46 protein-coding genes and 2 rRNA genes (1 of these 48 only partly in view) are annotated in these 43,595 nt (G+C 28.9%); 28 read left to right on the top strand and 20 right to left on the bottom strand.

The window, feature by feature from the left end; all coding sequences use genetic code 11:
• From BLS00_RS03910 to BLS00_RS03900, 4 genes are all read left to right on the top strand, one after another.
• Positions 1-190 (top strand): 23S ribosomal RNA (locus tag BLS00_RS03910); the annotation flags it as partial.
• A 23-nt stretch (positions 191-213) separates the two neighbouring features.
• A 5S ribosomal RNA gene (gene rrf / locus BLS00_RS03905) occupies positions 214-327 on the top strand.
• A 45-nt stretch (positions 328-372) separates the two neighbouring features.
• On the top strand, positions 373-561 hold the full coding sequence (locus tag BLS00_RS10505; protein ID WP_143012938.1) for a hypothetical protein: 189 nt from the start codon (positions 373-375) through the stop codon (positions 559-561).
• Between the two features lie 140 nt (positions 562-701).
• The gene (locus BLS00_RS03900; RefSeq protein WP_091402991.1) at positions 702-1,493 is read left to right on the top strand and encodes a glycine betaine ABC transporter substrate-binding protein; all 792 of its coding nucleotides are present in this window, start codon (positions 702-704) and stop codon (positions 1,491-1,493) included.
• On the opposite strand, the gene ispE is transcribed toward BLS00_RS03900, so the two are convergent.
• Genes ispE through alr form a run of 7 tightly spaced genes read right to left on the bottom strand, consistent with a single transcriptional unit; the run spans position 1,490 to position 8,699 of the window.
• Complete coding sequence (gene ispE / locus BLS00_RS03895) at positions 1,490-2,257, bottom strand: 4-(cytidine 5'-diphospho)-2-C-methyl-D-erythritol kinase (RefSeq protein WP_091402989.1); 768 nt, start codon at positions 2,255-2,257, stop codon at positions 1,490-1,492. The genes BLS00_RS03900 and ispE overlap by 4 nt on opposite strands.
• The gene (locus BLS00_RS03890) at positions 2,247-2,861 is read right to left on the bottom strand and encodes an NUDIX domain-containing protein (protein WP_091402988.1); all 615 of its coding nucleotides are present in this window, start codon (positions 2,859-2,861) and stop codon (positions 2,247-2,249) included. Before BLS00_RS03890 ends, ispE begins: the two co-directional genes overlap by 11 nt.
• Positions 2,862-3,392, bottom strand: a complete 531-nt coding sequence (hslV, locus tag BLS00_RS03885) for an ATP-dependent protease subunit HslV (protein WP_091402986.1) — start codon at positions 3,390-3,392, stop codon at positions 2,862-2,864.
• Positions 3,393-3,406: 14 nt separating this feature from the next.
• Positions 3,407-4,291, bottom strand: a complete 885-nt coding sequence (locus BLS00_RS03880; protein WP_091402985.1) for a D-alanine--D-alanine ligase family protein — start codon at positions 4,289-4,291, stop codon at positions 3,407-3,409.
• On the bottom strand, positions 4,288-6,549 hold the full coding sequence (gene topA, locus BLS00_RS03875) for a type I DNA topoisomerase (RefSeq protein WP_091402984.1): 2,262 nt from the start codon (positions 6,547-6,549) through the stop codon (positions 4,288-4,290). Before topA ends, BLS00_RS03880 begins: the two co-directional genes overlap by 4 nt.
• A 19-nt stretch (positions 6,550-6,568) precedes the next feature.
• Positions 6,569-7,588 (bottom strand): 3'-5' exoribonuclease YhaM family protein, encoded by a 1,020-nt coding sequence (locus BLS00_RS03870; RefSeq protein ID WP_240724338.1) that lies wholly within the window; start codon positions 7,586-7,588, stop codon positions 6,569-6,571.
• Positions 7,581-8,699, bottom strand: a complete 1,119-nt coding sequence (gene alr / locus BLS00_RS03865; protein ID WP_091402982.1) for an alanine racemase — start codon at positions 8,697-8,699, stop codon at positions 7,581-7,583. Before alr ends, BLS00_RS03870 begins: the two co-directional genes overlap by 8 nt.
• A gap of 140 nt (positions 8,700-8,839) precedes the next feature.
• On the opposite strand from alr, the gene BLS00_RS03860 reads away from it, so the two are divergent.
• Entirely contained in the window at positions 8,840-10,339 is a 1,500-nt protein-coding gene (locus tag BLS00_RS03860) for a carboxypeptidase M32 (RefSeq protein ID WP_176759833.1), read from the top strand.
• Positions 10,340-10,364: 25 nt separating this feature from the next.
• Here the strand turns inward: BLS00_RS03860 and BLS00_RS03855 are convergent, their stop codons facing one another.
• Genes BLS00_RS03855 through BLS00_RS03845 form a run of 3 tightly spaced genes read right to left on the bottom strand, consistent with a single transcriptional unit; the run spans position 10,365 to position 12,816 of the window.
• Entirely contained in the window at positions 10,365-10,832 is a 468-nt protein-coding gene (locus BLS00_RS03855; protein WP_091402981.1) for a 23S rRNA (pseudouridine(1915)-N(3))-methyltransferase RlmH, read from the bottom strand.
• The gene (gene ftcD / locus BLS00_RS03850; protein WP_091402979.1) at positions 10,829-11,707 is read right to left on the bottom strand and encodes a glutamate formimidoyltransferase; all 879 of its coding nucleotides are present in this window, start codon (positions 11,705-11,707) and stop codon (positions 10,829-10,831) included. Before ftcD ends, BLS00_RS03855 begins: the two co-directional genes overlap by 4 nt.
• 8 nt (positions 11,708-11,715) lie before the next feature.
• Positions 11,716-12,816, bottom strand: a complete 1,101-nt coding sequence (locus BLS00_RS03845; protein ID WP_091402978.1) for an FtsW/RodA/SpoVE family cell cycle protein — start codon at positions 12,814-12,816, stop codon at positions 11,716-11,718.
• Between the two features lie 185 nt (positions 12,817-13,001).
• Here BLS00_RS03845 and BLS00_RS03840 point away from each other — a divergent pair, with 185 nt between their 5' ends.
• From BLS00_RS03840 to BLS00_RS03740, 21 genes are all read left to right on the top strand, one after another.
• The gene (locus BLS00_RS03840) at positions 13,002-13,733 is read left to right on the top strand and encodes a biotin--[acetyl-CoA-carboxylase] ligase (protein ID WP_091402976.1); all 732 of its coding nucleotides are present in this window, start codon (positions 13,002-13,004) and stop codon (positions 13,731-13,733) included.
• A gap of 12 nt (positions 13,734-13,745) precedes the next feature.
• Positions 13,746-14,258, top strand: a complete 513-nt coding sequence (gene hpt, locus BLS00_RS03835) for a hypoxanthine phosphoribosyltransferase (RefSeq protein WP_091402975.1) — start codon at positions 13,746-13,748, stop codon at positions 14,256-14,258.
• A gap of 14 nt (positions 14,259-14,272) precedes the next feature.
• Positions 14,273-15,106: a purine-nucleoside phosphorylase gene (locus BLS00_RS03830; RefSeq protein ID WP_091402973.1), complete on the top strand. Its 834-nt coding sequence runs from the start codon at positions 14,273-14,275 to the stop codon at positions 15,104-15,106.
• A 68-nt stretch (positions 15,107-15,174) separates the two neighbouring features.
• A complete protein-coding gene (locus BLS00_RS03825) occupies positions 15,175-16,158 on the top strand; it encodes a lytic transglycosylase domain-containing protein (RefSeq protein WP_176759832.1) in 984 nt (327 codons plus the stop codon).
• Between the two features lie 15 nt (positions 16,159-16,173).
• Positions 16,174-17,718: a flagellar basal-body MS-ring/collar protein FliF gene (gene fliF / locus BLS00_RS03820; protein WP_091402971.1), complete on the top strand. Its 1,545-nt coding sequence runs from the start codon at positions 16,174-16,176 to the stop codon at positions 17,716-17,718.
• A 13-nt stretch (positions 17,719-17,731) separates the two neighbouring features.
• Positions 17,732-18,742 carry a flagellar motor switch protein FliG gene (fliG, locus tag BLS00_RS03815; protein ID WP_091402969.1) on the top strand — a complete coding sequence of 337 codons (1,011 nt, stop codon included), beginning with the start codon at positions 17,732-17,734 and terminating at the stop codon, positions 18,740-18,742.
• Positions 18,735-19,436, top strand: a complete 702-nt coding sequence (locus tag BLS00_RS03810) for a hypothetical protein (protein ID WP_091402968.1) — start codon at positions 18,735-18,737, stop codon at positions 19,434-19,436. Before fliG ends, BLS00_RS03810 begins: the two co-directional genes overlap by 8 nt.
• On the top strand, positions 19,423-20,754 hold the full coding sequence (gene fliI / locus BLS00_RS03805; protein ID WP_091402966.1) for a flagellar protein export ATPase FliI: 1,332 nt from the start codon (positions 19,423-19,425) through the stop codon (positions 20,752-20,754). The genes BLS00_RS03810 and fliI overlap by 14 nt, the downstream gene beginning before the upstream one ends.
• Before the next feature lie 117 nt (positions 20,755-20,871).
• The gene (locus BLS00_RS03800; RefSeq protein WP_167848977.1) at positions 20,872-22,146 is read left to right on the top strand and encodes a carbohydrate ABC transporter permease; all 1,275 of its coding nucleotides are present in this window, start codon (positions 20,872-20,874) and stop codon (positions 22,144-22,146) included.
• Between the two features lie 11 nt (positions 22,147-22,157).
• Complete coding sequence (locus BLS00_RS03795) at positions 22,158-24,392, top strand: carbohydrate ABC transporter permease (RefSeq protein WP_091402961.1); 2,235 nt, start codon at positions 22,158-22,160, stop codon at positions 24,390-24,392.
• Between the two features lie 9 nt (positions 24,393-24,401).
• Positions 24,402-24,722 (top strand): hypothetical protein, encoded by a 321-nt coding sequence (locus tag BLS00_RS03790; RefSeq protein ID WP_091402959.1) that lies wholly within the window; start codon positions 24,402-24,404, stop codon positions 24,720-24,722.
• Positions 24,673-25,446 carry a class I SAM-dependent methyltransferase gene (locus tag BLS00_RS03785; protein ID WP_091402957.1) on the top strand — a complete coding sequence of 258 codons (774 nt, stop codon included), beginning with the start codon at positions 24,673-24,675 and terminating at the stop codon, positions 25,444-25,446. The genes BLS00_RS03790 and BLS00_RS03785 overlap by 50 nt, the downstream gene beginning before the upstream one ends.
• A complete protein-coding gene (gene miaA, locus BLS00_RS03780) occupies positions 25,443-26,366 on the top strand; it encodes a tRNA (adenosine(37)-N6)-dimethylallyltransferase MiaA (RefSeq protein ID WP_091402954.1) in 924 nt (307 codons plus the stop codon). Before BLS00_RS03785 ends, miaA begins: the two co-directional genes overlap by 4 nt.
• Positions 26,350-26,583, top strand: a complete 234-nt coding sequence (gene hfq / locus BLS00_RS03775; protein WP_091402952.1) for an RNA chaperone Hfq — start codon at positions 26,350-26,352, stop codon at positions 26,581-26,583. The genes miaA and hfq overlap by 17 nt, the downstream gene beginning before the upstream one ends.
• A gap of 32 nt (positions 26,584-26,615) precedes the next feature.
• On the top strand, positions 26,616-27,833 hold the full coding sequence (gene hflX / locus BLS00_RS03770; RefSeq protein WP_167848973.1) for a GTPase HflX: 1,218 nt from the start codon (positions 26,616-26,618) through the stop codon (positions 27,831-27,833).
• A gap of 2 nt (positions 27,834-27,835) precedes the next feature.
• Positions 27,836-28,825, top strand: coding sequence for a M23 family metallopeptidase (locus BLS00_RS03765; RefSeq protein WP_091402948.1), 990 nt, complete (start codon positions 27,836-27,838; stop codon positions 28,823-28,825).
• A gap of 81 nt (positions 28,826-28,906) precedes the next feature.
• Positions 28,907-30,115 (top strand): methionine adenosyltransferase, encoded by a 1,209-nt coding sequence (gene metK / locus BLS00_RS03760; protein ID WP_091402946.1) that lies wholly within the window; start codon positions 28,907-28,909, stop codon positions 30,113-30,115.
• 21 nt (positions 30,116-30,136) lie between these two features.
• A complete protein-coding gene (gene rpsT, locus BLS00_RS03755) occupies positions 30,137-30,424 on the top strand; it encodes a 30S ribosomal protein S20 (RefSeq protein WP_091402945.1) in 288 nt (95 codons plus the stop codon).
• Positions 30,425-30,475: 51 nt separating this feature from the next.
• On the top strand, positions 30,476-31,408 hold the full coding sequence (trmB, locus tag BLS00_RS03750; RefSeq protein ID WP_167848972.1) for a tRNA (guanosine(46)-N7)-methyltransferase TrmB: 933 nt from the start codon (positions 30,476-30,478) through the stop codon (positions 31,406-31,408).
• On the top strand, positions 31,409-32,383 hold the full coding sequence (locus BLS00_RS03745; RefSeq protein ID WP_091402942.1) for an NAD(P)H-dependent glycerol-3-phosphate dehydrogenase: 975 nt from the start codon (positions 31,409-31,411) through the stop codon (positions 32,381-32,383).
• 78 nt (positions 32,384-32,461) lie between these two features.
• Positions 32,462-32,896, top strand: coding sequence for a hypothetical protein (locus BLS00_RS03740; protein ID WP_091402940.1), 435 nt, complete (start codon positions 32,462-32,464; stop codon positions 32,894-32,896).
• Between the two features lie 37 nt (positions 32,897-32,933).
• Here the strand turns inward: BLS00_RS03740 and BLS00_RS03735 are convergent, their stop codons facing one another.
• Both BLS00_RS03735 and BLS00_RS03730 read right to left on the bottom strand, forming a co-directional pair.
• Positions 32,934-33,431: a transcription repressor NadR gene (locus BLS00_RS03735; protein WP_091402939.1), complete on the bottom strand. Its 498-nt coding sequence runs from the start codon at positions 33,429-33,431 to the stop codon at positions 32,934-32,936.
• Complete coding sequence (locus BLS00_RS03730) at positions 33,432-34,703, bottom strand: MFS transporter (protein ID WP_091402937.1); 1,272 nt, start codon at positions 34,701-34,703, stop codon at positions 33,432-33,434.
• A gap of 148 nt (positions 34,704-34,851) precedes the next feature.
• Between BLS00_RS03730 and BLS00_RS03725 the strand changes: the two genes are divergently transcribed.
• Positions 34,852-35,481, top strand: coding sequence for a flavodoxin family protein (locus BLS00_RS03725; RefSeq protein ID WP_091402936.1), 630 nt, complete (start codon positions 34,852-34,854; stop codon positions 35,479-35,481).
• Positions 35,482-35,491: 10 nt separating this feature from the next.
• Entirely contained in the window at positions 35,492-35,944 is a 453-nt protein-coding gene (locus BLS00_RS03720) for a MarR family winged helix-turn-helix transcriptional regulator (protein WP_091402934.1), read from the top strand.
• 54 nt (positions 35,945-35,998) lie between these two features.
• On the opposite strand, the gene BLS00_RS03715 is transcribed toward BLS00_RS03720, so the two are convergent.
• From BLS00_RS03715 to BLS00_RS03680, 8 genes are all read right to left on the bottom strand, one after another.
• Positions 35,999-36,403, bottom strand: coding sequence for a NifB/NifX family molybdenum-iron cluster-binding protein (locus BLS00_RS03715; RefSeq protein ID WP_091402933.1), 405 nt, complete (start codon positions 36,401-36,403; stop codon positions 35,999-36,001).
• 22 nt (positions 36,404-36,425) lie between these two features.
• On the bottom strand, positions 36,426-37,571 hold the full coding sequence (locus tag BLS00_RS03710) for a methyl-accepting chemotaxis protein (RefSeq protein ID WP_091402932.1): 1,146 nt from the start codon (positions 37,569-37,571) through the stop codon (positions 36,426-36,428).
• Positions 37,572-37,654: 83 nt separating this feature from the next.
• The gene (locus BLS00_RS03705; protein WP_091402930.1) at positions 37,655-38,413 is read right to left on the bottom strand and encodes a ZIP family metal transporter; all 759 of its coding nucleotides are present in this window, start codon (positions 38,411-38,413) and stop codon (positions 37,655-37,657) included.
• 261 nt (positions 38,414-38,674) lie between these two features.
• A complete protein-coding gene (locus BLS00_RS03700) occupies positions 38,675-39,628 on the bottom strand; it encodes an asparagine synthetase A (RefSeq protein ID WP_091402929.1) in 954 nt (317 codons plus the stop codon).
• 233 nt (positions 39,629-39,861) lie between these two features.
• Positions 39,862-40,797 (bottom strand): 1-phosphofructokinase family hexose kinase, encoded by a 936-nt coding sequence (locus BLS00_RS03695; RefSeq protein WP_091402927.1) that lies wholly within the window; start codon positions 40,795-40,797, stop codon positions 39,862-39,864.
• A 66-nt stretch (positions 40,798-40,863) separates the two neighbouring features.
• Positions 40,864-42,087 (bottom strand): ABC transporter permease, encoded by a 1,224-nt coding sequence (locus BLS00_RS03690; protein WP_091402925.1) that lies wholly within the window; start codon positions 42,085-42,087, stop codon positions 40,864-40,866.
• The gene (locus BLS00_RS03685; RefSeq protein ID WP_091402923.1) at positions 42,088-42,762 is read right to left on the bottom strand and encodes an ABC transporter ATP-binding protein; all 675 of its coding nucleotides are present in this window, start codon (positions 42,760-42,762) and stop codon (positions 42,088-42,090) included.
• Positions 42,759-43,595 carry the 3' portion of an efflux RND transporter periplasmic adaptor subunit gene (locus BLS00_RS03680; protein WP_176759831.1) on the bottom strand. 222 nt of this gene lie beyond the right edge of the window, so only the last 837 of its 1,059 coding nucleotides appear in the window; the start codon falls outside the window, past its right edge; its stop codon occupies positions 42,759-42,761. Before BLS00_RS03680 ends, BLS00_RS03685 begins: the two co-directional genes overlap by 4 nt.

Genomic DNA, 43,595 nt, shown 5'->3' with positions numbered 1-43,595 from the left:
CAGGAGCTGGGTAGCTAAGTGCGTAACCGATAACCGCTGAAAGCATCTAAGCGGGAAGCGGACCTCGAGATAAGATTTCCCGCTCGAAAGAGTTAAGGGCAGTTCGAGAACAGGACATTGATAGGTCGCAAGTGTAAGTGCAGTGATGTATTGAGCTGAGCGATACTAATAGCCCGAGGCTTTGGACAATTATGCACTAGTGAGTTAGTTATTAGGGGTGAGGATAATGAGATGGGACACACCCAGATCCATTCCGAACCTGGCCGTTAAGCCAACTCATGCCGATGGTAGTACACTTATTGTGTGCAAGAGTAGGTTTCGCCCCTTCAATACTTCAAGAGTCAACCCACAAGGTTGGCTCTTTTTTGTTGTTTGTTGTTTGTTGATAGTTGTTGGTTGTTGGTTGTTGGTAAAAAACAAGTACCTAACTACAAAAAACAGCACCCATCATTAAGAGGGACCCAGTTTACTAACAACGATTTTTCTGAAAGAAAAATCTTAACAACTATCAACAAACAACTAACAACAGAAATCTCTGATTTCTATTCTTCCAACAACTAACAACGAACAACCAACAACTAACAACAGAAATCTCTGATTTCTATTCTTCCATCTGAAAAAGCTTTTAGCTTTTTATTTAATTTAGACTTATTATGTTATAATTGAAATGATTTCAAATTATAACATAAGGAGGTTATTTTATGAATAAAATAATTATTGGAGCAAAACCTTTTAACGAACAGAAAATATTGGTAAATATTATTTCTAAATTATTAGAAATAAAAGGAATTGAATCGGAAGTAAAAGTAAGTGAACCTGTACTTGAAGCTAACTATAATTCTATTAAAAGTGGAGAAATTGATTTTTATATTGAATATTCTGGTACTATATATAATGCTTTATTCAATTTAGAGGAAATGAAAAATTGGGATAATGATTTAGTTTTAGAAAGAGTTTCTAAAAGATTAGAAAAAGATAATATGATGTTATTAACAGATTTAGATTATGAAAGTGGATTTGTAATTACTTCAAAAATAAAAATAGATGATATAAATACTATTTCTGAGTTGTCTAAAAATAGTGAAAAATACATTTTTTCCTGTCCAAAACCATATATTACAAGAAAAGATGGACTTCCTGCATTAAACAGGGCTTATAAATTGAAGTTTAAAGATATTGTTCCATATCAGCCGGATGAAATGTATAAAGCTTTATTAAATGAAGAAGTAGATTTTATCACTGGATTTACTACTGATTCAAGGGTAATTGAGCACGAACTATTTTTAATAGAAGATGACAAAAATGCATTACCGCCTTATGAAGCTATTATTATTGCAAAAAAAGGGTTAGATGATAGCGTGCAAGAAGTATTGAAAGATTTAAAGGGGAAAATAAGTAATGAGATAATCAGAAAACTCAATTATATGTTTGATTTTGAAAATAAAAGTACTGAAGAAATCGCAAATTATTATATAAAAAACATGGTAGATTAATCTACCATGTTTTTTATTGTGAATAGAGTACTTCCAGATCCAGACATTAAACAAAAAGTGTTCTTATTTTCTAACCTATTTTTATTATCGTAAATACTCGGGTTCAAAGGGAATACTACTTGTTCGAAAATATTGAATAAGTTAAATTTTATATTTTTAATGTCTTTATTTTTCAGCGCTTTGTATAAGTCATGAGGATTTCCATTGTGTATTAAACTTGACCAATTTTTGTCTATTAACTTGTACATTTCTCCTGTGTTTATAACTATTCCTTGAGGGTGAATATCTATATCTAAATCTAAAGGTTCAAGATATTCTAAATCTTCTCCAATAGATTTACCTATAGCAGTTCCGTTAAATATCATAAATGGAACATCAGCTCCAACCTTAGCACCTATTTTGATTATATCGCTGTCGCTAATTTGGTATGGTTCTTTTAAAAAACGAAGAACAGCAGCTGCATCTGCTGATCCTCCTCCAAGGCCTCCACCTTGAGGTATATGTTTTTCTAAAGAAATATTAAGGTTAAATTTGAATCCCGTTTCATTTTTAAATGTATCTATGGTTTTTTTTATGATGTTGTTTTTCCAAGGTATGTTGAAATTTTTATTTGATGTAAAGTATTCTTTTTCAGAAAAATTGATGTCTAAAACATCGTGCATTTTAATTGTATTGAAAAGAGTTACTATTTCATGATATCCGTCTTTTTTCTTTCCAACAACATCGAGATATAAATTTATTTTTGCTGGGGCTTTAATTTTCATTTTTTCCCACTATTGGTACTTCTAAAGCTTTTAAAGATACTTTAGTCCAATCTTCCATCTTTGTAGTATCTAATTTAACTATTTCTGAAGGAAGCATCCAATCACTTTCAAAGTTTTCTTTTTCATTTATCTCTGCATCGTTTACTTTTGCAAGAAATAATATGCCCATATGTACTCTGGAAACAGGATTTGAACTATCGTATATAATTCCAATATATTCCAATTTGTTTAATTTGTTGATTATTAATTCTTCGTTAATCTCTCTGTTTAATCCGTTGAAAAATGTCATTTCTGCTGAATATTCTTCTTCATCTACGGGGTTTATATGACCTCCAATTCCTACAGAAATTTTGTCGTGAAGCCTTTTTTCAGACTGATTTTTAGTCCTTTTAACAACTAAAATTTCACCAGTTTCTTTTTGAAATACGACATAAGGAATTAATTGTCTGAGTGTTTCATCATTTTCAACGTCTTCTCTGTTTTTAAAATATGAATTTTCAAAGATTTGTTTGAGGTCTACAAACTTTATTTCATTGAAAGATTTCAAGTTTCCAAAACTTTTTTTAATCAAATCTGTTGGGCACACCCAAACTTTTTCAGACAATTAAATTACCTCCACTGTAATGTTTTGGTTTGTGTATATACATATTTCACCTGCAATTAATAATGATTGTTTTGCCACTTCTTCAGCGTCCATATCAGTATATCTCGTTAAAGCTTTTGCTGCTGCTTGAGCATAAGCTCCTCCGCTACCAATAGCCAAAATATCTTCTTCTGGTTCCATAACTTCGCCATTTCCTGAAATTAATAATAAATGATCTTTATCAGCTACCATAAGCATTGCTTCTAACTTTCTTAATGCTTTGTCCATTCTCCATTCTTTTGTAAGTTCTATAGCTGCTTTTAAAAGATTTCCATTTGAAGCCCTATATTTTCCTTCAAATCTTTCATATAAGGCAAAAGCATCTGCAACAGAACCAGCAAATCCAGAAATAACATTTCCGTCCCCAAGTCTTCTGACTTTTCTTGCGGTTCCTTTGAATATTGTGTCTCCCATTGTTACTTGTCCGTCACCTGCAATTACTGTTTTTCCGTTTTTTCTAACACCAACAATTGTTGTTCCTTCTAATTTCACTTACATCACCTCTATTATTTTATGTGATTATTTATAAAAATATTGATCAATTTATCAAAATTTATTCCGTGAGCGTTTGCAGAAATTGGTAAATCACTCAATTTTGTTAAACCTGGTACTGTGTTAACTTCTAAAACATATATCTTTTCTTCAGATATTATAAAATCTATTCTCAGCATATCTCTAAAACATAAAACTTCTCTTAAAGTAAAAAAAATATTTTCAATTTGCTTTTTATAATTTTTATGAACTTCGTGGTTTATAGTTAATTTTGCCTTTCCTTCAGTATATTTTGCATTATAATCATAGAACTCATTTTTTGGTATTATTTCTAATAAAGGTAGAATTATGAATTCCCCAGATTTCTCTATTATAGAAAGTGTGAATTCTCTTCCTTTGACATATTTTTGTATTAAGGTGTCGCCAAACGTATCTATATTTATTTTGAGATATTTTTTATAATTACTTTGATCATGGATTATGTATATGCCTTTACTTGAACCACCTCTTCTTGGTTTTAATATTAAAGGAAAATCAAATGGTGGATTTATATATTTATCTGTTTTTATCATTTTGGGAATATTCAATTTTTCAAAAAAAATGTTGTAAAAAAGGTATTTATCGAAACATATGTTGCAAGTTTCTGATGGAGATGATGTGTATTTTTTGTCAAATATATCTAGATATCCTTGTAATTTTCCATCTTCACCAAATTCACCGTGTACTATATTCAAAATAAGATCTTTGTTTATGATCTTTTCATGAAGTTGTATATCATTACTTTCAAATTTTTCATAATTATATCCTAAATTTTTTAAAGACTTTTCAACATTTTCAAGACTTTTTATAGAAATTTCTTTTTCATTGGAGTTTCCTCCATAGATGACCCCTATTTTCAATCTTCTTCTATCTCCTCTTTATCATAGAATGTTTTTGTTTTAGGATTGTATAATTTTTCTTCTCTTTGTTTATAATAATAGAATAATGGATCTCCAGTTTCTGGATCGTTGAAACCAGATGGTTCATTCCAGAACATCTCTCCACAATCTTTGTTTGTACACTTAAAGTATATTTTACCTCTTTTGCTTTTCATTTTTCCAACTTCTGAACCACAAACAGGGCAATTGCCTCTTGCAGGAACTGATTTAGTGAATTTACAGTCAGGATAGTTAGAACATGCTATAAATTCTCCAAACCTACCTTTTTTGAGTACCAATTCAGAACCACATTTAGGACATTTTTCACCTATTTCAACATTATTATTCTCTTTGAAATCTTTCAAAAATTCTGATATGTACAATTTATCATTCAGAGTTATTCCATAAGCATAGAAAGGTATTTTTTGGGTTTCCTTACAATCTTTTTCTTCACAAGACAAGTAAAAGCCATATCTTCCAAAATTTAGTTTCATTTGTCTATCACATTTTGAGCATTTAACATCACTCATGTAGTTTATGTCTAATTTATCTTCTTTTATTTTCTTTTCAGCATTCTCAAAAAAGTTTTCAAAGTTAGAATAAAATTCATTCAATACTTTTTTAGAATTATTTTCACCTTCTTCTATTTCATCTAAATCTTTTTCCATTCTTGCTGTAAAATTGATATCCACTATTTCCGGAAAGTTATTTTCTAAAAAGTCATTTACAATGAATCCAGCAATGGTTGGCCTTAAATATTTTTTTTCAAATTTATTCACATATTTTCGGGTTAACAAAGTACTTATTATTGTTGAATATGTTGATGGCCTTCCAACACCATTTGACTCTAATTCTTTAACTAATGTAGCTTCAGAAAATCTTGAAGGAGGAGTAGTTTCTTTTTGCTCTGTTTTTAAATGTTTTTTATCAACTTTTTCAGCTTCTTGCATTTCAAATTCGATCTCCGAATTTCCATAATTCCAAAATTTTTCAAATCCATCAAAAATTCTTTTTTTGGATGTGATTTCAAAATCATATTTTTTATCTTCATCTGATATTATATATTTTGTCTCATCATAGATTGAGGCTGATGTTTGAGATGCCATAAACCTACTCCAAATGAGCTTATAAAGTTTTAAATAGTCTCCTTTTAAAAGACTTTTTGCTTTGTTTTCATCAATAAAAATATTTGTAGGCCTTATTGCCTCATGCGCATCTTGGGTTTTTTGTTTAGATTTTTTTTGCGTATATTTCCCTGAATATTTTTCTCCATAATTATCTTTTAAATACTTTTTTGCACTATTTTGTGCTTCATCGGATATTCTTGTGGAATCTGTTCTCATATATGTTATAAATGCTATTTGACCATCAGAAGTATCAATACCTTCATATAATTTCTGAGCTATTTGCATAGTTTTTTTAGAAGTCCAACCAAGATAGTTAATAGCAGCTTGTTGCAGTGTGCTGGTTATAAAAGGGGATGGTTGTTTTCTTTTATTTTTTTTAGATGTGGTTTGGTTTAAAGAAATTTCTCTTTTTTTCAAATAATTTAAGATTTCATCTTTTTTTTCTTTGTCTATATTTTCTTGTTTTAACCTTTTTCCATTTTCCCTTACGAGTGGAATCTTTTGGTTTTTATAATCAAGAAAGATTTTGAAAAATTCTTTTGGTTTAAATTTGAATATCTCTCTTTCCCTGTCTATCATAACTTTTAATGCAGCAGACTGAACTCTACCCGCACTAGTCTTATAATTTTTCAAAACTTTCCAAACTAAAGGGCTTACTTTATAACCAACAATTCTGTCAAGTATTCTTCTTGCTAATTGCGCATCAACTTTTTTTAGATCAATTTTTTGAGGTTCATTAATAGATTTATTGATAGTGCTTTTGGTTATTTCAGTAAAAATGATTCTATTATTTTCCTTTTCGTCAAGTTTTAAAATATTAGCTAAATGCCAAGCTATGGCTTCTCCTTCTCTATCCATATCCGCTGCAAGTAAAACTTTTTTATTTTTAACTTTTTTCTTTATTTCGGTAATGACCGTCTTTTTCCCTGGCATAATTTCAAATTCTGGGTCAAAATTATTTTCTATATCTACTCCAAAAGATTTTTTTGGTAAATCACGAATATGTCCTTTTGAGGCAATAACCTCATAGTCTTTTCCTAAATATCTTTCAATCGTTTTAGCTTTAGCAGGTGATTCAACTATTACTACATATTTTGATTTTTTTGTTGGCATTAAATAATCCTCCTAACTGTTAAATTTTAAATTTTCTTCCAAGTCTTTTTTCAAAATTTGTCCATTTTGAGTCTGGATTTTCATTTATTGTATCTTTGATTGTTTGATCTATTTGAACCAATTTTGAGTCAATATTATCTGCAAAGTGTATTATCATAGCTTCCATAGTTTTAGGTAATACTGGTGATCCATATTCTATTTCTCCATGATGAGATAGTATAATGTGATATATATGGTTTTTGATATCTTCATTAACTGTGCTCAAAAAGGGTTCTAAAAGGGTTATACCTATATTCATGTGGCCTATCATTTCTCCAAGGTCAGTTTTATCTATTCCAGATTTTGTTATTTTATATTCTTTTATTTTCCCTATATCATGTAATAATGATCCAGCAATTAGTATATCTTTATTTAAATTATAATCATAATTTTCACAAATTTTTAAAGAAATATTTAATACGCTCAAAGAGTGTTCTAAAAGTCCATGTTTATAAGCATGATGTATAGACATTGCGGCAGGTGAATTCTTATAAGAGTTAGATAAATTAGAATCAAAAAAAATAGTATTTAAAGAGTTTTTCAATTCTTCAATATTTATCATATCTATATATTTTTTTAACTTATTGATAAGTTGGTTACTATCTAATTTGCTTTCAACTAAAAATTTGTTTTCTTCTATATCTTCATAAGGAACTTTTTCAACTGCATCAGTATTTTTGTCAATATTTATTTGAAGCCTTGAATCAAAAACTACTATTTTTCCTCTAATTTTTATAATATCACCAAGATTTATCTTTTCATTTTTTTCTGGGTTAAACCAATCAATTCCTCTTAAGGAACCTGTTTTATCAGCTATTGTAAGCAATAAAAAATTTTTACCATCTTTTGTATTTTGAATTCTTTTACTGATAAGCTTACCTTGTATTTCAACAAATGTTCCGGGTTCTAATTCATTAATAAAATTTATTTTTTCATAAATAAAATCGTTGCTATTAGAATTATTAAGCATTTCACCTAATGACATTCCCTCATTATTCAAAGTAAGAACCTCCCTTTATAAATACTCTTGGTACTCTACTGCTTACACCACAAGTAATCTCATAGTTAAGTGTATTAGCAAGATTTGCCAAATGTTCAGCAGATGGCTTTTTTCCAAAAAGAATCACTTCATCTCCAACCATTATATCATCATCTTTTATTTCTATAACAATTTGATCCATAGAAACATTTCCTATGACTTTATATAATTTGTTTTTGATTAGAACATGTGATTTGTTAGATAAAATTCTTGGATACCCATCAGCATATCCTATTGGAATTATAGCTGTCTTAGAATTCTTATCTATTATGTGGGTTCTTCCATAACCTATTGTATCACCCTTTTTGCAGGTGTTTATTTTTGCAACAATACTTTTTAATTCCATAACAGGTTTTATGTTTTCATCTTTTTTTATATTTGAAGGTTGTAAACCAAAACTTGCGATTCCAGGTCTAACTATATCTAAACTTCTTTCCGGATAATAAAGACAGGCAGCAGAATTAGACATGTGTTTGAATTTATATTCTATTTCTCTATCTTTAAAAATTTTTATAATTCTTAAAAAATTGTTATATTGATAATCTACATAGTCATCTAAACTATCGGCTGTAGCGTAATGAGAATATATACCTTCTATATTTATATTTTTGTTTTTTATTATAGCTATTATATTTTCAATTTCATTTTCTTGAATACCTATTCTGTTAATGCCAGTGTTAAAATTTAAATGAAATTTAAATTTATTAATTTCTTCTCCTAATTCGCTGATCAGAGTTTTCAAATTGTTTAACGAATGAATTGTAGGGATTAAAAAATCACTAAAATAAGTGTATCTTTTTAGTGATTTAGGGTTTATGTAGTTAAATATTAAAATAGGTTTTTTTATATCATTATTTATCAAATCTAATGCTTCTTCCAAAAAAGCAACAGCGAACCTTTTGTATCCTTCTTTTACAGCACATTTTGCAAGGGTAATTTTATTGTGCCCATAAGCATCAGCCTTTAAAACAGGCATAACCTCAGTGTTTGTTTTCTTAGAAATATATTCTAAATTGTGAAGATAATTGTCAATATTAATTTCTGCGTAAGTGCTTCTCGAGTTTTTAAGCATGGTATCCCTCCTATTTTTTCATTCGTATACATTATATACTAAAAAAGAATATTAATAAATAAACAAATTGAAAAAATATTTATTATTGAATTAATCAATGTGTTATAATAATTTTATAATTAATGTTAGGGGGTAGAAAAATGGGTTATATAGAAAAACTAAAAGAAAAATTAAAAGACATTTCTAAGTATCATCAAATAATGTCATTAATGCATTGGGATCTTGAAACTGGTGCTCCAGAAAGAAGTTTTGAGTATGCCTCTAATACATTAGGGGAATTATCTGGTAAAATTTATAGGATGGAGACCTCTGAAGAGATGGGAGATTTAATTAATAAATTAACTCAAAAAAATGAATATGATAATTTATCTGAAAATGACAAGAGGATTGTAGATTTGGTAAAAAAGGATTATGAAAGATATAGAAAATTGCCTGAAGAATTTGTTAAAGATTTAACAAAAACAACATCTAATGCTCAAAAGTATTGGGTAGAGGCAAGGAAAAATAATGATTTTTCTATATTTCAACCATACTTAGAGAAGATAGTAAAGATGAGTATTCAACAAGCAGAATATTTAGGATATGATGGCAACAGATATGATGCATTGTTAGATATGTATGAACCTGGAATGAAAACAAAAGAATTAAAAGGAATTATTGAAGATTTAAAAATAAGATTAGTAGATTTTGTAAATGATTTAACTGAAAAAGGTACAAAACCTGAAGAAGACTTTCTTTTTGAAAAGTATGATTTAAACAAGCAAAAAGAAATATCTATAAAAGTTCTTGAACTTATGAGTTATAATTTCAAAGCTGGAAGACTAGATGTTGCAGCACATCCTTTTACAATAAGAATCAATCCAGGTGATGTGAGAATAACAACAAGATATCAAGAAAAGGATATTAGGGATTCATTTTTCTCCACTGTGCATGAAGGAGGACATGCTTTATATGAGCAAGGCATTTCAAATGAATTTGTCGATACACCTTTATATGATGGGGCTTCTATGGGAATTCATGAATCTCAGTCCAGATTTTGGGAGAATATTTTAGGAAGAAGTTATGATTTTTGGAAATATTTTTATCCGGAAATGCAAAAAACTTTTGATCAATTAAAAGATGTCTCAGTAGAGGATTTTTATAAAGCAATAAATATTGTTGAAAAATCTCTTATACGAGTCGATGCAGATGAAGTTACATATAATTTACATGTTATGCTAAGATTTGAAATAGAAGAAGCTCTTATAAACGAAAGAATAAAAGTGGAGGATTTACCAAAAATATGGAATGAAAAGATGAAAGAGTATTTAGATATTGTACCAGAAAATGATTCTGTGGGTGTATTGCAAGATGTACATTGGGCTCATGGGAGTTTTGGTTATTTCCCTTCATATATGCTTGGAAACTTATTTTCTGCTCAATTTTATCACAAGATGAAAGAAGAAATCCCAGATTACGATAAAATGATAAGAAGGGGCGATTTTTCTTCTATATTGAATTGGTTAAGAAGCAATATACACAAGCACGGTAAAAAATATGAACCTAACGAACTATTGAGAAAAGTTACTGGTGAAAAATTAAATGTAGATTATTTTATGGATTATTTAAAAGAAAAATATTCAAAAGTATACAAACTATAAATTAAGAGGCAGCTTAAACTGCCTCTTAATAATGATATTTTTCGTTATTTAATATTTTATTTGCCCTATATATTTGTTCTGAAATCAGTAAAACTGCCATTTCGTGGGTAAAAGTCATTGTAGATAATGATAAGGTAAAATCTGAATACTTGTAAATATCTTCACTATGGCCAAGAGGGCCACCGATAATAAAGTTTATGTCTTTTCTGTTATAAGTTTTGAAATTTTCAATTTTATTTGAAAAATCAACTGAATCGATTAATTTTCCTCTTTCATCTAAAATTATGTTCGTTGAATTAGATAAATATTTCTTATAATTTTGAAAATCCTTTTGTTTATAATCTTTATCACTAATTTTCCCAAGATTTTTAGTTAGAGGCAGACAAACATAATCTATGTTAAAAAACCTTTCATTCCATTTTTTATACTGATCAATGCCTTTTTTTATAAACTTTGTTTTTATATCCCCTGTGTAAATAATTCTAAACTTCATAAGCTTTTAATAATCATTTCTTCAATAGTTTTAGCATTTTCAATCTTTGAACCAGTAATCTGTCCAAAAGCATTAACTAAAATTGAAGAGGTTAATGGTGTAGGAATTTCTATTTTTTCAAGTTCACATTCAAAATGTTCTATTATTTTTCTTATGTTGAAGTAAAGATCAATTAAATTGACATCATTTACAGATGCATTTACAGAAATAACATATTTTTTATCTGATTTTTTATCCAAGAAGAATGAACCCGGTATTTCCATAATTAACTCTCTTCTGATTTGTTCTGCAAACCATCTGTTTTTTGAATTTATATAAAAATCAAGATTAATTAGAAAATCTCGAACACCAACTATAGTAGCTCCAGACTTTGGGTGGGGTTTATCTGGTCCGTAATCGGGTTTCCAGTTTTCGTCTTTCATTTTTTCCTTTAATGATTCAAATCCTCCCTTTCTTATATAGCTTATATGTTTTCTGATATTTTTATTAGTAGATTTTTCATAAGAATAAATTGGGATATTTAAGTCATTAGAAATTCTTTTTGACAATCTATCCGCAATTTCACTTGCTTCTTTTTCAGAAACATCCATAATTGGAATAAGAGGTATTACATCTACAGCTCCGATCCTTGGATGCTCTCCTTTATGCTTATTTAAATCAATATTATTAGAACAAAACTCTGTTAAATCAAACAAAAAGTTTTCAACACATATAGGTTTACCAGCAATAGAAAGCATAGTTCTATTATAATATTCATCCATGTTTGTACTTAAAATCCAAATGTTGTCATACTTTTCTGCTAATTTAACTATTTCATCTATAAGTTCTTTATTTCTTCCTTCAGAAATATTAGGTACAGCTCCCAATAACTTCATTAAAAAACTCACCTCTTTAAATTTTTGTTTAACATCATCCCTTTTACAGCTAACCCAAGAAGCAATGAATAAGTAATGATAGTGCTACCCCCATTAGAAATCATTGGTAATGGGATGCCAGTAACAGGCATTATTCCAAGATTCATACCAATGTTTTCAAAAACATGAAAAAAAATCAAAAAACTAGCCCCTGCGTAAAAGTATTTCCAAAAAATATCATAACTCATTTTATAACCTCTATACAATCTCCATATTATCAAAAAATACGTAAATATTATAGAAAAAATGCCAATAAATCCAAATTCTTCCCCAATTACTGAAATAATAAAATCAGTATGATCTTCAGGCACAAAATTACCCAAATTCATATATCCGTTCATATAACCAGTCCCAGTAATCCCTCCTGAAGCAATTGCTCTAATCGACTGAGTGGTATTATATGAAAAATCGGAATAAAGATTTGGAAACATAAATCCAATTATTCTTCCTCTTTGATAGTCCTCCATAATTAAAAAAGCTAAAGGTGCTAAAGCTGCTCCCAAAAAAAGTATAATTCTCCATAGGACTTCAAACTTACCACTCAAGAAAGTGAAAACAAACCAAATCATAATTATGATTAGTGTTGTACCTAAGTCTGGTTCTAAGTATATAAGTCCAGCAGACATAATAGTGATTAAAGAAACAAGATAGTAATTTGTTTTTGAATTATCTGATAAAACTTTTGATAAATATAGAATTAATGATAATTTAAAAAATTCTGATGGTTGAATTCCAAAGGTTCCAATGTTGAGCCATCTTCGTGCACCTTTTGTTTCATCTCCAATTATCAATACGGCTATTAAAAGGAAAAATAATACAAAGAATAAAGTTGGGATAAGAGTTTTTATGGTTCTTTCTGGAAGAAATAAAATAATAAAAAAAGAAATTGATCCAATAATATAAAAAAATAATTGTCTTTGCTCAGTACCTTCTAAATATGAATTAAGTGTAGATGATTTAACTGCAAAGTATCCTATAACCATTAACAAAACAAATAGTATAGTTAAAATATATTCAAAACGTACAAACCTTTCTCTTGTTTTAACATTTTCTATTTTTAATAAAGACATGGGACTCTCCTTTCTATACTTAAATCAGATTATATTATATCATTTTAAAGTAATATTGAATAGAATGAAAATTTATTATTATGGTATACCAATAAAAATTAATTTTATATAAATATATTCAAGATTATAAAATGATTATGTTATAATTTATATAAAAAAAGCTACAAGTAAAAAAGGGTGTTCATATGATAGGAGACCGAACAATTGAATTATACACTGTTGATTCAACTAATGCTTATTTAAAAAGGAATTATAAAAATTTTCCTTCAGAAACAGTGGTAGTTGCAAAAAAGCAAACTGAAGGTTATGGAAGAAGAGGAAATTATTGGTATTCAGATAAAGGTGGTTTATGGTATTCAGTTTTGTTTAAACCTTCAAAAAGACCTATGAATCCATGGCATTATGTTAGAATTTTTTCGCTTTCTATTTATGATGTTTTGACTAAATATAACATAAAGGCAAAGATTAAATGGCCAAATGATATATTGGTTGATGACAAAAAAATTTGTGGAATTGCTTCTGAAGGTATTATAAAAAGTAAAAAACCGGAAGCTATTATTGTTGGCGTAGGGATGAATGTTAACAATGAAATTCCATATGAATTAAGAGATATAGCAGTATCATTGAAAGAATTAATAGGTAGAGAAGCTAAATTAGAAAAATTATTATATGAAATAAATCACAGGGCTTATAATTCGTATTATATAAAGTATTTAAAAGATAAATCAGTATCAATTATCACAAAAAAATGGTTGGAAAGGTTAAACATAAAAAAGGGGGATATTGTAAGCGTAAAATTTAATGATTCAACAGAAACAGCTCGAGTGATAGAAATAACTCCAGATTATGTTTTAATTAAAGATAAAAATAACAATGAAAAAAAATTATATGCAGGAGACATAAGTTTACAGAAATAAGGGAGGTATAAAATGGCTATAAAAACTCTAATATCTGAAGAAGAGTTAAATTTAAAGGTGAAAGAACTTGGGGAAAAAATAACTGATCACTATAAAGATAAAACTGATGAAATAGTTGCTTTATGCGTTTTGAAGGGTTCTATTAACTTTTATTCTGATTTAGTGAAAAGAATAGATATGAATGTACTATATAATTTCATTCAAGTATCTAGTTATTCTGGAACTAATACTACTGGTAGAATTAAAGTAAAAAGTTGGGTTGAAGAATCTTTAGAAGGAAAACATGTGATAATTGTTGAAGATGTAGTAGACACAGGAAATACTCTAAAATATATAATTAAATATTTGGAGAGACAAAATCCAGCGTCCATAGAAATAGCTTCAATAGTTGTAAAAAATGTTCATCCTCACGGGATAAATGTGAAATTTCCGGGTTTTGACATAGGCGATTATTTTATAATAGGCTATGGTTTAGACTATGATGAAAAATATAGAAATCTCCCTTACATAGGATATATAGAATAAAAGGAGGAATAAAAATGTCTTATAAAATGAAAGAATATGTAGAAAAAGTTAAAGAAGCTGCAGAATTTTTAAAAGGAAAAGTTAATATTGAGCCTGAAATTGCTATAGTATTAGGAAGTGGTTTACAAGGTATAGCAGATTCTTTGACAGATTCAAAATCAATTGGTTATAATGAAATTCCAAATTTCCCAGTTTCAACAGCACCTGGTCATAAAGGAGAACTTATTTTTGGTAAGATGAAAAACAAAAATGTTATGCTGATGAATGGGAGATTTCATTACTATGAAGGATACACAATGAAAGAAGTTACATTTCCCACAAGAGTAATGCAAGAATTAGGAATAAAAACTTTCATTGTTACTAATGCAGCTGGTGGTATGAATCCTAATTTTGAAAAAGGTAAACCTTGTTTAATAACTGATCAAATTAATTTTATGGGAGACAACCCTTTGTTAGGTGAAAACAATGAAGAATGGGGACCAAGATTTCCAGATATGAGTGAAGTTTACTCAAAAAGATTGATCGACTTAGCCATTAAATCAGCAAAAAAAATTGGAGAACCTATATTTACTGGTGTGTACCTTGGAATATCAGGTCCCACTTTTGAAACGCCTGCAGAATTAAGGATGATGAGAAATTTTGGAGCTGATTTAGTTGGAATGTCAACAGTTCCAGAAGTGATCGTTGCTAGACATGCAGGAATGGAAATATTAGGATTTTCAGCTATAACTGATATGGCAATTGCAGAAGGATTAGAAGAAGTTACAGCTGAAGATGTTATTTCAGTAGCAAATAGGACAGGGGAAAAAATAGCTTCAATTATAATGGAATTAATAGATGATATATAATTTTTATAAATTCATGATACAATAGAAAAATTCTATTGTATCTTGTTTTTGTTATGGAGGGTACTATGATGAAAAAGACGTTCATCATCATTTTTATGCTTCTCATTTCTTTAAACATATTTGCTGAAATAAATCAATACAACCGTTTATTTTTAAAGCCAGGGGCTTATTTTGATTATACTTTTAACACAGATAAAAATTTACACTTAGAGTTAGGTATGGTAGATAAATATCAAGTTATGGAATCAAAGGATATTTTAAAAACAGTTTGGTCTCAAGAGAGAGATTTAATTGGAGGTCAACTGCAAGTGGAATCAAATTATTACACCCATGCGATTTCTTCATCGAATGCTATTGGTTTGCTTCAAATGAAATATATGACAGCAGAAGACCTATACGTATACAATCTTTTTGATCCATATGATAATTTAAAAGGGGCTTTAGAATATCATGGATATTTGAGAAGAATTTTTGGTGAAGAAAAAAAACAAATTGCTGCTTATCATGATGGGCCCGGAACAATTAAAAATAAGGGAATGACTGATTCTGGAGAATTATACTATTTAAAAGTAAAAAAAGCTCAAGAAAATTATCAAAATACAGGTATTTATTCACCGCAAGTTTATGGGGTTTCAATTGATTTTATAGGTAATGAACTGAAAACAGATTTCTATTATAATATAGCATATAGAAAAATGGAATTATACACATCTCTAAACACAAATATTATTAAAAATGATGGTATAATAAAAAGTGAAATGAATTTAGACTACTCGTTTTTATATTATCCGAGGACAAATTTTGCTTATGGATTGAATAATTTTAACGGTGTGATAAGGTTAGGTCTTCCATGGGAATATTTTGTAATAAAATTTAATAATGAAAATCAACTATATTTTCAAAAAAAATTGGGAGATTATTTTATATTCAAAATGGATATAAAAAATAATTCTGCATATTTTGGTGCAGGTTTTCTTATTTCCAATATAAAGAGTTTTGTTGGTTATGAATTATTTAATAAAACTATATCTTTTGAGTTACAAATTTATTGAGAGGGGTTAATTTAAATGGGTGAAATTATTGAAAGAATACAGAAATGGTGGAATAACCAAGATAAAAATAGAAAAACTATCTATATTTCGATAGCTTCTGCCATATTACTTATTATTATTATCACAGTTATTCTTTCAACAAGAATAACTTATAAATTTTTGATGGGTGGTGTAACTGAGGCAAATGGTGGTAGAATAATAAATACACTTGAAGAAATGGGAATAAAATATAATGTAAATCCTAATGGATCAATTTATGTAGATTATGGTAATGTTCAAGAATTGAGAATGAGATTGGCTACTCAAGGGGTTCTTGGGGGAACTAATCAAGGTTATGAACTTCTTCAAAATCAAGGGTTTGGAGCAACCAGTTATGACAAGCAAGTAAATTATCAAATTGCCTTAGAGGGAGAATTATCTAATACTATTTCTTCTATGTCAGGTGTAGAATATGCTAAAGTACATTTAGTTATTCCACCGAGAACATATTATCAAGTAGATGAAAACTCAATTGCAAAAGCTTCTGTTCTCCTAATGCTGGAAAATGGTTATACTATGAAGAAAGAACAAGTAAAAGGAATAGTTAATTTTTTAACAGGTTCTGTTCAAGGACTGACTCAAGAAAATGTAAAAGTTGTAGACAATTTTTCTAACAACCTAACAGATCAATTGAGTAATTCTGAAATTGGTAGTGCCGACTCCAAATTTCAATTAAAAGCGGAAATAGAAGAATATTACTCAAAAAAAGTTGAGCAAAATTTGCAATCAGTTTTTGGTTTAGGAAATGTTGTTGTTATTTCTGAAATAAATTTGAATTGGGAAAAATTAGAAGAAGAAGCAAGAACAGTTGAGCCTGTGGTTGATGAAAATGGAATAGTATTGTCAGAACAAACTCAAACAGAGAGTTCTTCTTCAGGTAGCAGCGGGGCTGCGCCTGGGACTACATCAAATATACCTCCTTTTACATATGAAACTCAAGAAAGTACAGGACAATTTTATAGTAGTAGTAACACTATTAGAAACTACGATGTTAACGAAATATACAAAAAAACTGTCCAAGATAAATCTGGAGATATTTCTGATAAAAGCATAACAGTTTTTATAGATTTTGCAAATGCAAATATTACCGAAACAGATGAATTGAGAGCTCAAATCAATAAAGCTGTTTCAACAGCAGTTGGTACAACAGATCAAAATATAACAATACTTTCTATGGCTTTTAACAGGACGGCAGAAACTCAAAGAGCTCAATATCAAGAACAATTAGATCAAAGAAATAGAAGAATAATAATGATAATAACAATAATAATATCAGTGGTAGTAATTACTTTCTTATTATATGTTTTCACTAGAATTCTTAAAAGAAGAAGAACATACAAGTTCATTGAAGAAAGAAAGAAAAAACTTGAAGATCGTGTACAAGAATTTGTTTCTGAGAGTGAAGAAGAAGTTGAAGAGTATACACCTTCACAAGAAGCTCAAAGAAGATTGGAAGACATAGTGGAAAAAAGACCGGATGATGTGGCTGAGATAATAAAATTATGGTTAAACTCCAAGTAAGGAGAGATTAAAAATGGCTGACAATAAAGAATTAAATGGAATTAAAAAATCTGCTATTTTATTAGTTTTAATGGGCACTGAAAATGCTGGAAATATATTAAAAAAATTAGATGATGATGATGTGGAACAATTGACATTAGAAATAGCAAATTTAGAAAATGTTGATGAAAGTTTAAAAGAATCTGTAATGAATGAATTTTTTGAATACGCACAAGTTAAAGAGTTTATAAACAAAGGCGGAGTTGATTATGCAAAACAACTTTTAGAAAGAGCGTTTGGCCCTGAAAGAGCAATGGAAATAATCGAAAGATTAGTTTCAAACTTACAGGTAAAACCATTTGACTTTTTGAAAAAGGTTGATATAACTCAAATGGTTAATGTGTTACAAAATGAACATCCTCAAACAGTTGCTTTGGTATTATGTTATTTACCACCAAGTACTTCATCACAAATCATAGCTAACTTGCCTGAATCATTTCAGGTTGACGTTATAAAAAGAATTTCTGTTATGAATTCTGCAACACCGGATATAGTAAAAGAAGTGGAATCAAAAATGAAAGACAGATTATCTTCTTTTACTGTTCAAACATTTTCTCAAGTTGGTGGTATAGAAGTATCGGCTGAAATAATGAATAGTATAGATAGAGTAGTGAGTAAAAATATTTTTGATAGACTTTCTGAAAGGGATCCTAAGCTTTCTGAAGAAATTAGAAAAAGAATGTTTGTATTCGAGGATATTATTAAACTTGATGATAGAGCGGTTCAGAGAGTTCTTAGAGAAGTTGATCAAAAAGATCTTACGCTTAGTTTAAAAGGCGCTTCTGATGAAGTAAAAGAAATCATATATAAAAACATGTCAAATAGAGCTTCGCAAATTATAAAAGAAGAATTAGAATTTATGGGCCCAGTAAGAGTTAAAGACGTAGACGAAGCTCAACAAAGAATCGTATCTGAAATCAGAAAGCTTGAAGAATCAGGAGAAATTATAATTTCTGGTGGTGGAGGAGAAGATTTAATTGTTTAATAAAAGGATAATTAACAACAAGTACGTGGTTCTCGACTCTCCCATAGATATAAATAATGAAGAGCTAAAAGAGTTAAAAAACGAATCTGATGAAATTAGCGAAGAAATTTTAAAAAAAATAAAAGAAGCGAATGAGAATGCAGAATCTATAATTAATAAAGCTAATAAAAAAGCTGAAGAAATTATACAAGATGCAAAAAAACAGACAGATGAAATATATGAAATCAAGAAAAAAGAACTTGAAGAAAATTTTCAAAAAAATTATGAAAATCAGCTTGAAGAGCTAAAAAATTATATTAATAATAGTATTGAAAATGTACAATCACAGATAGATTACTTTATAGAGAATACAAACGAATTTTCTGTTGCAGCTATTAAAGTCATTATAAGAAAATATTTGGAAAACGAAATATTCAATAAGCCCCAATGGATTAATCTTATATTACAAAAATTGAGAAATAAATTGAGTACTTATAAAAAAGTTCTTTTAAAAATGAATTCAAAAATGTCTGAAAAATATGGTCACATTTTTGAAGGCATGATGTCTGACTCTTTTATCATAAAAGAAGATGATTCATTAAAAGAAAATGAAATTACAGTTGAAACAGAAATGGGAGTTTATGAAATAGAACCAGAATCTTATATAGAAAATATAATGCAATCATTAGAGGAGTCTTTTAATGAAAATGATTGAATTTAAAAAAGTTTTGGATAGTTTTGAAGAGAAAATTGAAGAAAAACCTTATTTATCACTTGAAGGAAAAGTTTCAAGAATAGTAGGAGTTACCATTGAGTCAACAGGGCCGGATTCAGCAGTTGGAGATTTATGTAAAATAAAGTTGAAGAATGATAAAGAAGCGTTGGCTGAAACAGTAGGTTTTTCTGATAACAAAGTTTTATTGATGCCTTTTGAAGATATAAGTGGGCTATATGTTGGGGCTCCTGTAAAAAAAGTCGGACATAATGTTAGTATCAAAGTAGATGATTCTGTTTTAGGACATGTTTTGGACGGGCTTGGTAGACCTATAGATGATTTAAAAATGAACGCAAAAGATAATGTTAATTTATATAATGATCCACCAAATCCGTTGTTGAGAAAAAAAATTGAGGAACCTATTTCCGTTGGAGTTAAAGCTATTGATGGTCTGTTGACTTTAGGCAAAGGTCAAAGAATAAGCATTATGGCTGGTAGCGGAGTAGGGAAGAGTACTTTATTAGGAATGATTGCAAGGAATACCGAAGCGGATATTAATATTATAGGCCTTATTGGCGAAAGAGGAAGAGAAGTTAGAGAATTCATTGAAAGGGACCTGGGTGAAGAAGGTTTAAAAAAGTCAATAGTTATTGTATCTACTTCTGATCAACCTGCTCTCATGAGAGTGAAAGCACTGTTAACTGCAACTTCTCTAAGCGAATATTTTAGAGACAAGGGCTATAATGTTATGCTTATGGTTGACTCTTTGACGAGGTGGGCAATGGCCCAAAGAGAAATTGGATTATCTATTGGAGAACCTCCCGCTACAAGAGGTTATACACCAAGTGTTTTTGCAAATTTACCTAAAATACTCGAAAGAGCAGGTAATTCGTCGAAAGGCAATATGACAGCAATTTATACAGTTTTGGTAGAAGCTGACGATATTAATGATCCTATTGGAGACACGGTAAGAGGTATTGTAGATGGGCATATTGTTCTTTCGAGAAAACTTGCGGATGCGTCTCATTATCCAGCTATTGAAATTTTGGGAAGTATATCAAGGCTTATGACAACAGTTTCATCAAAAGAACATATAGAAGCTGCCAGAAATATCAAAGAAATTTATGCAATATATCAAGATGCAAAAGATTTAATTGATGTAGGAGCTTACAAAAAAGGATCAAATCCAAAAATAGATAAATCTATAGAACATATAGAGGAAATAAACCAATTCCTAACTCAGCTTACCGATGAAAAATTTACTTATGAAGAAACTCTTAAAACTATGTTAGATATCAATGAAAAAATAAAATCATAAATATTTAAGGCCTGGGGGGTAAATTCAATGGGAATTCCTGCAGAGTATAGCATTCTTCTTATTACTTTTTTAATCATTGCAATTTTGTTGATTTTAAAAAGAGTTTTTAGATCGACCTTGAAGCCTGTGAATTACAGAAAAGCTAGAGAAAGTATTACAGCTTATCTATATTTATTACCAGCATTTGTAGTTCTGTCAATATTTATTTTTTGGCCAGTTTTTTATTCTTTTTTCTTAAGTTTTTTTAAATGGGATTTTCAAACACAGGGAAACCCTATTTTTATTGGTTTTGATAATTATACAAGATTATTCAAACTTGATAACCCAATAGAAATGTCTTTTGATGTTGCATTTTTTAATACTTTATTAATTGTAATGGTTTTTATATTTTTAATGCATTTTTTGTTAGATATGAAAAAAATACAAAATAAAAAATATAAAAATGCAATAAAATATGGATCTTTTATAGGAATAGCAGGCCTTATATTAACAAGCTTTTATTCCACATTTGGAATAATTGCATCGATTATTTTATTGGTAATTTATACGGTATTGTTAGCAAAAAGGTTTATTTTGAAAAGCCCAGATAAGCTTATGGCCCGATTATTTATATTTGTAAGTGTTTTTATTTTTGCAAAATTGATAGGAGTAAATGAAATATTTGCTTACATATCCCAGGCAAAACAAGAAGCTGATTTTGTCAAAGCTCTGTGGAATACAGCTTATTATGTTATTTTATCAACCCCGATAACAATCTTCTTTGCACTTATAATTGCTTTGTTATTGAACAATCAAATAAAAGGTAAAACATTTTTCAGAACAATTTATTTTATCCCCTTTGTAACCAGTGTTGTCGCTGTTTCTTTAGTTTGGCAATGGATATTTAATGACAACGGTTTATTGAATTATATCCTTTCAATGTTTGGTATAGATAGAATTTTGTGGTTAAAAGATGAAGCATATACTATACCAACAATAGCGATAATATCTATATGGAAATTAGTTGGATATTACTCAGTTATATTCTTGTCAGGTCTTCAAAATATAGACAGAAGTTACTACGAAGCAGCAGAAGTTGATGGTGCTAGTTTTACGCAAAAATTCAAATTTATAACTTGGCCATTATTATCCCCTACAACATTTTTCATATTGATCGTTTCTATGATTAACGCTTTCAAGGTGTTCTCTGAAATATTTGTACTTTATTCTGGAATGCCAGGGCCATATAATAATAGTGGTTTGACTGTTGTTTATTATATTTACGATAAATTCTACAGCCAACAACGTATGGGACAGGCAAGTGCTGCAGCATATGTTTTATTTGGTGTAATTCTTTTATTTACGTTTATTCAGCTAAGAACCGGTAATAGAAGAGTCCATTATGATTCATAAGGGGGATAAAAATGACATATAATAACTTTCTTAAATTTTTAACAAAAATAATTATATATATATTAGTTGCTGGTGGGGCTTTTATTATGATTTTGCCTTTTGCATGGATGATTATGACTTCTTTAAAAACCGATGGAGAAGTAAATTCATGGCCACCAACCTGGACATCTAAAAACTTTTTATCGGAAAGAGAACTGAATGTTGAAGTTACACCTTCTACGATTTCAACAAGAGGGACATTGAATCTTTCTGAGTTTAGATCTTTATCAAATAACAAGAGATTTGATGAAAATAAAATTGTTTATTATATAAATGATGATGCAGTTAGGAGAGGAACGATTTCATTAAATTATGATGATATTGATTATGCTTCAAAAGAGGATTTACAAATAATATATGATGAAATTGACGAAATAAAAAAGGATTTTGATCTAACGCCTACTTTAAAAGGCATATTAGAATACGAAGAAAAAAGTGTAGAAAGTTTTGAAAAAATCTATTTTAAATTATATTCAAAAACAGATGGTTATTTCAAAAAAACTTCTATTGGCAATTCAATTAAGTCGGATATTAATTCAGCCATAAGGTTTATAGATAATATGATAAATAACAATATAAATAGATTACCATATCTAAGAACTTCAGAAAATACCCCTGCTTCACAAAAAGAATATATCGAAAATAGGAAAGACTATTTAATAAACTATCTTAATTCTTTGAAAAATGAATTGGAATCAATGAAAAACTTTTTTGACGAAAATTCTCGTGGAATAGGCATAATAAAACAAGATGAAGCCAGTTTATTCCTAAATAAATTGAATGATTATTTATCTATGGTTGAAATTTTTGATGAAGACGATATTTTATATAGAGCTAATAGCCTAATAATGAACAATCTTCAAGAACCGTTTGCACTAAATTTTAATTCATTAAAAACATTTGATAGAATTACAAGTTCTTTTAATAAAATACAAAAAAATAATATTGATAAATTGAGTATTTCATTCAAAGTTCCAACAACGCAAATGATGTATGAAAATTTTATTGAAGCCTTAGAAAATTCAGATTTTAATCCTCAATTAAAAGAATTAGTTTTAAATTTAGTTGAAGAATCTAATATTGAATCTTTAAAAGACTTAGTTACAACAGAAATTGAAAATGAAATGATTGATCAAATATCAAATAATTTGGCAGATGAAAGTTCAGAGGTCTCAATATATGGTAATATATTGAGAAACTTATCAGAAAACGAAGGTAATTTAGAAAATTATAAATACATTCTTTCTTTAAACAATGCCCAATTTTTAGAAAATCAGTTACCTGAAAAAAAAGAAGAATTAGAGAGAATTTTAGGGATGAGGAAATCTTACGATCATTTTATAAATGAATTTTCAAGTTTTTACAGTGATTCCACTTCTGAAGCTAAAATTATTGAAAAAAACCAATATGTAGATAAAATTTTATATAAAGAAAATTCTAAAATAGAAATATATCTGAACGGAATTATTTCGAGTTGGTTATTAGATGAAAATCCAGCCTCGAATGCTGAATTTAGCTTTTCAGAGGTATTCAAAAATATATTTCAAAATTATGTAACTGCATGGAATGCAGCACCATTTTCACAATATTATATAAATACTGTTTTAATGGCTACTACAACAACCGTATTTGAAATTATAATAGCAAGTATGGCTGCTTTTGCTTTTGCAAAGCTAAACTTTTGGGGTAAAAATTTGATTTTTACCATTTTTCTTGCTACTATGATGGTACCAGGTGAAGTTCTTTTGGTACCCAATTATATAACTATATCAAGATTTCAGTGGTTAGACAGTTATTATGCTTTAATTGTTCCATGGATCGTAAGTGTATTTGCTATCTTTTTATTAAGGCAACAATTTATGACTGTTCCGAATGATCTTTGGGATGCAGCGAAAATAGATGGTTCTTCTTCTTGGAGATTTCTTTGGACAGTTATGGTGCCTCTGAGCAGACCAGCAATATTAACAGGTGCTTTGCTTAAGTTCGTTGGTTCTTGGAATGCATTCTTATGGGTATTAATAGTTACAAAAAGTCCAGAAATGAGAACACTAGCTGTAGGACTACAAACATTTAGAAGTGAATCTGGTGAAATATACAACTTATTGATGGCTGCTTCAACATTTTCTATGATTCCAATTGTTATTATATTTATCTTTCTTCAAAGATACTTTGTTGAAGGAATTGCAAAGAGTGGTCTGAAAGGATAAGGTGATGACATGCCTTACGTAAATTTGAATAGTTATGATAAAAAAGAAAACAAACAAAATAAAAACAATATAAAAAAATCTTTTATTATAATAATTTTGATTATTATATCTTTTTTAATATTTCAAATAGGCAGACAGTTTTATTTATTTACAGTTTTAGAAAAACAATACAAAGAATTAAAGGCAAAAGAAGTTAAACTCCAAAATGAATATAATGAAAAATACGAAATATTAAAAAATTTAGAAAAAAGATTAGAAAAAAGAGGAGTCGGAATAAAAGGTGACACATTCTATCAAATGGATCTTCACAACTTCCCACAAACCAAATAAAGAACAAATTGATAAAGCTTATAAACTATCAAAAGAATATAAATCAAAATACAGGAATAGAAGACATATTAGAGATATTGACAAGGAAAATGGAATGTTTATAGTTGAAAGAGATTTTACTGTAAAATTTGCCGATAAAAATAGTGAAATTTTTTATCACCCTTCTATATCTAAGATAAGATATAACAACTATGAATCTTCAGAAAACGATTATTTGATAAAAACAATAGATGCAACTCCTGAAGCAACTGTTTTAGATTTGACCATGGGATTAGGAAGCGAAGCTCTATTTATGGCTAATTATGTTAAAGAAGTTACTGGAGTAGAAGCTTCTTTCCCTTTATATTTAGTTGTTAAAGAAGGATTGAATAATTATAATTTTAAGCAAGAATGGATGAAAAAAGCTTCAAAAAAAATTAAGATCATTAATGATAATTATAAAAATATTTTAATGAATATTGAAGATAACTCCTACGACGTAGTTTATTGCGATCCTATGTTTGAAAATCCACAAATGAAGTCTTCGCCACTTAATTCCATAAGACAGTTAGCTGTATATGACAAGATTTCACAAGAAGATTTTGAGCATATGGTGAGAATAGCTAAAAAAAGAGTTGTTATAAAAGCAAGAGAAAATGATAGTTTGTGGGATAAATTTACTTTTGATGAAAAAGTAGGGAGCAAAAATAGTGGAGTATATTTTGGTGTGATAAAAATAAAATGATACCAATAATAGTAGGCCCTACTGCGGTTGGAAAAACTGAATTAGTCTTAGATTTAGCCAAAAAATTAAATGGGGAAGTTATAAATTTAGATTCAAGACAAATATATAAATATATGAATATTGGAACAGCAAAACCGAATGTAAAGGAATTAAGGAGAGTAAAACATCATTTGATTGATTTCGTCGATCCAAAAGATCATTATTCATCCTTCGAATATAAGTCTGATTTTATCAAAGTTTATGAAGAAATTAAAAACAGAGATAAAATACCTATTGTTACAGGCGGAACTGGGTTTTATCTTGATTCATTAATAAAACCACTTATAAAAGTTGGTTCTGATTATGGTCTTAGAAATTATTTAGAACGTATAGAAACTCAAGAAAAAGGGTCATTAAGAAAAATTTTAGAGAAAATTGATCGCAAATCTTTTTTAAAAATACATGAAAACGATTTAAAAAGAATAGTAAGAGCTATCGAAATATTTATCTTAACAGGTAAAAATAGAAATCAATTAAAAGATGAATCTAAACCTGTTTTTAAAGAATATAAAATTTATGCTTTGAATAGAGATAGGAAAGAATTACATAAAAGGATCAACCTCAGAGTAGAAAAAATGATTGAACAAGGTTTAGTTGAAGAAGTTCAAGATTTATTGAATAAAGGTATTAATGAAAAATTAAATTCAATGAATTCAATTGGATATAAAGAAATTATAGAATATATTAAAGGTAAAAAATCTTTAGAAGAAGCCAAAGAAGATATAAAAACAAACACAAGAAATTATGCACGAAGGCAAATTATTTACTTTAGAAAGTACAAAGATATAAAATGGTTGGATATGACATCCAATTCCAAAGGAAAAATTATAAAATTTATTATTAATGATTTAAGGGGGATTAAAAATGCCGGAAAAATTTAACTTGCAAGACAGATTTTTAAACATTTTGAGAATTAACAAAGTTGAGGTTAAGATTTATTTTGAAGGAGGCTTTAAAACATCTGGATTTGTAAAATCTTTTGATAATTATACAATTTTACTTGAAAAAAATGGAGAACAATCATTAGTTTATAAACATGCTGTAAAAATGATGGTACCAGAAAAGTATATCAAACTTTTCCAAGGGAATGAAAACTAAGAGGTGGTAACATAAAAGGTTTAATAATAGCGGTGAAAAAACACTATGAAGATATTGAAAAAGATTTAAATGAATTGAAAATATTATGTGAAAACATAGATATAGAAGTTGAAAATATTATAACTCAAAATAAAGAAAAACCAGATAAAACTTATTACATAGGTTCTGGTAAGATTTCTGAAATAAAAGACTTTACAAAAGCTTATGATACGGATATCGTTGTTTTTTATAACAATATTTCAAATTCTCAAAAAAGAAATATAGAAAAAGAAATAAAAACAGAGATAATTGATAGAAATGAAGTGATTCTTGAAATATTCAGAAAAAATGCCAGGACAAAAGATAGCAAATTAAAGGTAGAGTTAGCTCAATTACAATATGAATTACCAAAGTTAATTGGGAAAGGGAAGGATATGTCAAATACCGGAGCAGGTATCGGAACTTTAGGACCGGGTGAGACGAAACTGGAAACAGATAGAAGAAGAATATATGACAGAATAAATTTTTTAAAAAAGCAAATAAAAGAAGTAGATAAAAATCATGAAACCTCGTCTAAAAAAAGAGAAAATGGAGATTATCCGTTGATATCTATAGTAGGATACACAAGTGCAGGGAAGTCTACTTTTCTGAAGAATATATCAAAAGATGAAAAAATATATACTTCAGAAAATCTTTTTTCAACTTTGTCTCCATCTCTTAGAAAAGTTTCTTTTCCATGTGGTTTTACCGGTATTTTTTCTGATACTGTTGGGTTCATTAAAAATTTACCTAAAAATTTATTTGATTCTTTTAAATCGACTTTAAAAGAAGTAATAAAGTCGGATTTGATAGTTCATATTGTTGACATATCAGATGAAGTATATGAAAAAAAAATAAAGGCTGTAAACAGCATATTGGAAGAAATAGAAGTTAAAAATATACCATTATTACTGGTGTTTAACAAAATAGATAAAATATCTGAAGAAAAATTGAATGAAATGAAAATATTGTATCCAAATGCGTTTTTTATTAGTTCAATAAAAGAAAATTCAACAAGAGAATTTTTATTAAAACTTGAAAGTAATTTAGATATTATAGAAGATATATCGATAGAAAAAATAAAAATTAATTTTAAAGATATGTGGAAATTATATGAATTTTCTGATAAATACGGTATTTTAGAAGAAAAAGATGAATTTAATTATTCTATAAAAAGATTAGTAGCTAAAAACTATATCCTAAACTCATTAAAGAAAAAACTGGAGGAATAATTGTGAAAAAGCTATCCATACTATTAATGATGTTGTTTTTTATTACAACTATATTTTCTGCTATATTTGAACCACCAATCAAAAACTCTTATATAACTTCTTCGTTTGGAGAGTATAGAGGAACTGGTAACAATCCCCATTATCACCTTGGTATTGATTTTTCTACATTTTATAGAGAAAACGTAGATGTTTACTCTGCTTCTCAAGGTTACCTTAAAAAAGTGTGGATAAACGATCCAATATATGGAAATGCTTTATTTGTAAACCATCCAGATTCAAATTTAACAACTGTTTATGCGCACTTAAATGAATTTAATGATAGTATCATGAAATATGTTGATTTAGTTAAGGAAGATTTTCAGGGTTCTACGGGGAGAATAGAAATTGTTTTTCCAGAAAACGAATTTCAAATAAAATCCGGTGAAATCATAGCTTATTCAGGCAGTACCGGAGAGGCATTAGCTCCTCATCTGCATTTTGAAGTTCGAGAGCAAACTGCAGCTGGTGAGGTAGTATTAGATGCGTTAGAATTTATTAATTATAAAGAAGAAAGAACAAAAATATTAGAGTTATTAGAGGTTAGAAATTCAACAGGTAATTATACAATAAACCAAAATGGTGAAACAATAGTTGAATTTACAGGGAGTTACCCAAAAATAGACGTTAGAGTCAGAGAAAAATTAGGACAAAATTCAACTATTTTACCGAAAAAAGTTTCTTTGTTCATAGATGGAAATTTGGTTTATAAAGTAAGTTTTTCAAAAGTCTATTTTGAAAATGCTTATAATCCGTCACCAATATATGGATATGGGTCTACTTCAACTATTTATTGGTTAAAAATGTATTCAGATAATAACGAAAACTTGATAATTACAGATAACAATCTTTCTAGATATATTAATTCTAATTTTGCTGAATATAATGGAACTATTATATTAGAAGATTTTTGGGGAAGCTCTAAAGCATACAAAATTAATTTTATTAAGAAATAACTTAACATAAAAACAAAGAAATTTAACACTTTTTATTGTAAAATAGATATTGGAATTTATAACAACTAAGGGGGACAGTAGATGAACAAAAGACTTTTTACAAGTGAAAGCGTTACTGAAGGTCATCCTGATAAAGTAGCCGACCAAATTTCCGATGCAATACTTGATGAAATGTTAAGTAAAGAAAGTGAACAAAATAGAATAAATGCAAGGTCAGCTGTTGAAACAATGGTAACTACAGGCGTGGCAATAGTAGCCGGAGAAATGAGAACAGATGCATATGTTGATATTCCTAAAATAGTAAGGCAAACAATATTAGATATTGGATATGACAACCCTAAGTATGGTTTTGACGGAGAAACTTGTGCCGTAATGGTTAGCATAGATGAACAATCAGCAGATATAGCTATGGGTGTAGATGAAAACCTTGAAACAAAAGAAGGTTCAGCAACAAAAGAAATCTTTGATAAAATAGGTGCTGGAGACCAGGGTATAATGTTTGGTTATGCAACAAATGAAAATAATGATTATATGCCTACTCCAATTTCTTTATCTCATAAATTAGCTAGGCAATTATCTGTAGTTAGAAAAGATAAAACCTTAGATTATTTAAGACCAGATGGAAAGACACAAGTAACTGTAGAATATGACGAGAATAATAAACCAATAGCAATAGACACAGTATTAATTTCTACACAACACGAAGAAGGCGTTACCAGGGATCAAATGTCAAAAGATTTAATAGAAAAGGTAATTACCCCAGTTATTCCAGAAGGTCTTTTGAATAAACACACAAAATATTTAATCAACCCTACTGGTAGATTTGTATTAGGCGGTCCTCAAGCTGATGCAGGTTTAACCGGGAGGAAGATTATTGTTGATACATATGGTGGTTGGATAGCCCATGGAGGAGGAGCCTTCTCTGGAAAAGATCCAACTAAAGTTGACAGATCTGCACATTATATGTCCAGATATGTTGCTAAGAATTTAGTTGCAGCAGGTGTTGCCGATGAAGTGATGATTCAATTAGGATATGCAATTGGCGTTGCGCATCCAGTGTCTCTACTCATCGATACCAAAGGGACTGCAAAAGTTGATGAAGAAAAGATCGTAAAAGTTGTAAAAGAGTTATTTGATTTCAGACCAGGAGCAATAATTCATAATTTGAATCTACTCCAACCTTTTTACAAAAAATCGGCTGCTTACGGTCATTTTGGAAGAACAGATGTAGAATTCCCTTGGGAAAGACTAGATATGGTACAAGAAATAAAAGCTGCATTAGGGCTTTAAGAATTCAAGGAGGTAGGTTAAGTGCCAAATACTAAATCAGCAAAAAAAAGAGTTTTGCAAAACGAAAAGAGAAGAATGAGAAACAAATCGGTAAAAACGAGAATTAAAAATCAAATTAAGGTATTAAAATTGAAAATGGAAACAGAAGGTACCGAAAGAGAAGACTTATTAAATGAATTAAGCAACACATTCAAAGTAATTGATAAAGCTGCTTCAAAAGGTATTATACATAAAAGAACTGCTTCAAGAAAAAAATCAAGATTGCATAAACATGTTAAGGAATATTTAGGCGAAGTAGCACCAGAATAATATTAATCAACCCCAGCTAAGCTGGGGTTTTTTCAAATAATGGAGGGTAAAATGACTGTTTCTCATTTAAAATATATGATCACACCACAAAAATATAAACAATTACCAATGGACTTGAACGAAATTTTTGGAAATAAAAGAAGAGTCGTTGTGGAAATTGGGTTTGGTGGTGGTGAATATCTTGTAGCCATGGCAAAAAAAAATCTTGAAACGAATTTTATTGGGATTGAAACTTCTTTAACGGCTTGTGATAGAGCTCAAAAGAAAATATATAATGAAGGCTTAAAAAATATTAGATTGATAATAGGAGATGCAAGGTTTTTATTAAAAGAAATATTTTCACATGAATCAATATCTAAAGTCATAGTAAATTTTCCATGCCCTTGGCCTAAAAAAAGGCATAAAAATCGAAGGATTTTTGTTGAATACTTTAGAAACACTTTAGCTTCTTCTTTAAAAGAGGGAGGATATTTAGAACTTGCTACAGATGTTGAGTGGTATGCTGAAGAGGTAAAAGAATATTTTTCAAAAGATCAAAGATTTGAAGTTGAAAATATTGAAAAAAACTTTAAAAGAGAAATAAAAACAAGATATGAAAAAAAATGGGATAAAATGGGAAGAGATAAATTTCTTATAAAGATAAAAAAAGTTAAAAGTGAAGAGATTCAAAGATTATTAAAGGAGCAGGAAATCATGCCACATCAAAAAATAAAAAATCTATCCAAAGAAAAATTAGAGAGTATTATTAATGAAGAATTTAACACTGTATCAGGTAAAACAATTATAAGAGAGAAATTTGAAAATGATGAAAAAATTATTTTGAGATCCATTACTGTTGAAAAAGAATTAACTCAAGAGTATTATATAGAAATAATTAAAAGAGATGATGAATATTTAATTAAATTAGACCCTATGACCACTCCTTTTAGAACTCCTGGTGTTAAAGAAGCTATAAAAAAAATAGCAAATAAGGTGGCGATTTAAATGAATATTTCCATATTGGGTTCTGGTTCATGGGGAACTTCGATGGGAAAAGTTTTGGCAAATAATGGTCACAGTGTCAAAATATGGACAAGAGACGAAAAAGTAAAGAATAATATAAATAATGGAGAAAATCCTCATTTTCTTCCCGGTATTACTTTACCCAAGAATTTAATTGCTACTACCGATATTAAAAAAGCTACAGATAAAACAGAAGTTATTGTTTTGGCCGTTCCTTCTCAAGCTGTAAGAAGTGTTATAGAAAAGATTGATTATAAAGATCAAATTATAGTTAATTTATCTAAAGGAATTGAAATTAATACTGGTTATTTGATCAGTGATGTAGTAAAAGATGTTTTAAAATCAGAAAACTATTTTTCTTTAAGTGGGCCATCTCATGCAGAAGAAGTGGCAAGAGATATTCCAACAAGTGTGGTATTAGCTGGGAAAGAAGATAAAAATATTAAAAAAATTCAAAAGGAATTTTCAAATGTTTCTTTTAGGATATATACTAACCCAGATTTAAAGGGAGTTGAAGTGTCTGGAGCAGTAAAGAATATTTATGCTATTGCTGCTGGAGTAATAGATAGTATGGGTAATTGGGATAATACTAAAGCTGCTTTAATAACAAGGGCTTCTGTTGAAATGACAAGAATCGGTAAATACTTTGGAGGCAAGAAAGAAACTTATGCTGGATTAGCTGGAATCGGTGATTTAATTGTTACTTGTACATCTCAACATTCCAGAAATAGATATTTTGGTGAACAATTAGGAAGAGGTAAAAAGCTTGATGAAATACTTGAGAGTATGAATATGGTTGCAGAAGGTATTTATACAGTGAAAGCAGTCCATAATATTGCTTTGAAAAATAAAATTGAAATGCCAATAGCTCAAAAGCTTTATGAAGTGATATACAATGATATTAATCCCAAAAAGGCAATTCACGAATTAATGACAAGAAACTTGAAATCAGAATAATTAATATTTTTATTATTACATAATAAACAACAATTAATAAAAGAGTGTTATAATACAATCAAAAATAGGAGGTTTTGTATGCAAATAAGTATAGAACAAATTATACAAGTTATATTAGCTAAATTGGAAAACATTGAATTATCTTTAGAGGACATAAAATTTAGGTCAAACGTTGCTGTAAGAATATTGAGAGATAATGATATGTTGAACCAAGAAGATGTAGAAAAAGCTGTTAAAGAAGAATTTGAAGCTTTAAAACAATTAGATGAAGAAAGAGATGAAGCATCAGAAGCTCAAATAAAACAAGTTAGTAAAGGTATTATTCAATGGGCTGATAATGATCTTGAGGAAATGAAAGATAGAATTAAAAAATATCAAGATCAAATGAAAGAGATGATTGACAATGAAAACTCAAAAGCAGATATATCTGTTGCTCCTTCAAATTTTATCAATCAATTAGACAGTAACAAGAAGAAAAATGGAAAAGGATCAGGAAATATTATAATGCCATAAAAAAGCTGGATTTTAATCCAGCTTTTTTGATCTATATTTACTTAACTAAAATTCCTAAATCATCGAGTTTTTGCTTTATGTTAACAAATGACTCTTCACTATCAATCTCAATCCTATGTAAATGCAATCCATCATTAATAATTGCAAGAGGTTTAGAATTTTTTATTTTAGCCATAAAAATCTCTATATCAATTTGATTTTCTAAACCAAGATTTCCTGTTAATTCTCCATAAATAGGATGTTCAACAGTTATATCTAAAACTTTTCCACCATTTTCAACAATTGTCTCAAGCTCTTTTCTGATTTGGTCTTCAGTGTGTTTAACTGCGATAATTTTTATATTTTTATTAGACTTGAGTTTATAACCTGCATGTGTTGAAATAATATCTATTCCTTCTGCTTTTAATATGGCGATATCTTTAACTATAACTTGCCTAGTTACAGAAAACATTTCTGCAAATTCATTACCAGTTATTGCCCTTCCATTCATTCTAAGTAATGACATTATTTTATGTCTTCTTTCCTCAGAAGTCAATTAGGATACCTCCTTATTTTTGGTTTCAGGAAGAGATATATAATTTGATATACCAGTTATTATAAATAAGATCGAAATTCCTATTAAACCAACATAGATCATATCTTGACTTAAAAAATATGAAGTGTAAAATGGGGCAATAAATCCAGCTAATCTTGTTAAAGCGGCAGATGAACCATTTGCAGCACCTCTGAACTTGGTTGGATATAATTCTGGCGTATAGGCATATGTTAATCCCCAGGCCCCCATACAAAAAATAGAAACAATTAAGCTGGAAACTATTACCATGCTTGGTGAACTTGAAAAAGCAAAAAACAAAGCTGAAAGAGATGTACCAAAAGTAAATAATAACAACGAAGGTTTTCTGCCTATTTTTTCAATCAAATATGCAGATAATAAATATCCTGGCAGTTGAGCTAAAAACATGTAAAATGTAAACCAATCCGATTGAACTAAAGATATTCCTTTGCTCAACAAAATGCCTTTAACCCAAATAAATATACCGTAGTATCCAAAACTCATTGTAAACCATAAAAGATAAATGTTTAAGGTTCTATTCAAATATTTTTTTGTGAATAGATTTAAAAAAGATACTTTCTTAGATTCTTCTATTTCTATATTTTCTGTTATTGAGTAGTTAAACTGCTTCTTAAATATTTCTAATTTATTGTTAACTATGAGATATTTTGGAGATTCTGGGATTTTTAAAAGAATAATTAAGGGTATAACTCCTATTACTAATGATACATAATCCAATTTCCAATCTATATTAGCTCCAAAAATAAGGTGTATTAAACCAATATATATACTTCCAAATGCCCAACTTGTTTCGAGGTAAACCAAATATTTTCCTCTTATTCCTACAGAAAGAAATTCTGTTAAATAAGCATTTAAACTAGGTAACAAACCACCAAATCCAATTCCAGATAAAATTCTAACTATAATGAAAGTCTCTGGAGAATTTGTAAAGTATACAAGAAATGCAAAAACAACACCTTGAAAAAGAAATAAGATTGAAGTTTTTTTTCTACCTATTAAATCAGATACATTCCCCGCAATTAATGCCCCAAAAAACATTCCGATAAAAGTTGAAGAGGCTAATAAAGAAGATAATTGAACAGACAAGTTCCATTCTTGAGATATTGGACTAATAGTAAAAGACATAATCATAACATAAGCAGCAACTAAAGCCCAACCAAAGGATGTAGTGAACAATAATTTTCTCTGTAATTTTTTATCTACCACGTTTTCTACCAAGTTATCTAAAGTCATATTTTCCCTCCTGTATATACAGTCTATACAAAATTATTATAACATAATAAATTCTATTGTCAATATTTTATTAAAATATTTTTTAGGTGTTGACTTTGTTTGATTTTCGAAGTAACATTTAAATAGAGGTTTTAAAGGAGTTGATTTTGTGAAAGTTATAGCAATAAATGGAAGTCCGCATAAAAAAGGAAATACGTTTGAAGCTTTAAACATAGTTCTCGAAGAGCTTAAAAATGAGAATATAGATAGCGAAATTATTCATGTAGGTAACAAGAAAATATCTGGATGTTTAGCTTGTAATGATTGTTTTAAAACAAGAGACGAAAAATGCATTTTAAAAGATGATATAGTTAATGAAAGCATTCAAAAGATGAAAGCTGCTGAAGGAATACTATTAGCTTCATCTGTTCACTATGCTTCAATTGCTGGCAATATGAAAGCTTTTTTGGATAGAGTATTTTATACTTCAGGAGCAAACAAAAATTTATTTAGACATAAAGTTGGAGCTGCGTTGGTTGCAGTTAGAAGAGCGGGCGGGTTGCCAGCTTTTAATGAACTAAACAATTATTTGAACTATTCAGAAATGGTTATTCCAACCTCAAATTATTGGAACGTTATATATGGTGCAAAACCAGGAGATATTCATCAAGATGAAGAAGGAATTCAAATAATGAGAATACTTGGTAAGAATATGGCGTGGTTATTGAAGGTAATTGACCAATCGAGAATAAATAAGCCTGAAGTAGAAAGAAAAAAATCTACTAACTTTATTAGGTGAGTGATAATTAATGCATGAAAAATCAAAAGAAATAGCAGCATACAATTCAGTATTGATAAATAAAATAGATGATTTTATTAAAGAAAAATTTAAGGAATATGGATATAAAGATATAAACCCAAGTAATGCATCTGTTTTATGTATAGTATGTAGAAATGGAGGAAAAGTAAAGATAGGAGAAATTTATGATTCCCTTTTAAAACAAAAATCAACAATAACTGAGTCTATTAAAAAACTTGTTAAAAAAGGTTATTTAAAAAAAGTAAAATGTACCAAAGATAAAAGAGTTACTTATGTCGTAGTAACTGAAAAAGCTAAGATATTTCAAAAAGACTTTAACAAAATCTCTGAAGAACTTTCAAATATAATTTTTGAAGGATTTGATAAAGAAGAAAGAGAAATTTTAAACGATTTAATAGTTAGAGCAATTAATAATTTCAATAAAAAAGAGTTACAATCATAAGATTGCAACTCTTTTTTATTAGGCCGTTTTTTCTTACACATTTTCCAATACACTTTATTTATCTTTTGTAAAACAAGCATTTTCGTGGTTATTATCTCCACCGCATCCATTACAATTGCCTGAACATCCGTGTTTTTGATTAGAAAGCATTGCTTCAAATGAACCAATTATATTTTCAACCTTACCTTGTGCTTTGTACACAACCATAATATTTTTTTTTGATAACAGTTTTGAAAGATCGTCTGTTATCTTTTGTGCGATTACTACTTCTACATCTTTTTCAGACAAATAATTTGATATTTCTTCTAAAGATAAATTATTCAGATTTGTTTTTAAAATATCTATATTATATCTATCTTCGTATAAATCAATTAAAGCTAAATTTTTGGTTGTTTCAAATTTATGATAAATCTCAGATTCTGTAAACTTGTCTTCTAAAACTGGAATTGCAATTTTCATGTTTTACCTCCTAATGGCCTTATTAGAATTTAAAAATTTTGATGTAATTAATTAAATTTTCTGAATTTTTGGAAAGAACTTCAGCACTATTAGAAACGCTATTTGAACTTTCTGACATATTATCTATACTATCGTCTATCTCTTTTATTTGATCAGATATATTTGAAACTGACTTTTGAACAGTTTTCATCGAAAAATTCATTGATTCAAGGTTTGCAGATTGTTCTTCTGAACTTGAAGCCATATTTTCTATTTCTGAATTCATTAATTCGATATCTTTCATAATTCCATTAAACTGAGATTTAATAGATTGTATTTCTTTTTCGATATCTTTTACAGAATTAACATTCGAATCAGAAGCGTTGTTAACTTTATATGTGCTATCTGAAATTTTTGTTAGAATATTTGATATTTCTTCAGTTGATTTTTTGGAACCATCAGCCAACTTTCTTATTTCTTCTGCAACAACAGCAAAACCTTTCCCAGCTTCTCCAGCCCTTGCGGCTTCTATAGCAGCATTCAATGCTAATAAACTTGTTTGTTCTGTAATGCTGTCAATGGTGTTTAGTATTTCTTTGACATTTTCAGAATGCTTAACAAGTTCGCTGATATTATTTTTTGTTTCTAATGAAGTATCCACAGCAATGTTTATTTTATTTGTTATAGAAAAAATGGAACTAACTCCTTCTTTTGCCGAATTTGTTGCATTTGAGGCTTTTTGATTTAGCTCATTGGCAATACCTGAAATATTGTATGAAGCATCAGAAATTTCTTGTATGCTGTTAGAAATTTTTAGTACTTCTTCTTCAACTTCGTCAGAGTTAGAAGAAATTGAAGAAGTTTTTTTATTTATTTCGTTTATTATATTATCATTATCTTTAGAAACTTTTGTCAAATCATTTGCTGTATTGTCTATATTATAAGAAATATCATATATATTTTTAAAAGAATTTTTAAGAGTATTAGCCATATTTTGTAAATTTGAAGACATTATTCCAAATTCATCTTTGGAAGATGTTTCAAAATTGGTTTTTAAATCTCCATCTTTAAAAGAATTAATTTTTTTGTTTAAATCTGAAATTTTATTTTTAATCAGCATTGCTATATAAAATGAAGCGATCAATATTAAAACAATAGATAGAATCGATATAAAGGTTGTAAAAAGCATAGAGTTGTTATTCACTTCTAATATGTTTGATTCTAAACTTTAAAGAATTACTATTTAATAAAGTTTTAAATACTAATATATACTTATCCTAAAGTATTATCTAATACGGTCATTAATAAAAAACCAACAATTAAAGAAAAAGTTGCGATTCTTTCATTACCATGGGAGTGAGTTTCTGGAATTATTTCGTCGCTTATAACATATAACATAGCTCCAGCTGCAAAAGCTAAGAAAAAAGGTAATGCAGGTTTCATAAAAACAACCAGAGATGCTCCTAATATTCCTCCAAGAGGTTCAACTAAACCAGTTAAAGTGGACATAAAAAAAGATCTCTTTTTAGAATATCCAGCTTGTATAAATGAAAATGCCGTTGCAGTTCCTTCTGGGATATTTTGAATACCAATTGCAGTAGCTACAACTAAACCATTTTTAATCATTTCCCCTCCAAAACTAACTCCTACAGCCATACCTTCTGGGAAATTGTGTAAGGTTATGGCAATTACAAATAGCCAAACCTTTTTTACTAAAGCAGTGTTAGGACCTTCATGGCCTTTTAAAAAATGTTCATGTGGAGAAAAAACATCAAATAGTTCTATGGTAACCGCTCCTAAAACAACACCTATAACCATAATTAGAGGTCCGCCTATATCGATAGATGGAACAATTAGAGAAAACATCGTCGCAGCAAGCATTACCCCTGATGCAAAAGCTAAGTACATATCTAACTGCTTTTCTGAAGGTTGTTTTTTCAGAAATAAAACTGGTATCGCTCCTAAGGATGTAGCCAACCCAGCAATTAAACTAGCTAAACTTCCTAAAACAAATACGTTTAAGTTTTCCATATTAATACTCCTTCATATTTAGAAAAATTTCACTATTTTTGGTAAAAATAAAAGTTACTGTATATGTATTGTTTTATAAATTTCGCACTAATTTGAAAGGAATCAAATAAAAATTTTAAAACGAGAGAAATAAGTTTAAGCAGAGTGTACTCAATTATAGTTAAATGCTTTTTCATAATTGTTAACTCCCTATAAAAACATTATATAATAATTGAGGCTTATTATCAAAATAAAAAATCTCACTAAAAAGTGAGATTTAAGTTATATAGAGATTTTACCGGGAGATTTAGCAAATAATCGTGCTTTTTCGATATGCTCCAAACCAAGGATATATCTTGTCAATCTTTCAATTCCAATTCCACAACCAGCAGTTGGTTTTAAAAGGCCTTCCTTTGATAAATCGAGATAATCTTTAAATATATTTTTTGAGTTTCCTTTTAAATCCATTCTTTTTATAATTTGATCATATTCATGTTCTCTTTCACCACCAGATATTGCCTCTCCATAGCCAAAAGGATAAATCAGATCAAAGTCTAATAAAAAATCTGGGTCATTAGGATTTTGTTTATCATAAAATTCTCTGTCCATAATCGGAATATCGATTAACCAGAAAGGTTCTTTTGCATTTGCTGACAATATTTTTTCATAAGAATCTCCATATTTTTCAATTGCGTCTTGAACTCTAATTCTTTTAAAGTTCTTTTTAGGAATGACTAAACCAGAATTATATTTTTCAATGATTTTTGTGTGTTTTACAGTGATCTCAGAAATAATTCGAATCAAAAGTCTTTCCATAATATCCATAACTTCTTCTCTTTTTGCATTAGCAACTTCCATGTCCATTTGAACAAACTCAATAAGATGTCTTTTGTCTTCATAACGATTTTCTAATTCTAACCTCAAATTAGGAGACATAGAAAAAATTCTATCTGTAACTAATGTGCTCACCTGTTTTTGAAGTATCATCGATTTAGTAATAGAATATGAATAACCATAGTAATCGATCGATGCATCAAAAATATCATGATTAAGTGGATCTGTTATAGGAGAAATGATAACTGGTAAAATTTCTAAAAAACCTTCAGAAATCATAAATTCTCTCATAGACTGTAAAATAGATGATTGAATGATTAATAAATTAGAATAGTAATCATTCTCAACATATGACTTTACCAATGAAACTGTATCAACCTTTCTTTTTTCTAACCTTTCCATAAAAATCCCTCCTTAGTATTTTTCACGGAAAAATAAAAAAACCAGCGCTGAATACAAAAAACAGCGCCGGTTATATATGCAAAAACATTACTCGCGTTTTAACCGTACGCTGTTTAAATTATTATTATAAATATTAAATTTTATGGATATTGAAAGAAATTTCATAATAATCACCTGTCATTTAGTTTAATTAAGTTTAATCAATATTATCAAAAAAAATAACAAAAGTCAAATTATAAGTTAACTTTTTCTACAATTGATTTTTTATATAATGCTAAAAAATCTTTTTTATGTAGCAATTCAGTTCCAGGAGTCATAGCTGTAGCAGCACCAGCAGCATTTGCTGCTCTAAGAGATTCCTCAGTCGATAAATTTAGTTGCTCTTTATAATAGACAAAAGCAGCGAGAAAAGAATCTCCAGAACCAACTGAGCTATCTACTTCTATTTCTAATGGCTTACACTCATAGACACCATCTTCTGAAAAAGCCAAAGCCCCTTCAGAACCAAGAGATATTAATAGTATTCCAAGATCAAAATTTTTTCTTGCTTTAATTCCTTCATCTATTATTTGAGTTTTTGAAAGTAATTTTTTATCTATTAACCTTTCAAATTCGTGTAAATTAGGCTTTATACAATGTGGTTTTGATTTTAAGCCTTCTCTGAGTTTTTCTCCATCGGCATCAAAATAAACTTTAATATGATCTTTTTTAAGATCAGAGATTATATTAGAATAAAAAGAACTTTTTAAGCCATTTGGAAGACTACCAGAAATAACTATGCTAGTATCTTTTTTAACAAATTTTTCCACAATTTCTTTGATCATTTCAATATCTTCGCCTTTAATCTCATAAGTTGGAAGGCTCATTCTAAATTGTTCAGATTTCGTTTCGATCATAACATTTGTTCTTGTTTCGGTTTTTATCCAAACTGGTATGGTTATAACACCTTCGTCTTGAAGCATATACAATATTTGTTCACCCGCTTCTCCTCCAAGAATAGAAATAGCTGCGGTTTCTCCACCTAATTCTTCAATTACTCTCGAAACATCTATACCTTTTCCTGCAGGGTAATCATTTACCTTTTTAACTCTTATTGTGTCATCAGATTTTAATTCGTCTACATATAAAAACCTGTCTAAAGATGGATTCATAGTTAAAGAAAAAATCAAATTAAACTCCCCCTTTTATAGTATTATACATTAAAAAATGCCGTCTTAAAAGACGGCATATAAAAGTTATTCATATCTTAGGGCTTCAATTGGACTTAATTTTGAAGCTTTATTTGCTGGATATATTCCAAAGAACAACCCAACAGCAACAGAAATACCAAAAGAACTCAAAATGGACTGCCAACTTATCAAAGCACTTAAACTATATTCTCTTGCTAAAGAGGCTATTCCATTAGACAATAATATTCCAAAAATAATTCCTATGATTCCTGCAATGAAAGTTATAGCAATACTTTCAAAAATAAACTCGAAAAGAATTCTTCTTCTACTTGCACCTATTGCCATTTTAATTCCTATTTCTTTAGTTCTTTCAGAAACGGATACAAGCATAATATTCATTATTCCTATGCCGCCAACAACAAGAGAAATTGCTGCTATTGCAACAAGAATAAAGCTCATAATACCAGTAATGTTTCCAATAACATCTAAAATAGCATCTTGACTCATTATATTAAATGATTCAGAACCAAATTTGTTGTACAAAATAGTATCGATTTCAATTTGAGCAGAATTAGACAGTTCCTGTGATTGTGCCGATGCTAAAATTTGTGGAACATTACCATTTGTTTGAAATAATCTTGCATCTCCAGTTGAGATAGGTATTAATACGGTAGTATCTATGTTGTATAACAATTTACTGCCTGTTTCTTTAATGACACCTATTATTTCAAAGTTGATTTTTCTAGTAAAAGAGTTTGAGACATTCTGCATAACAGAAATGTTTTTACCAATTGGATTTTCATTGGGGAAAAGTTCATTTGCTATTTCGTATCCTATAACCATAACATTTCTTTTTTGCTCGATATCTTCAAAATTATAAAATCTTCCATCAGACAATTCTAATTTTAGAATAGAAAAAACATCATTATTTGAAGATAAAAGAGTTGAATTTATATTCAAATCATTATTTTTTAGCAAAAATGATCCTTGTAGAACTGGTGCGGTTGATTTAACACTTGGAGCGTAATTTTTTATGTCATTAGCATCATTTACTGTCAAAGTGTTGTTTGAAGAACTGGTGCCTGCTCTGATAGTTGTTCTCCCAGGTGTTATTATTAGTACATTTGAACCAAGGGAAGAAACAGTATCAGTTAAATTTTGAGTTGTTCCCTGTCCTAAAGAAATAACAGCAATAACGGATGTAATTCCTATAATTATTCCTAACATGGATAAAAATGTTCTCATTTTGTTAGATACTAATGATCTAATAGTTTCTCTAAGTATTTCCATTTAATTCACCTCTTCAATGAGGCCGTCTCTTATTTTAACGACTTTATTTCCTTCATCAACCATTTCTGGATCGTGCGTAACTATTACTAAAGTTTTGCCCATAGAATGTAATTTATGAAAAACCTTCAAAATATCTATTCCGCTTTTTGTATCAAGGTTGCCTGTTGGTTCATCTGCCAGTAAAAAGGTAGGGTCATTGGCAAGAGCTCTTGCTATGGCAACTCTTTGTTGCTGTCCACCTGATAGTTCATTTGGTTTATGTGTAACCCTATTTCCAAGTCCAACAAGATCTAACAATTCTTTTGCTTTTTCTTTTCTTTCTGATAAACCAACTCCTGCGTAAACCATTGGTAATGCAACATTTTCTAATGCAGTCATATTACTAAGCAAGTTAAATTTTTGAAAAACAAAACCAATCTTTTTATTTCTAACTATCGCCAATTCTTGATCTTTCATGTTAGATATATTTTCTCTTTCTATAATAACATCTCCAGAAGTAGGTCTGTCTAAACCGCCTAAAATTTGCAAAAGGGTCGATTTACCAGATCCAGAAGGTCCTATAATAATCGTAAAATCACCTTTTTCTACTTCAAAGCTTATATCTTTCAAAGCATGAACATCAATTTTACCCATATGGTAGGTTTTTCTGATGTTTTTCAGAGTCATTACGTTCATTGATTCCCACCGCCTGGAGAATTTCTAGATGCACCTTGACCTGGAATGAATGGCATGTTTGAGCCATTATATTTATTTTCTAATCTTTGTAGTTCTTCTTCATCAGGATAAATTATTAAAGTTTGACCAAAATTCAAACCTGATTTAACTATGGCTTTATCATCAGTTTTATCTCCTATTTCAATATTAATTTTTTTTGGTTCGTTTTCAGTTTTTAAAAATACAAAATAATTACCATTTGCATCTTGGTTCAAAGCATTTGTTGGTATTACAATTTCGTTTTCTGCATTCAATATAATTAATTTTACATTACCAGTGATACCAGGAATAACTCCGTATTTGTTAGCATCTTCAGAGAATTCTAATTCAATAGGTATGGTGGTTAATCCACCAGAATTAACAGCAACTGGATTTATTAATGTGATTTTTGCTGGGATTGAAACGTTCAATTGATCAAATTCTACTAAAGCTTCCATCCCAACTTGTACTTTTGATAGGTCTATTTCATCGACAACGCTTTCAATTCTCAATGAATTTGTATCAACTATACTTATAATTTTTTGATTGGTAGGAACAAAATCGTCTTCACCAATATAAACTTCACTAATCGTTCCATTAACTGGGGATTTCAATTCAGTATTTTCTAAATTTCTTTTTGATAATTCTAATTGAAGTTCTTTTATTTCTTTTATTCGAGAGCTGTCATTAATAGCTAATTCATAGTTTCTAAGGTCATTTAAATAAGCAATTCTATATTCTAAATCTTCAAATTTTACTAAAAGATCTCCTTCACTTACTTTTTGGCCTTTTTCGACATATAAATCAATTATTTT

Origin of the sequence: Geotoga petraea, from assembly GCF_900102615.1 — a bacterium.
Lineage (GTDB): Bacteria > Thermotogota > Thermotogae > Petrotogales > Petrotogaceae > Geotoga > Geotoga petraea.
This window is presented reverse-complemented; position numbering and strand designations above follow the sequence as displayed.

Coding starts and splice junctions, on each gene's coding strand:
- BLS00_RS03840 (WP_091402976.1), top strand. CDS start 13,002: ATGATAGGAGACCGAACAATTGAATTATACACTGTTGATTCAACTAAT.
- BLS00_RS03790 (WP_091402959.1), top strand. CDS start 24,402: ATGCCTTACGTAAATTTGAATAGTTATGATAAAAAAGAAAACAAACAA.
- BLS00_RS03715 (WP_091402933.1), bottom strand. CDS start 36,403: ATGAAAATTGCAATTCCAGTTTTAGAAGACAAGTTTACAGAATCTGAG.
- BLS00_RS03745 (WP_091402942.1), top strand. CDS start 31,409: ATGAATATTTCCATATTGGGTTCTGGTTCATGGGGAACTTCGATGGGA.
- BLS00_RS03705 (WP_091402930.1), bottom strand. CDS start 38,413: ATGGAAAACTTAAACGTATTTGTTTTAGGAAGTTTAGCTAGTTTAATT.
- topA (WP_091402984.1), bottom strand. CDS start 6,549: ATGCCAACAAAAAAATCAAAATATGTAGTAATAGTTGAATCACCTGCT.
- fliF (WP_091402971.1), top strand. CDS start 16,174: ATGGGTGAAATTATTGAAAGAATACAGAAATGGTGGAATAACCAAGAT.
- ispE (WP_091402989.1), bottom strand. CDS start 2,257: ATGAAAATTAAAGCCCCAGCAAAAATAAATTTATATCTCGATGTTGTT.
- BLS00_RS03720 (WP_091402934.1), top strand. CDS start 35,492: ATGCATGAAAAATCAAAAGAAATAGCAGCATACAATTCAGTATTGATA.
- BLS00_RS03830 (WP_091402973.1), top strand. CDS start 14,273: ATGTCTTATAAAATGAAAGAATATGTAGAAAAAGTTAAAGAAGCTGCA.
- hpt (WP_091402975.1), top strand. CDS start 13,746: ATGGCTATAAAAACTCTAATATCTGAAGAAGAGTTAAATTTAAAGGTG.
- BLS00_RS03740 (WP_091402940.1), top strand. CDS start 32,462: ATGCAAATAAGTATAGAACAAATTATACAAGTTATATTAGCTAAATTG.
- BLS00_RS03845 (WP_091402978.1), bottom strand. CDS start 12,816: ATGTCTTTATTAAAAATAGAAAATGTTAAAACAAGAGAAAGGTTTGTA.
- hfq (WP_091402952.1), top strand. CDS start 26,350: ATGCCGGAAAAATTTAACTTGCAAGACAGATTTTTAAACATTTTGAGA.
- alr (WP_091402982.1), bottom strand. CDS start 8,699: ATGCTTAAAAACTCGAGAAGCACTTACGCAGAAATTAATATTGACAAT.
- BLS00_RS03855 (WP_091402981.1), bottom strand. CDS start 10,832: ATGAAGTTTAGAATTATTTACACAGGGGATATAAAAACAAAGTTTATA.
- BLS00_RS03710 (WP_091402932.1), bottom strand. CDS start 37,571: ATGCTTTTTACAACCTTTATATCGATTCTATCTATTGTTTTAATATTG.
- metK (WP_091402946.1), top strand. CDS start 28,907: ATGAACAAAAGACTTTTTACAAGTGAAAGCGTTACTGAAGGTCATCCT.
- BLS00_RS03860 (WP_176759833.1), top strand. CDS start 8,840: ATGGGTTATATAGAAAAACTAAAAGAAAAATTAAAAGACATTTCTAAG.
- BLS00_RS03730 (WP_091402937.1), bottom strand. CDS start 34,703: ATGACTTTAGATAACTTGGTAGAAAACGTGGTAGATAAAAAATTACAG.
- ftcD (WP_091402979.1), bottom strand. CDS start 11,707: ATGAAGTTATTGGGAGCTGTACCTAATATTTCTGAAGGAAGAAATAAA.
- BLS00_RS03700 (WP_091402929.1), bottom strand. CDS start 39,628: ATGGAAAGGTTAGAAAAAAGAAAGGTTGATACAGTTTCATTGGTAAAG.
- BLS00_RS03690 (WP_091402925.1), bottom strand. CDS start 42,087: ATGGAAATACTTAGAGAAACTATTAGATCATTAGTATCTAACAAAATG.
- BLS00_RS03900 (WP_091402991.1), top strand. CDS start 702: ATGAATAAAATAATTATTGGAGCAAAACCTTTTAACGAACAGAAAATA.
- fliI (WP_091402966.1), top strand. CDS start 19,423: ATGAAAATGATTGAATTTAAAAAAGTTTTGGATAGTTTTGAAGAGAAA.
- BLS00_RS03685 (WP_091402923.1), bottom strand. CDS start 42,762: ATGAACGTAATGACTCTGAAAAACATCAGAAAAACCTACCATATGGGT.
- trmB (WP_167848972.1), top strand. CDS start 30,476: ATGACTGTTTCTCATTTAAAATATATGATCACACCACAAAAATATAAA.
- BLS00_RS03825 (WP_176759832.1), top strand. CDS start 15,175: ATGAAAAAGACGTTCATCATCATTTTTATGCTTCTCATTTCTTTAAAC.
- miaA (WP_091402954.1), top strand. CDS start 25,443: ATGATACCAATAATAGTAGGCCCTACTGCGGTTGGAAAAACTGAATTA.
- BLS00_RS03795 (WP_091402961.1), top strand. CDS start 22,158: ATGACATATAATAACTTTCTTAAATTTTTAACAAAAATAATTATATAT.
- fliG (WP_091402969.1), top strand. CDS start 17,732: ATGGCTGACAATAAAGAATTAAATGGAATTAAAAAATCTGCTATTTTA.